The organism is Pseudomonas sp. P4_C1, assembly GCF_056402155.1.
In genome coordinates, this window is sequence record NZ_JBFUHY010000031.1 from 1 (window position 1) to 54,806 (window position 54,806).

The following is a 54,806-nucleotide window of genomic DNA, read 5'->3' on the forward strand; positions in this document are numbered from 1 at the left end:
TTACGGGCTTTGGGTGCGAGTAAAGAAGTCGCCCAGAAAGTGGCATGTAACACCCGTCGTTGGTGGGACAACAGTCGATGGGCCTTGAATTGGGTGCTTAATCTCGCGTGGTTTGATCGCTTGGGACTTCCACGTCTCTCCTGACCTCAATCCCTCGAACCGCCCGGTGCGGACCCGCATGCCGGGTGGTGTGGCAGGGGTACGGTCTATGAAGGCCGTCCCCTATGCCGATTGGGGTTTAGTTCAGCCCCGGATTCGCCACCAGTCGCTCGCCATTGCGGGCCAGTGACTTGAGGAATTCGGTCTGCAATTCAGGATCATTGCGCGTCAGTTCGATCAGGCTCTGTTCCAGCTCACTGGCTTCCTCTTCAAGACCCAGCTCCGACAGGCGTTTGACCCGGTGGACCCATTGGCTGACTTCATCGCCTTCGAGATCGTCATAAATCAACCCGTGGGCCTCATAAAGCTTGCTGCGCAAGTTGCTGCTGATGACCAGGGTGGAATCGTTGTGCACGTTGCCCTGGGCATCCTCAACACGGATCAGCAAGCGGCTCAGATGATTGATGTCATGTTCGGCGAACGGGTTGTCCAACAGATTCAGGCGTAACACGCCGTTTTTGTCGGTGGTCAGCTCGAAGGTTTCCTTGCCGGCCTTGACCTCGACCGGGCGCTCGCTCCAGGGCAGGCTTGAGTACTCCGTACGCTTGTCGCGCTGGACTTCATCAATGCCGGCCAGGTTCTGCTGCGCGCGACCGTGGGACTGCACGTTCATGAACGGGTTGAGCCCGGCGAAACCGTAGCTCAGCCAATCCTTGGTCACGCTGTCCGGCAGATTGCCGAGGGCGAACACATTGACCACGTTGGCACCGACACCCGCCACCACGGCCACCGCGCCCAGCGGGATTTCGTAAATCTCCCGCCAGGGTTGGTACGGCGTATAGCGGTCGTAGTGACGTGTGACTTCGTACTCGGTGACTTCGAAAGTCTTCTGCTCGTGAATTTTCACCCGCCGTTGCGGCAGCTCAAGCACCTTGGGCTCACCGACATCGATCTGCAGGCTGTGATCGAGCAGTTTGCGCTCGACACGTTCCTCTTGCTCGCTGCGTTGTGACATGTGGTTGGCACAGCCGCTGACCAGTAGGGTGCCGCACAAGGCGGCACCACTGAGGCCTAAGGTGTTTCGCTTGAACATGACGCCTCTATGTCTGGTATCAGCGGCGGATGCGGGCCTGAAGGAACGACAGTACGTCGTCGACCGGCAGCGCTTGCGCATCGGCCTCGGTGCGGCTCTTGTATTCCAGGTTGCCTTCGGCCAGGCCGCGGTCGCTGACCACGATCCGGTGTGGAATGCCGATCAGCTCCATGTCCGCGAACTTGATGCCCGGGCTGGTTTTCTTGTCGCGGTCGTCGAGCAGCACTTCGAAGCCGGCAGCGGTGAGTTGCGCGTACAGCTTGTCGGTGGCTTCACGAACCTGTTCGGTTTCGTAGCGCAGCGGCACCAGGGCGATCTGGAAAGGCGCGAGGGTGTCGCTCCAGATGATCCCGTTTTCGTCGTTGTTCTGCTCGATGGCAGCCGCTACCACGCGGGACACGCCGATGCCGTAGCAGCCCATTTCCAGGGTGACCGGCTTGCCGTTTTCGCCCAGCACTTCGCACTTCATCGCTTTGCTGTACTTGTTGCCCAGCTGGAAGATGTGCCCGACTTCGATGCCGCGCTTGATTTCCAGGGTGCCTTTGCCGTCCGGGCTCGGGTCGCCGGCCACGACGTTGCGCAGGTCGGCAACGGTCGGAACAGGCAAGTCGCGTTCCCAGTTCACGCCGAAGTAGTGTTTGTCGTCGATGTTGGCGCCGATGCCGAAGTCGCTCATCAGTTCGACCGAACGGTCGATGATGATCGGCAGCGGCAGGTTCAACGGACCCAGGGAACCGGCACCGGCGCCAATGGCGTCGCGCAGTTCGCTTTCCGAGGCCATGACCAGCGGGCTGGCAACGCCTGGCTGGTTGGCTGCCTTGATTTCATTCAGCTCATGGTCGCCACGGATGATCAGGGCAATCAGCTTGCCTTTCTCTTCAGCGTGCACCACGAGGGTCTTGATGGTTTTCTCGATCGGCAGGTTGAAGCCTTCGACCAGTTGCGCAATGGTCTTGGCATTCGGCGTGTCGACCAGGCGCAGTTCTTCGGTCGGAGCGGCGCGCGAGGTTTCCCGTGGCACGGCCTCGGCTTTCTCGATGTTCGCCGCGTAGTCGGAACCGTTACTGAAGACGATGTCGTCTTCGCCCGATTCGGCCAGAACGTGGAACTCGTGGGAGCCGGCGCCGCCGATGGAACCGTTGTCGGCTTCGACAGGGCGGAACCTCAGGCCCAGACGGGTGAACACGTTGCAGTAAGCCTGGTGCATGCGGTCGTAGGTGACTTGCAGCGAAGGCTGGTCGGCGTGGAACGAGTAGGCGTCCTTCATGATGAATTCGCGGCCACGCATCAAGCCGAAGCGTGGGCGGATTTCGTCACGGAATTTGGTCTGGATCTGGTACAGGTTGATCGGCAGCTGCTTGTAGCTGCTCAATTCGTTGCGCATCAGATCGGTGATGACTTCTTCGTGGGTGGGGCCTGCGCAGAAGTCGCGACCGTGGCGATCCTTGAAGCGCAGCAATTCAGGGCCGTACTCTTCCCAGCGCCCGGATTCCTGCCACAGCTCAGCCGGTTGCGTGCTCGGCATCAACACTTCGAGAGAGCCGGCGGCGTTCATTTCTTCGCGAACGACGGCTTCGACCTTGCGCATTACCCGCAAGCCCATCGGCAGCCAGGTGTACAGGCCCGAGGCGAGTTTGCGGATCATGCCGGCGCGCAGCATCAGCTGGTGGCTGATCACGACCGCGTCGGAAGGCGTTTCTTTTTGTGTGGCGAGCAAAAATTGACTGGTGCGCATGGTTGGCCGTTATCGATTGCTGATGACGAGAAATGACGGAGCATTGTACGGGCGAGAACCGCTGGCGTACAGGCGTGCGGTCGGTGGTGTGGCAGGAGGGCGCGATTCACACGGCCCTCCGCGATTCTTCCTGCGAAAAGATTTTACGATTCTTCGGCGACCGGGGTCTGCACCGGTTCCGGTGTCGGTGTCGGACCTGCGCGGCGGTTCTCCTGGAACCAGTGCAAGGCGATCAACAACAAGGTCGGGACGCCCAGCAGGGCGGTGATCAGGAAGAAGTTGTGGTAACCGAATTTTTCCACCATGACCCCGGAGTAGCCGCCGATCAGGCGCGGCAGCAACAGCATGATCGAGCTGAGCAGGGCGTATTGGGTGGCGGAGAACTTGAGGTTGGTCAGACTCGACAGGTAGGCGACGAACGCCGAAGTCGCCAGGCCTGAACTGAAGTTGTCCAGGGAGATGGTCAGCACCAGCATGTTCAGGTTGGGGCCCATGTCGGCGAGCAGCAGGAACAGAATGTTGGTCGCCGCGGATGCGACGCCGCCGATGAACAGGATCGGCAGGATGCCGAAACGCACGATCAGCAGGCCGCCCATGCCGGCACCCACCAGGGTCATGATCAGGCCGAAGATTTTGCTGACGCTGGCGATCTGGTCCTTGGTGAAGCCCTGGTCGATGTAGAACACGTTGGCCATCACGCCCATGACCGTATCGGACATCCGATAGGTGGCGATCAAGCCGAGCAGCAGCAGCGCTTGCCAGCGGTATCGCAGGATGAAGTCGTTGATCGGCGTGAGCACGGGTGCCAGGCCGCGACGGCCCATGGACGAGAGGCACAGGGCGGTGAGCGTGATATAGAGGATGGCCCGCAGGAATGCGCGGTCTTCGAGCAGCAGGTCGAGCACGCTCACGCCTTCGAACAGTACGCTGGCGAAGTCGGTGTAGTAGAGCTGGGTGAACATGGCCGGCACGGACACCAGCAATATGATCAGCACGAACACCGAGGCCAGTTGATGCACGAAGCTGTAGCGCCCGGCCTGCAGTTGCGTGCGCAGCGGCACGGGAGGTTCGCGCATGAATATGGAAGTCAGCAGTGCCGGGACCATCAGTACCCCGAACAGAATGTAAGTGCCGGCCCAGGCCGAATGCTTGTAGTTGAAGCCGGTGGAGCCAAAGCCCTCGGCGAAGTACAGCGCGCCTGCAGTCGCCAGCAGCGCAGCGACCCGGTAGCCGGACATGTAGCTGGCGGCCAGGGCGGCCTGACGATTGTCTTCGGCGATTTCCAGGCGATAGGCGTCTACCGCAATATCCTGCGTCGCTGATGCGAAAGCGACGACCACGGCAATGGCGATCAGCCAGGACAAATGCTTTTGCGGATCGCAGAAACCCATCCCGATCAGGCCAAGGATGACCAGTGCCTGGGACAGCACGAGCCAGGATCGTCGTCGACCGAGTTTGCCGAGCAACGGCAGTCGCCATTGGTCGAGCAACGGTGACCAGACCCATTTGAAGGCATATGCCAGGCCAATCAGGCTTGCATAACCGATGGTTTCACGCGCCACGCCGGCTTCACGCAGCCAGACTGAAAGCGTCGAAAACACCAGCATGTAGGGCAGGCCGGCGGCGAACCCAAGCAGCAACAGCACGAGTGTCGAAGGGCTGGCATAAGCGGCGAGCGCGGCGCGCCAGGTTTTACGGGGCATGGGCTGGAGTCTGCCTCAAGAAATACGGAAACAAAGCGCGCACTCTAACCGCTGTGCTCTACCGGACGCCAGCCATGGCGCTGAATATCAACACGATTATTCAGGACACTGATGCCCTCCATGCGTAATCGTGCGCGCTGCTCATCGCCCGAAGGGCTGCCGACCGGCAGGCTGATACGCCCGTTTGCACCCAGAACGCGATGCCAGGGCAATTTGCTGTCGCTCGGCAATTGGCTGAGGGTGCGGCCGACCCAGCGCGCGGCGCGACCCAGTCCTGCAAGCTCGGCCAGTTGACCGTAGCTGACGACTTTGCCCTCGGGAACTTGCGCCAGTGTCAGATACAGCGCCGTGCGTCGGATTTGCGCCGCACTCTCGGGTTCATCGGTTGGATCGGTCACGTCCGTCAGTCCTGAAGAAGTCTGCTTTACCATCTGTAGAGTAAATCCTGTACAGACGGTTGAGAAATGAACTCAACAAAAATAGTCGGGTCAGTCATTGTCAGATCCTTATTCCTACGGATAATGCCGACTTTTCTCGCAAACCTGAGCCTGTATTTTGCTTATGTTGTCCAGATCCCTGCTGTGTCTCGCCGTACTTGGTGCTTCCACTCCCTTGCTGGCCGATACCGTGTGGTTGAAGAACGGTGACAAGCTGAGCGGCAAGATCACGCTGTTCGATGGCGGCAGGCTGCTGATCCAGACCGAGTACGCCGGTGCGGTGACGATCGACTGGAAACAGGTCAAGACCCTGGAAAGCGATCAGGAATTGTTGGTCAAGCAGGATGCCTACACTGGCGAGAAAGCCAAGTCGCTGAAAGCAGCGGACGCCGGCAAGGTGACGCTGGCCAACGGCGAAGTGCCGAAGACGGTCGAACTGGCGAGCATCCAGCAGATTCTCAAGCCAAAGCCGGTGGTCGAGGATCTGGTGTGGAAAGGCAACGTCGATATCGCGCTGGACTATCAGCGGGCGGAAAACGACACCGATGACTACGACATCGACTTCAAGACCAGTGCGCGACACGGTCGCTGGCGGCACACCGCTGAAGGTGAATACAACCGTGAGTTCCAGGACGACGTGGTGACCACGGACAACTGGCGGGCCGAGTACTCCATCGACCGATTCCTGACCGATCAATGGTTCTGGCAGGGGCGCCTGGTCTACAAGCGCGACAAGGTCGAAGACCTTTCCCGTCAGCGCACTGTCGGTACGGGCCCCGGCTATCAGTTCTGGGATGACGAACTCGGGGCGTTTTCCCTTGGCTCGCTGGTCAACCGCACGGACTTTGAATTCTCCGATGGCAGCAAGGACAATTTCTACGCCCTGGCCATGACGTGGGATTACAACCGCTACCTGGTCGGTAAACGTGTCGAGTTCTTCACCAGTGGTGAGGTCGGCAAGCCGCTGTCGGGTGTGGCCGACTACGCACTCGATGCCGAGATGGGGTTGCGCTACAAGGTGACCGAATGGGCTTCGCTGAACCTGAAGGCGGAGCGGGACATCATCAGCGGCACCGACGATGCGGATCTGGACAAGACGCGCTACACCGCGGGATTTGGCGTGACCTGGTAAGAAATTTTTTTGTGCGGACAAAAACACCCGCCCACAAAAAAGCCCCGCTGTTGAGGGCGGGGCTTCTTACTAAAGCAAGTACAAGTTAGATAACTTGAACTTCTTCAGCTTGCATGCCTTTCTGACCGCGGGTAGCGATGAAAGAAACCTGTTGGCCTTCTTTCAGGCTTTTGAAGCCGTCGGACTGGATAGCTTTGAAGTGAACGAACAGGTCGTCACCGGATTGTGGGGTGATGAAGCCGAAGCCTTTTTCATCGTTGAACCACTTAACGGTACCGGTTTGGCGATTAGACATGGTGTAACTCCTTGAACAAAGATAACTGCGACTCAGGAAGAACCCTGGCCGAGACTGAGTGCAAAGAGCAGGAAAAATTCTTGTAGATGGTTGGATCGAAATTCAACATATCGTGTAGAGATTCTCAGTGACACAAGCAGCACAGTGACGCCACCTTAACCCTTTTTCCGGGACGTGCCAATGCTTCTTGCGAAGGTTTCTCTGATTTAAGGATCGGCGGTGCGACGGTTCGTCGCCAGCGCAGGTAATTCCTGCCTGTTCGGCGAGAATTGCACCGCGGACTTTGAACCCGGCGGCGCGCCCGGTAAGATGCCGGACAGAATTTTTCGACCTCGCTATTCAGGACACCCGCCATGAGCATCAAATCGGACAAGTGGATTCGCCGCATGGCGCAGGAACACGGCATGATCGAGCCTTTCGTCGAGCGCCAGATGCGCGGCAGCGACGATAGCCGTGTGATCTCCTACGGCGTGTCGAGCTACGGCTACGACGTGCGTTGCACTAATCACTTCAAGGTGTTCACCAACATCAATTCGGCCATCGTCGATCCGAAGAACTTCGATGCCGGCAGCTTCGTCGACATCCACAGCGACGTGTGCATCATTCCGCCTAATTCCTTCGCCCTGGCCAGCACCGTCGAATACTTCCGCATTCCGCGCAATGTCTTGACCATTTGCCTGGGTAAAAGCACCTACGCGCGCTGCGGCATCATCGTCAACGTCACGCCGCTCGAGCCTGAGTGGGAAGGTCACGTGACCCTTGAATTCTCCAACACCACCAATCTGCCGGCGAAAATCTACGCGAACGAAGGCGTGGCGCAGATGCTGTTCCTCGAGTCTGACGAAGAATGTGAAGTGTCCTACAAGGACCGTGGCGGCAAGTACCAAGGCCAGCGTGGCGTAACCCTGCCTCGCACCTGAGTCAACCGTCCGACAAATGCCGGGAATTCCTGGGCGGGCGTACACTCTATGGAGTGTACTGCTCCGATCCGCGCAAGGCGGGTCGGGCCATCGCTCAGGAGTGCCGAATGAAGATCGATCCGCGAATCAGTGCCGAACTGGCAAGGTTTGAACCCAATCAGGTTGGCGTTCTGGCCTGGTCCTTGTTGGCGCTTCCCTCGGTCATCCCGGCTGGCGGGATTCCAGGTCAACCCGACCCTGATACCCCGAACGAACAGCCTAACGAGCCAGGTGAGCCGACCCTGCCGGATGAGCCACCGCCTGCGCCTGTTGTCTGATAATCCGGACACTACCAATCAAATGTAGGAGCGAGCCTGCTCGCGATTGCGGTGTAACAGTCACAATGAAGCTGACTGAACCACCGCAATCGCGAGCAGGCTCGCTCCCACAGGTTTTGCAGTTGGCGTTACTTCAGGTTGCCACTCAGGAACTGCTTCAACCGCTCGCTTTTCGGATTGCCCAGCACGTCTTCTGGCGCGCCTTCTTCTTCAACCAGACCCTGGTGCAGAAACAGCACCTGGCTCGACACTTTGCGCGCAAAGCTCATTTCGTGGGTCACCATGATCATGGTCCGGCCTTCTTCGGCCAGGCCCTGGATCACCTTGAGCACTTCACCCACCAGTTCCGGGTCCAGCGCGGAGGTTGGTTCGTCGAACAGCATGACTTCCGGCTCCATGGCCAGTGCGCGGGCAATCGCAACCCGTTGTTGCTGACCGCCGGACAGGAATGCCGGGTATTGGTCCGCTACACGGGAGGCCAGTCCCACCTTGTCGAGGTAGCGCCGGGCGCGGTCCTCGGCTTCTTTCCTGTCGCACCCCAGCACCCGCCGCGGGGCCATGGTGATGTTTTCCAGCACCGTCATGTGGCTCCACAGGTTGAAGTGCTGGAACACCATGGCCAGGCGAGTGCGAATTCGCTGCAGTTCATTGGCGTCGGCCACGTGCATGCCGTGACGATCCTTGATCATGCGGATGTTCTGCCCGTCGAGGCTCATGGCGCCGTCGTTGGGTTGTTCCAGGAAGTTGATGCAACGCAGGAAGGTGCTTTTACCCGAGCCGCTGGCGCCGATCAGGCTGATGACGTCGCCGGTGTTGGCCTTGAGTGAAACACCTTTGAGGACTTCATGATCGCCATAGCTCTTATGCAGGCCTTCGATGGTCAATTTGTACATGGGGCGTGCATCCTCAAGGCGAAAGTAGATAGCCGCTGCGATAGGCTTCGGTGCCCGCGACGTGGGCGATCACCATGCCGGCAGTGGCCATGCGGCGCAGCGAACGGGCGTACATCAACCCGGCGGCGGAGCAATGAACGGGAGTGACGCGATCGCTGATCGGATCAATGATCTCGGCGATCAGTTGCCCGGCCTCCAGGTACTGGCCCGGCAGCGCGGTGAACACCAGCAACCCGCCGACGGGCGTGGCCACCGGTTCTACACCGGCCAGCGGTGTCGCCGGCCAGGGCAGGTCGGGCAGGGGCGCGGGTTCGCCGGCGATCGCGCCGAAATGGATCAGGTAGTCGATCAACGCCTGACAGTCGAGGCTTGCCAGCGGGTGATTGACGTCGCCCTGGCCGCGCAATTCGACGGTCACCGAAAAACTGCCTGGTGGAATGTCGAAGTGTTCGCCGAAGCGTTCCTTCAACTGCCACCAGAGCAGGGTGAAGCATTCGTCGAACGACTGGCCACCGGAATCGGTCGCCAACAGGCTGGCTTCGGCGCCGATGTAGCGGGCCAGTGGCTCGACCTGTGGCCAAGCCTGCGGCGTGGTGTACAGGTGTGCGACCGCTTCGAAATCACAATGCAGGTCGAGCACCATGTCGGCATCGCAGGCCAGCCGTTGCAGGGTCAGGCGCTGGGATTGCAATTGGGTGTTGGCGGTCTGCCGGGCCAGCGCATCGCGCAGGCTGCTGCGGATCAATTGCCGGTTGTGCTGCGGATCTTCACCGAGTTGGTCTTCGATCGCGTTGCCGACTTCTTCACTTAAGTCGACGAACCAGCGGTTGAAGTTCTGGCCGCTTTCCAGCTCGTAGCGGCCCAGCGGCACATCCATCAGCACCTGTTCCAGGCCCACCGGGTTGGCGATGGGCACCAGCACGATTTCGCTGCGCAGGCGACCGGCGGCTTCCAGCTCCGCCAGGCGTTGCTTGAGGTGCCAGGCCACCAGCATGCCGGGTATTTCATCGGCGTGCAGGGAGGCCTGGATGTAGATCTTGCCGTTGGCCGGTTGTGGGCCGAAGTGAAAACTGTGGATCTGTCGTGCGGTCCCCGGCAGCGGGGCCAGCAGGTCATGTATCTGGTGGCGCATCTGTTGTTTCCTGAAGCAGGTTGAGCCCTAGTGGGTCGGCCCGAGGAAGGCCAGCCATCGGCGTTCGGCAAGGCGGAACAGGCCGACCAGCGCAAAAGTGACGGTCAGGTAGATCAGCGCGGCGATGCCGAACGACTGGAAGGTCAGGAAGGTCGCCGAGTTGGCGTCCCGCGCGACTTTCAGGATGTCCGGGATGGTCGCGGTGAAGGCCACGGTGGTCGAGTGCAGCATCAGGATCACTTCGTTGCTGTAGTACGGCAACGAACGACGCAGGGCCGACGGCATGATCACATAGGCGTAGAGCTTCCATCCGGTCAGCCCGTAAGCCTTGGCCGCTTCCACTTCACCGTGGGCCATGCTGCGGATGGCCCCGGCGAAAATCTCTGTGGTGTAGGCGCAGGTGTTCAGGGCGAAGGCCAGGATGGTGCAGTTCATCGCATCGCGGAAGAAACTGTCGAGCAGCGGTTGTGCGCGCACCGCGGCCAGGCTGTAAATGCCGGTGTAGCAGATCAGCAACTGGATATACAACGGCGTGCCACGGAACAGGTAGGTGTAGAACTGCACCGGCCAGCGAATGTAGAGGCGCGGTGAAACCCGGGCGATAGACAGTGGAATCGAGACGATGAAACCGAAGAAGATCGATGCGCTGAGCAACCACATGGTCATGGCCAGACCGGTGATGTTATTGCCGTCGCTGTAAAGGAAGGGTTTCCAGTATTCCTGCAGGAGTTCGATCATCGTACGGCCTCCCGGGTACCGGCGGAGTAACGACGTTCAAGCCAGCGCAGAATGAAGTTGGACGCGCTGGTGATCACCAGATAGATCAGCGCGGCAAGTACCAGGAAGTAAAACAGCTGATAGCTGCTTTTGCCGGCGTCCTGGGCAGCCTTGACCAGATCGGCGAGGCCGATGATCGACACCAGCGCGGTGGCCTTGAGCATCACCATCCAGTTGTTACCGATGCCCGGCAGGGCATAACGCATCATCTGTGGGAACACCACGATCCAGAAACGCTGGCCGCGCTTGAGGCCATAGGCGGTGGCCGCTTCGACCTGACCCCGTGGGACGGCGAGAATCGCGCCACGGAAGGTTTCGGTGAAATACGCACCGTAGATGAAGCCCAGGGTAATGACCCCGGCGCTGAACGGGTTGATTTCGATGTATTCCCATTCCATGTAATCGGTAAACGAGGTCAGCCAGGTTTGCAGACTGTAGAAAATCAGCAGCATCAGGACCAGGTCCGGAACGCCGCGAATGAGCGTGGTGTAGAGCTGGGCAGGCAAGCGCATCAGTTTGACTTTTGACAACTTGGCACTGGCGCCGAGCAGACCGAGCAACACGGCTACCAACAGYGATAACGCCGACAATTTGATCGTCATCCAGGTGCCTTGCATCAGCAGCGGACCGAAGCCCTTGAGGCTGAAGGCAGAGAGCCCCAGATTTTCCAGTAGGTTTTCAAACATAAATCAGCAGCCTGATCGGATGAAAAAAGCGCCCATCCAGAGATGGGCGCCGGGCATTATTTGCCGCTGTACAGATTCAGATCGCCAAAGTGTTTCTTCTGAATGGTGGTGTAGGTGCCATCATCGTGTAACGCTTTGATACCTTTATCCAAAAGTGCTTTCAGCTCGGTGTTACCTTTCTTAATACCGACCGCTGTTTTGGCCGGCAGCAGCTCATTGTCGACCGGCTTGCTGACTTCGTAGTCGGCACCCTGTGGCGACTTCAGAAAGCCCAGTTCGGCTTGCAGCATGTCCTGGATCCCTGCGTCGAGACGACCGGAAGTCAAGTCGGCGTAGACCTGATCCTGGTTGGCGTAGGCCTGGGTTTTTACGCCGGCCTTGTCCAGAATGGCTTTGGCATAGGCTTCCTGAATGGTGCCTTGTTCGTAGCCGACGGTTTTGCCCTTGAGTGACGCGACGTCTGCGGTCACGCCGGAACCTTTCTTGGACACGTAAGCGGTTGGGCCGGAAAACAGCTCGCTGGAGAAGTCGATGACTTTTTCACGGGCCGGGGTCACGGTCATCGACGAGATCACACCGTCGAATTTATTGGCTTTGAGGCCGGGAATCATGCCGTCGAAGTCACTTTCGACCCATTTGCACTTGACCTTCAACTCGGCGCAGATCGCGTTCCCCAGATCGATGTCAAAGCCTACCAGGCTGCCATCGGCCGCTTTCGACTCGAACGGTGCGTAGGAAGGGTCAACGCCGAAGCGCAGTTCTTTGTACTCCTTCGCCATGGCGGAACCAGCAGCCATGCACAACGCCAGTGCAGAAAGGGTCAGCAATGCTTTTTTCATTATTCAATCCCTAAAAACCAATATGAGCGCTTGTAGCGCAGAATTATTGTTACTGGAAAGCGTAAGACCTGTTGAAAGTAGCAATTTCCGAACCAGTGTGCCGAACAAGCGTTTTAAAAGGTGTCTGGAAATAGCCGGAGACAGATTTATGCACGAAAACGGGCGCAGGGAAATGGCCGCACCCGTTCGGTTCAAAAAGAAAAAAATTCGCGGATGAGAAGAGGGCTTGGCTGAGCAGATTTTTCAGGGTCGTCAAGCTATCGGCTTCGTCGACCGACTTGTCCTTGCGCCAGCGCAACCGCGAAGGCGATTCAACATTCAACCTCTATTTTGAATGTTGAATCGCCTTCGCGAACAGGCTCGTTTCCACAGGAAAAGGGCGGGGTTACTTTCCTGGCGTCAGCGTCAACCGCGCCTTGCCATAGGCGTTGTCGAAGTTCTGCGGCTGCATCGGCAGGCTCATGTACTGGCCCTTGAGCCACGGTTCGATGCCGTTGAGGTAGTTCGGGCTGGCCGGGTTGCCGGATTGGCCGGTGCCGTTTTGTGCCATCAGCGGCTCGGACTGGCCGAAGTCGACGATAAAGCGCATGGCTGGCGCCAGCGTAGTGTTGAAGTCCTGGCCCCAGGCGAAGGCGGCGGTGTTGAGCGTGGTGTGATCGCCACCGGCCGGCAGCGGTCCGCGTACGGTCTGGCCGCTGCTGTTTTTCCATTCATAACGGTGCAGTTTGCCCCACTGCCAGGCCTTGTGATCACTGCCCAATTGGCTGTCGCCTGCGCTGATCGCTGCGGCGAGGCTGCGGGCGAGGATCGCCGGTTTGTCTTCTTTCTGTGCGGTGCGCACGTCATCCCAGAACGGGCTGTCCTCACGCCCGAGCAAGTGATCGGCCTGGGCCGTGTAGGACAATTTGCCGTCGGCGACAAAGGCCTTCCACGCCGCGCTGCTTTCAGGGCCCAGTTCATCGAGGAAGATCTGCCGGGTGCTTTCCTGCAGGAACAGTTCGTAGATGGCCGCATCGGTGGAGGTTGGGCCGAGCTTGCCGTCGAACGCCATCAGGCGGCTGTAGGCCTCGTGTGCCTTGGCACGATCTGCCGCCGGCAAGGCGTCCATGGCCTGTTTGAGAGGCTGGGCCATGCCCGGCGCTTCAAACATTTTCTTCAGCTTGGCAGCGAAGGTAGTGGTCTGGTCGTATTGCATGGCGATCAGGCTGCGGCTGTCGTGTTTGCCTGCACCGGCCAGTTCGGCCAGGCGCTCGCCGCGCTCCGGAGCGGCCCAGGAATTGGACAACTGCATGCCGTAGCCATGGGGAATGACCCGCTGGTTGGCGGTGCCGAGCCAGCCTTGTGCCGGGTCCTGGTCGTACGGGTGCAACATCGGGTCGGCGTAGCCGTCCCAATCGTAACGACCTTCCCAGCCCGGAGAGGGCAGCAGACCTTCGCCTTCGCGACGGTTCGGGTAACGACCGGTGACTTGCCAGCCGATGTGGCTCGCGTCGGCAAACACCAGGTTCAGCGCGATGGCGCGGATTTCGCGGCTGGCATCAGAGGCTTTCTCGACGCTCTGGGCGCGGGACAGGTCGAAGAACGCATCCAGGGTCTTGTCGTCGGTGAAGCTCGGCGTCTGCAAGGCCAGGCCGAAACCATTGGCCAGAGTGCTGCTCTGAGCGCTGTTGAGCAGCGGGCCATGGCGGGTTTCGTACACGGCTTCGCGAATCGGTCGCTGGCCTTTGACGAAGTAGGTTTCGTTGCGCACGATCGCCGGCTGCCACTTCCCGGCATTTTCGTAGGTGAGCCCGTTGCCCTGGCGTTTGATCTTCTCCAGGAACAGGTCCTGGTTGTCGCCCATCACGGACGTCATGCTCCATGCCACCTTGCCGTTGAAACCACCGAGCACCATTGGCAGGCCCGCGATGGTCACGCCGGACGCCTGATACTTCGGCGCGCGAATCTGCACGTAACTGAACAACGAAGGCACGCCCAGCGGGTCGTGACTGTCACTGGCCAACAGGCTCTTGCCGCTGCGGCTGCGTTGCGGGGCGATGGCCCAGTTATTCGACGAGGTGGCGCCGAGCAGGTTCAGGTCCGCCAGTTGCCCGGTGGCCTTGCTGAGTTCGGCCAGCCCCGGCACTTGCCCGTTGAGTTTGATGCCTTGCAGTTTTTCGCTTTCGGCGACCGGCAGTTTTTCGTCGGGAGCCGACGGCGTCAGCCACGCCAGTTTGTCGGTGGTGACGGTCTGGGCCAGTACCAGCGCGGAAATTTCTTCCGGCAGGTTGGTCGACTGGCTGAAGTTCAACAGGCAGAAAATCAGCGCCGAATCTTCCGGCTGCCAGTATTCAGGCTGGTACCCGGAGGCCGCGAGGTCCGCCGGCAGTTTGTCGCGGTAGCGGAACAGGTAGGCGTTGACGCCGCGCGCATAGACTTCGAAGAAACGCTTGAGACGCGGCGAAGAGGCCTTGTACAACTCGCCAGCACTTTTCTTCAGGTTGACCGCCCGCATGTAGCGGTCGGCATCCAGCAGGTCGGCACCGTGCATTTCGGCCAGACGGCCCTGGGCCAGCAGGCGCAGGGTGACCATCTGCGTGATGCGGTCGCTGGCATGCACGTAACCGAGTGTGAACAGCGCGTCGTGGAAGCTGTTGCTTTCGATCAGCGGCATGCCCATGGCATTGCGGCGCACCGAAACGTTCTGCGCCAGGCCCTTGAGCGGTTGTACGCCGGAGGTCGGCGGGAGGGTGTCCTGGGCGTTGAAATTCTGACAACCGGTCAGGCTCAAGGCACCGACCACTGCTGCGGCAACGCCGAACCGGGGTAGAAAATGAGTAAGGGCTGGCGAGGCCATGGCAAAGCTCCTGCGGGGGTAGAGGCGGCGGCGCGCAATAAAGGCGCTACGTTAGTGAGCGGGAGGTGGCCGCGCAAGCGGGGTACAAGGTTATTTCAGGATTTGTCTAAAAAACCAAAAAGATCGCAGTCTTGCCAGTCGCAATGGGTGATGTTGAAGTGCGACACGGTCAACAATCCTGGAGAAAAGTCAGCATGGAGCTCAAGGCAAACGCGGCACTGATCATCATCGATCAACAAAAAGGCATCCTGCATCCCGGACTCGGCCGCCGGAATAACCCTCAGGCTGAAGCGCGCATGCTGGAATTGCTCGGCCATTGGCGGCACACCGCTCGGCCGGTGATCCATGTGCAGCACCTGTCCCGCTCGGAGGAGTCAGTGTTCTGGCCGCAGCAGTCGGGGGTGGAGTTTCAGGAACGGTTTCAGCCAATGGCCGGTGAACGCTTGATCCAGAAGCAGGTGCCGGATGCGTTTTGTTCGACGGGGCTGGAGGCTGGGCTGCGCGAGGCGGGGATCGGACAGTTGATCATCGTGGGTGTCGCGACCCACAATTCGGTGGAATCCACGGCGCGCACCGCAGGCAACCTGGGGTTTGATACCTGGGTGGCCGAGGATGCGTGCTTTACCTTCGACAAGGCTGATTTCTTCGGCCATGCCCATAGCGCCGAAGAGGTGCACGCGATGTCGCTTGGGAATTTGCATGGGGAGTATGCGACGGTGGTCAGCAGTAGGCAGATTCTGTCAATCGACTAAGCACCTGTGGGAGCTCGCTCCCACAGGAGAGGGCGGTGATTCAACAGGCGAAGAATGCCTTCGCCCGAAGCATCAAGCGCCGTGGCACTTCTTGAATTTCTTGCCGTTGCCGCATGGGCACGGATCGTTGCGGCCGACGTCTTTCAGGGCATTGCGCACCGGCTCCTGGTGAGCGTGGCCGCAGTTCGGACCGTGGACATGGCCGTGGTCGTGATCATGGTGCTGATGGTCATGATCGTGGTTGCAGTCAGGGCCGTGGACGTGGGGTTGCTGGGTCATCGGTGTTGCTCCGGAATTAAATCGGCGGCGATTATCACGCCATTGCGCGCCAGGTGCACGTAGTGGGCGATGAATATACCGGTTTCCAGTTCACCTTCCAGACGATAGGGAATGGGTTGATCGGATTTTTTCAGCAGTTTGGCCAGATCACGGACCTTGGACCACAGGTTGGTGCGGATCGGCACCTTGAAGTAAGCGCTGTGCCTGGGGCCGATGGTGAACCAGTGTTCGTACTCGCCATCGGCCAGCAGTATGTCGCCCAGGTGAACGCGGTACTCCAGGCTGCGCACCGTCAGGTCGCTGTCGTTGGGGTTGTCGATGCGAAAGTGCAGGAGGAATTTCTGTTCCAGCAGTTTGGCGCTGACCACCTCGATCTTCACCAGATGGACCTCGGGGTCCGGCAAGTCGTCGTCGAACCACGATGCACAGCCGCCGAGTCCGAGCGCCAGGAACAACGTGAGCAGATAGAGTGCGCCACGGCGGATGATCATTGTGGTGTTTCTCCCTTGAGCCCCAGTCCAGACCCAAAAGATCGCGCCTTCGGCAGCTCCTGCTGGGTGGACAGACATTCCATGTCCTAACTGCTGAAATACCCTGCGCAACACTTCTTGAACTTCTGCCCACTCGCGCACGGGCAGGTGTCATTGCGTCCGGGCTTGAGCGGCACGGTGGGGTCGATGAAATACCAGCGCCCGGTGTTTTGCACAAATGACGAACGCTCGCGGTGACTGTGCTCGCCATTGCTGTCGTGCCAGCGTGCAGTGAAGGTCACGAAGGCGTGTTCAGGCTGGCCGCCCAGTACTTCGGAGCTTTCCACCTCAAGGCCCAGCCACGTACTTTGCGCGCTCCAGTCGCTGATCGATTGACGGTCCAGGCCGGCCTGCTGGGCGGGCAGGGTGGTGGCCACCAGATAGTCGACCAGCCCCAGCACGTAAGCGCTGTAGCGCGAGCGCATCAAGGCTTCGGCGCATGGCGCCGGGTGCCCGGCATGGTAGTGACCGCAGCAGGCGTCGATCAGGGTGCCGCTGCCGCAAGGGCAAATGGATGTACTCATTGCATTACCACCAGTATTTCCCGAAGTTTTCCGGATTGGCCCAGAAGCGCGAATTGAGCCAGTCAGGGACTTGTTTGTATTCAAGCAGATCGTAGGTGAACAGGGTCAAGACCTGTTCGTCCCGCTGAAAGCGTTCGCTGGCCTGCAGGGCCAGGGAGAAAAAGTCGGTTTCCTGCCAGCCACAGGCCGGCAGATCCGCCAGCACGGCGATGCGGCTGGCGTTGAGGTTGCGGATACCACCCAGCAGGTTCAGGCCGTCGCGCTTGGGCAAATGCTCCAGGCAATCGACCACCAGGGCCAGGTCGAAACGGCGGGCCGCCAACTCGTCGGGCAATGGGCCGGGGGCAGCGAAAGCGACGCTGCTGTCCGGGTGAGCGAGCTTGAAAGCCTCCAGCGCCGGGAACTCGCTGGCGCCGATCAACAACAGGCGCGCGGGGGCATATCGATCAAGTAAAGCGGCCAGTGCCTGTTGTGGCGTGCGTGAAGAAATACCTGCAATCATCGAAGATCCTCAATCAGATCTGCCAAGACTAGCCTGCCCGAACGTTCGGGCCTAGAGCAGCCCGGCGACAAAAACGCCAGCCTGTCGTGAATACGCGAATAAACAGCATGGCCTATTGCTGGCGGAGATTAAAACTCGGGTCTTTACTACCTGAATCGGTTTTAAGCCGATCCCTCAGGAGAAAACTAGATGAGCATAGTACGGACAGCATTACCCTTGGTTCTGCTAACCAGTGTCTTGACTGGTTGCGCAGGTTTGCAGAAAACCGACTGGCCTACCTGCGCGGCGGTCGGTGGTGTCGTGGGTGCGGGCCTCGGTGCGACCGAAAGCTCGGCATGGGCAGGGTATGGTGCTCTGCTCGTCGGCGGTACGGCGGCGGCTTATTGCTGGGTTCATGGTGATGGCGACGAAGACGGCGATGGTGTGCTGGATAGTCGCGACAAGTGCCCTGGCACGCCTAAAGGCGTTCGGGTCGATGCCAACGGTTGCCCACCACCTGCACCTGCACCTGTGGTCGAAGAAGTGGCTGTAGTCAAGGAAGAAACCATCGTCATCCGCGATGTTCACTTCCAGTTTAATAAGGCCACGCTTACCTCGTCCGACAAGCAGGTACTCGACAAGATTGCTACTCGCTTGAAAGCCGAGGCCCCTAATGCTCAACTGACCGTAACCGGCCATACCGACAGCGTCGGCAGCGACACTTACAACCAGAAACTGTCGGATAAACGCGCCCACTCGGTGGTTGAATACCTCGTCGAGCAAGGCGTACCTCGCAGCAACTTCGTGTCGGTTGTCGGTGCCGGTGAAAGCCAGCCAGTTGCGGACAACAAAACCGCTGACGGCCGTGCACAGAACCGTCGTACGGAAATCAAAATCCAGCGTTAAGCCCCCCCGCGTCCGCGCCTTGTGCAGTCGCGGATGCGGGTCTTTACTCCTGTGTAACCGGTATTGGCCGGTGACACAGGAGCTTTCAACATGATCGTTCTCACAAGGACCGTCTTGCCGGTTCTGCTACTCGGCAGCCTCTTGACCGGTTGCGCCACCCACAGCGATGGCACTGCCCCCCTCAATCAACGAACCTGGCCAATTTGCAGCCTGATCGGCGGCCTGGTCGGAGGTGGTCTGGGCGCAATCGAGAGCGGCGCTTGGGCCGCGGGTGGGGCGACGCTGGGTATCTTGTCCGGTGGCTTGATCTGCTATGCCCAGGATGGCGACGAAGACGGCGACGGCGTTTTCGACCGACGCGACCGTTGCGCTGATACTCCCGCCAATACCCCGGTCGACCATCGAGGCTGCCCGGCGCCGCAGTACCCGGACAGCGTCCAGGCCGAGCCTGCGCAATCCGAAGTCATTACTCTGAGCGATGTACTGTTTGTCTTCAATCAGTCCGACCTGACCCCGACGGCGAAGAGTCAACTGGATGCGTTGATGAGCAAGTTCGAGGATGCCGATGTGGTCAGCATCAAGGTGGTCGGCCATACCGACGGCGTCGGTTCGGGTGCCTATAACCAGGCCTTGTCGGAGCGGCGTGCCAGCAGCGTGGCGCAATACCTGTTGAGCCAGGGTGTCGCGCCGAACAAAGTCACCAGCGAAGGCAAGGGCGCGAGCCAACCGATTGCCGACAACGAAACAGAAGAAGGCCGTGCGAAAAACCGTCGCGTGGATCTGCATATAAATCGCTGAGCCAAGAGATAGAGCCGTCGGGCGACAGGTGTGATCGCTGCGACGGCCGTTCGGCGGCCTCCATGAAGATTTTACCGTTGCCCTCTGGATTATCCCGCGTGGAAGCCGTTACTGTGCGCGCAAACAATAATTCTCATCGGGGGCGCGTATGAAAGTCATATGGGGACTGGGGCGATTACTGACCTTGCTGTTCTGGGCGGTAGTGCTGGTCAATCTGCTCACACCGTTTGTCTTTCCGCTGCACCCGTTGGTCAACCTGGCCGGCGGCCTGTTGGGGTTCATCCATCTTCTGGAAGCGTTGCTGTGCTATCGCAGCCTTCGAGGTCGTGCCCATCCCTGGCTTGACCGCCTGAAGATCGTTATTTTTGGCGTATTCCACCTGCAAACCATTCCAGCCCCCACCGCTTCGAAGGCTTCCCATGCGTAAACTCTGTCTGCTCGCTGCACTCATCAGCCCATTGGCCAGTGCACAGGTGGTGAGTGTCGAAACCAACTCGCTGATGCGCTTGCCCAACACCGCCAGCACCCTGCAACTGGAGCGCCTGGAAGTGGCCGATTACGGCACCTTGCTGATTCCTTCGAACGTCACGGAAGTCACCGTGGGTGAATTGCATCTGGGGCGTGAAGCGCGCATTGCCATCGTACCGGGGGAACAGGCGCTGGCCCTGAAGGTCCGTCGCGCTGATTTGTCCGAAGGCAGCCAGATCACCGCCCGTGGCGCTCCGGGGACTTACCAGAAGGCCGCCCGATCCGGACGCAATCTTGATTTGCAGATCAAGGCACTGAACGCACCACAATTGATCGTTGATGCTCGTGGTGGTGCGGGTGCACCGGGGTTTATTGGTCTCGATGGGGCCAACGGCCAGGAACCGGGCTGCACCTGGGGGCAGGCCGGTCGCGGTGCCGATGGCAGTGATGGCAGTAACGGCCAGCCAGGGGCTCCGGGGGCTCTGGTTAAACTGGCAGTGCCGCACGACTATCCGGCAGACCGGATCAAGGTTCAGGTGGCCGGCGGTGCCGGTGGCTTGGCCGGCCCGGGCGGCAAACCGGGGGCGGGTGGCAAGGCCAAGGGCTGCCTGATTTACAAGGCTGATGGCGGCAAGAGCGGTAAACCCGGGGCTGATGGTCAGCCTGGGCCTGAAGGGGCGGCGGGTTCGGTGACAGTACAGCGGATGTAAGAAACACTGAGAGCCTTGTGGCGAGGGGGCTTGCCCCCGTTGGGCCGCGAAGCGGCCCCAATTCCGGCAATCGCAATACTGCTGAAGGTTAGCGGTGTCTTGTTTTACGACTGCTTCGCAGCCGAACGGGACGGTGCGGCGATCCGACAAGCCCCCTCGCCACAACAGCATCCCGGGCCACAGTTCTTCAAAACATCGGCCGAACCGCCGCTATCGCCACCACAGCCAGCCCCACCAGCAGATTGATCCCCACCAACCGGCGAATCCGCCCTAGCACCGCCGCCCCAGCCGGCCAGTCCTGCCCTGCCACGGCAGTGCGCAGTTCCGGCAGCATCAGCGCCTGAATGCGGATAAACAGCGCGGTCATCACCACATACAAGCCCATCATCACCTGCACATAGCGCGGCGCGTTTTCAAAACCGGTGAAGTGCAGATTCAGCATGCCCACGCCGCTGACTGGCAACAGCACCACCGCCACCCAGACCCAGCGGAAAAAACCTTGAAACACTTCTACCCACAACTTCAGCCGGGCAGGGCCCTCCAGTGCCGTGATCGCGGCGGGACGCAGGACCATCCAGGCGAAAAACATGCCGCCGACCCAGACCAGGGCCGCCAGTACATGCAGGCTATAAATGAGGCTAAAAGGTGTCATTGGGTTACTCCGTTCTGCGCGGGATTCATTAGCGGGGTATGATAGCGACCGATTCAGGGGGCGTTCTCAGTTAGTTTCCGCGCCGCGCCGGGTCTGCTGTTGTGCAGGGCAAGGCGCGAGAAGCGTAGTTTGGTCATTCCAAATAAGCTTCGAGCAACGCCGCCCTGCACAACAGCAGGCCCGGCCCTTCGGGTTGTGCCTTAAAGCGAGCCAGACTGCGTTGCAGGCCTTGGAAAGGGAACAACCATTCCCAGCGGCCTGCGCCTTGCCTGGCTCGCTTTAAGGCGACAACGCGGCGTGGAAACTAACTGAGAACGCCCCCTCAAACTACTGAAAATTTATCCAGCGTTTTTTGCGCCCGACAATCCATGATCAGCACTGAACTCAAAACCACGATCCAGGGCGCCTACTCGCGTTTTCTCGAAGCCAAGAGCCTCAAGCCGCGTTATGGCCAACGCCTGATGATCGCCGAAGTCGCCAAGGTCCTGGGTGACATCGACACCGACGACGAAGGCCGGCGCAGTGGCGACCCCGCGATAGTCGCGGTGGAAGCCGGCACCGGCACCGGCAAGACCGTGGCCTACAGTCTGGCGGCGATCCCCACGGCGAAGGCCGCCGGCAAACGCCTGGTGATCGCCACGGCCACCGTGGCCCTGCAAGAGCAGATCGTCTACAAGGACCTGCCCGACCTGATGCGCAACAGCGGGCTGAACTTCAGCTTCGCCCTGGCCAAGGGCCGCGGGCGCTACATGTGCCTGTCCAAGCTCGACATGTTGCTCCAGGAAGGTCACGCACAGACCGCCACGGCGCAGTTGTTCGAAGAAGAGGGTTTCAAGATCGAGGTCGATGAGGCCAGCCAGAAGCTGTTCACCAGCATGATCGAGAAGCTCGCCGGCAATAAGTGGGACGGCGACCGCGACAGTTGGTCCACCGCCCTCGAAGACGCCGACTGGGCGCGCTTGACCACCGACCACAGCCAGTGCACCAACCGTCATTGCCCGAACTTCGGCCAGTGCGCCTTCTACAAGGCCCGCGAAGGTATGGGCAAGGTCGACGTGATCGTCACCAACCACGACATGGTCCTGGCCGACCTAGCCCTGGGCGGCGGCGCTGTGCTGCCGGACCCACGCGACACGATCTACGTGTTCGACGAAGGCCATCACCTGCCAGACAAGGCCATCGGCCACTTCGCCCATTACACGCGCCTGCGCTCCACCGCCGACTGGCTGGAAACCACCGCCAAGAACCTCACCAAACTGCTGGCCCAGCACCCGTTGCCGGGCGACCTGGGCAAGTTGATCGAGCAGGTGCCGGAGCTGGCGCGGGAGATCAAGACCCAGCAGCAGTTCATGTTCACCGCCTGCGAGCAGATTGCCGATTTCAAACCCGGCGAAGACGTTGAAGGCCGCGAGCGCCCGCGTCACCGATTCGTCGGCGGGGTGATTCCCGAGCACATGCGTGAAATGGGCATCGAGCTGAAGAAAGGCTTCGCGCGCCTGACCGACCTGTTCACCCGCCTGACCGACCTGCTCAAGGAAGGCATGGACGGCGAGGTCAACATCGGCATCGCCAGCAACCAGGCCGAAGAGTGGTATCCACTGTTCGGCAGCTTGCTGTCGCGCTCTTCCGGCAACTGGGAGCTGTGGACCGCCTTCACCGTCGAAGACCCGGAAGACAACCCGCCCATGGCCCGCTGGCTGACCCTGGCCGAAAGCGGCTCACTATTCGACATCGAGGTCAACGCCAGTCCTATCCTCGCGGCGGAAATGCTTCGCCGCAACCTGTGGAACGTGGCGTATGGCTGTCTGGTGACTTCGGCGACCTTGACTGCCCTCGGCACCTTCGACCGCTTCCGCATGCGCGCCGGCCTGCCGAAAAAAGCCGTGACGGCGGTGGTGCCAAGCCCGTTCCATCATGCCGATGCCGGTGTGTTGCGGGTACCGAACCTGAACGCCGACCCCCGTGATGCAGCAGCGCATACCGCCGCGATCATTCGGGATCTGCCTGAGTTGGTCGAAGGCTCGCGGGGTACGCTGGTGCTGTTTTCCTCGCGTAAACAGATGCAGGACGTGTTCGACGGCCTCGACCGCGACTGGCGCAAGCAAGTGTTCATCCAAGGCAACCTGTCGAAGCAGGAAACCCTCAACAAGCACAAGGCGCGAGTCGATGGCGGCGACTCCAGCGTGTTGTTCGGCCTGGCGAGCTTCGCCGAAGGGGTCGACTTGCCCGGTGCCTATTGCGAGCACGTGGTCATCGCCAAGATTCCATTCTCGGTACCTGATGATCCGGTCGAAGCAGCCTTGTCCGAATGGATCGAAGCCCGGGGGGGCAATCCGTTCATGGAAATCTCCGTGCCGGACGCCTCGCTGAAGCTGGTCCAGGCCTGTGGTCGCTTGCTGCGCACCGAAGAAGACCGCGGCACCATCACCTTGCTCGACCGGCGCCTGGTGACCCAGCGCTATGGCAAAGCCATCCTCAACGCGTTGCCGCCGTTCCGTCGAGAAATTTCCTGAAACACCGGTGGGCGGTTTTGCCCACCGCGTTGTCTATCTCTCTGCCATCGCTTTTCCACTGGCCCATTGAAGGTCGTTAGGGAGATTTTCGTTCTCATGATTTGCCGTTCGTTGCCTGCTGTTTTTGCCCTGCTGTTCGCAACACCGCTGCTGGCCGCTCCCGCCAGTCCGCAGACGCTGTTCAACTTTGTGCGCCCCGCCGACGTGGTCCAGGTGGCGACTCAGGACGCCAGCCTGCCGCAATCCAACGCCGAGCAAACCCCCGAGGGCGAAGTGCTGCGCCGGGTGACGTTCAACCCGGTCGCCCGACCGACTTTGCGCCTGACTCCGCAAACCGGCGCCTGGGACTGGTCGCAGTCGGGCGTCATGAGCCTGCGGATCCAGAACGCCATGAACTGGGCCTTGACCCTGTACGTAACCATCCAGAGCAACGACGGCAAGACACTGGTCAGCCGCGTCGATCTGCCGGCGGGGCCTGCGCAAACACTGTTGGTGCCTTTGCAAGCGACATCACCGCTGAGCCAGGGCATGAAGTCTGGCCCGCCGATGCCGATGACTGTCGAGGGGCAGCGCGTGTTGCTGGCCAGCAGCGCCGGTGAACTGGATCGCAGCCAGGTGGTGTCGGTGAGCTTGTCGATGGACCAGCCGAAGGTCGCGCAAAGCATCTTGCTGGAGCGCTTTGGTGTGCAGGACGGCGAGTCGGTCACCCAAGCTGTGTATGGCGGGTTGGTGGATGCTTACGGTCAGTCGACCCGGGCCAAATGGCCGGAAAAAATCAGCAGCGACGATCAACTGAAAGGCGCCGCCAGCAAGGAGCAGCAGCAACTGAAAACCTGGCTGGCCGATCGCGAAAAGTCCTCCCTGGACAAGTTCGGTGGTTTGACCAAAGGCCCGTCCTTCAAGGCCAGCGGCTTTTTCCGCACCGAGAAACGCGACGGACGCTGGTATCTGGTGACGCCGGAAGGACACCCGTTTTATTCGCTAGGGGTTAACACCGTCGCTGCAGACGTCAACCAGACCTACGTTGCCGGTCGCGAGTGGATGTTCGAATCCCTGCCCAAGGTTGACGAGGCCCTGGCCAGCCATTACGGCGAAGGCGACAACCGTGGCGGCAACGGGGCCGATCAAGGACGCGGCTACAATGCCGGACGCTGGTACGACTTCTACGCTGCCAACCTGCAGCGTCTGTATGGCGATCCTTGCGCGTTGGGCAGCGAAACCAAGGCCGGCGTTGCCGAAGCGGCCAAGTCCGAAGCGACGGTAGCGAAAGCCGCAGAGCCAGAATCTGTCGAACCGTGCAAAGCGCAGTTCGACGAGCAACGCTGGGCCAGTCACACCCTTGATCGCTTGCAGGCCTGGGGCTTCAACACCATTGGCAACTGGAGCGCACCCGTACTGGGCAACGCTGATCGCGTGCCGTACACCTTGCCGCTGTCGATCGTCGGCGACTACGCCAGCATCAGCACCGGTACCGACTGGTGGGGCGGCATGCCCGACCCGTTCGACCCGCGTTTTGCCATGGCCGCCGAACGTGCCGTGGCGATTGCCGCTCGCGACCATCGTGACGATCCGTGGCTGATTGGTTACTACGCTGACAATGAACTGGCCTGGGCCGGTCCCGGCGATGACCCGAAAGCCCGTTATGCTCTGGCCTACGGTACCTTGAAGATGACCACCGACGTGCCGGCCAAGCGCGCGTTCCTCAAACAGCTGCGTGACAAGTACCGCAATCAGGCTGGCCTGTCGGAAGCCTGGGGCATTGATCTGCCGGCCTGGGAACTGATGGAAGATCCGGATTTTGTGCCGCCATTGCCAAGTACCGAGCACCCGGAAATCGAGGCTGACTTCAAATACTTCCAGAAAGTCTTTGCCGACACCTATTTCAAGACCATCTCCGATTCACTCAAGTGGCATGCGCCGAACCAGCTGCTGCTCGGCGGCCGTTTCGCCATCAGCACGCCGCAAGCCGTGGAGTCCTGCGCCCAGTACTGCGACGTGTTGAGCTTCAACATGTATACCCTGCAACCCCAGGATGGTTACGACTTCGCCAAACTGCGCAGTCTCGACAAACCCGTGCTGATTACCGAGTTCAATTTCGGCTCGACTGATCGTGGCCCGTTCTGGGGCGGCGTCACGCCGTTGGCGAAGGAGGAGGACCGCGGCGCGGCGTATGCCAACTTCCTCAAGCAGGCCTTGAGCGAGCCGTCGATTGTTGGCGTGCATTGGTTCCAGTACCTCGATCAACCGGTCACCGGGCGCCTGCTTGACGGTGAAAACGGTCACTTCGGGTTGGTGGGCATTACTGATCTGCCGTTCCAGGGCTTTGTCGATAGCGTGCGCAAGAGCAACCTGACGACGGTCGAGCAATTGGGCAAGGAGGCCGAGAAGGCTGCGGCCGCCGCCGACAAAGTCAGTCACGACGCCGAGGGCGGCCGCAAGGCCGAGGCCGGCAAGGGGCCGGGGAAGGGCGCTGGCGGGCATTCCGGCAAAGGTCATTAATCGCCACAACCGCCCGGCCCAACCCTGTTCCCAAAACCCTCAAGGGCTGGAACAATGCCCGCCACTTTGTAGAGCGTTAATCCGGGGAGTTGCGGGTGCAGATTCAGGGTCATTACGAGCTTAAGTTCGAAGCGGTGCGAGAGGCGTTCGCTGCGCTGTTCGACGATCCCCAGGAGCGTGGCGCAGCGTTGTGCGTTCAGATTGGTGGCGAAACCGTCCTCGATCTGTGGGCCGGCACCGCCGACAAGGACGGGGCCGAGGCCTGGCACAGCGACACCATCGCCAACCTGTTCTCCTGCACCAAGACCTTTACCGCCGTCACCGCGCTGCAATTGGTGGCCGAAGGCAAGCTGCAACTGGATGCCCCGGTCGCGCGCTACTGGCCTGAGTTCGCCGCCGCCGGCAAAGAGTCCGTCACCCTGCGACAATTGCTCTGCCATCAGGCCGGCCTTCCGGCATTGCGCGAGTTACTGGCCCCCGAAGCCCTTTACGACTGGCAAACCATGGTCGATGCCCTGGCCGCCGAAACGCCATGGTGGACGCCGGGCGAAGGCCACGGTTATGCGGCGATCACCTATGGCTGGCTGGTCGGCGAATTGCTGCGCCGTGCCGACGGTCGTGGACCGGGGGAATCCATCGTCGCGCGGGTCGCCAAACCCTTGGGCCTGGACTTCCATGTGGGCCTGGCCGACGAAGAGTTCTATCGCGTGGCCCACATTGCGCGGGGCAAGGGCAATGTCGGCGATGCCGCCGCCCAGCGCCTGCTGCAAGTGACCATGCGCGAGCCAACGGCCATGACGACCCGGGCGTTCACCAACCCGCCGTCGATCATGACCAGCACCAACAAACCCGAGTGGCGACGCATGCAGCAGCCGGCCGCCAATGGCCATGGCAATGCCCGCAGCCTGGCCGGCTTCTATGCAGGCCTGCTCGACGGCAGCCTGCTGGAAAGCGATATGCTCGATGAACTGACCCGCGAGCACAGCCTCGGCGAGGACAAGACTTTACTGACCCAGACCCGTTTCGGCCTGGGTTGCATGCTCGATCAACCGGACGTCGCCAATGCCACCTTCGGCCTTGGTCCGCGGGCATTTGGTCATCCCGGCGCCGGCGGCTCCATCGGTTTTGCCGACCCGGAGCACGATGTGGCCTTCGGATTTGTGACAAATACCCTGGGGCCGTACGTCTTGATGGATCCGCGCGCGCAAAAGCTGGTGCGGGTTCTGGCCACTTGTCTGTAAAAGCGGTTATCGGGTTCCAGTGCTGGAACCCGATTGCCTTTCCAGTTTCAAAGCGTCTGTTTATACGGGCCGATGTGGCCTGATTTTTTTGCCTTCATTTTTGTGGATATCCAATGTCATCCAATAAAACCCTCGCCTTGGCCCTGTGCTTCGCTATTACCGGTTGCGCACAGACTCCACAGAAAGACGCGACGGCCCCCGTTGCCAAGACTGAAAGCGGCAGCCACTGGTACTGGCCGTTCGGTTCCGACGACAGCGCCGGCAAGCCCGCGGTCAAGCCTGAGGTGAAACCTGAAGTCAAACCCGTTGCGGTGGCCAAGGCCGAAACCGCTAGCGGCAGCAAGTGGTACTGGCCGTTCGGCGGCAGCGAGCAGAGCGCCGCCAAGGCTGTGCCGATGGCAGACCCGAAAGTCACCCAGGCCTGGCTTGACGACTACGAACCGCGTCTGCGCGAGGCGGTCAAGGGCAGCAACATGCAACTCGAGCGCCGCGAAAACGTGCTGGTGGTGACTGCGCCTGTCGAAGGCTCGTTCAACCCTGATCGTCCGGCCATGCTGCTGCCGAACACACTCGGTCCGTTTACCCGGGTCGCGAAAATCCTTGAAGCCGATCCAAAGACCGCTGTCTTGATCCTCGGCCACAGCGATACGTCCGGCGCTGCACCGGCCAACGTCAAACTGAGCCAGGAGCGTGCCCAGGCCGTTGCGGCAATTTTCCGCCTCAGTGGTTTGCAGCGTGATCGCTTGATGCTGCGTGGCCTGGGCGGTGATGCACCGCGTGCCGCCAACGACAGCGTGCAAGGGCGTGCGTTGAACCGCCGCGTGGAACTGCTGGTGACCCCGCAAAACACCATGGTTGCGTTGCTGAGCAAGTACAACATGCCGGCGCCAGCCCCGGTGACCATGGTCGCTGCCGCTGACGTCAAACCGGTCGCCAAACCTGTTACACCGGCCCCTGCTGCTAAAAAAGCGGCCGTTCCGACCATGAAAAAGGCGCCAGCCAAAAAAGCACCGGCCAAGAAAACACCCGCGAAAACCGCAACGCCGGCGAAAAAGACTGCGCCAGCCAAAGCCGCTGCGGCTGACAAGAAAGTCGCCGCCACCGATACTGCAAAGCAGTGATTCGTTAACCAAAAGGAATGCGCCATGACCCAGGGCCTGGCTGATATGCGTCGTGACTACACTCGTGATGGCTTGACCGAGGCACAAGCCCCGGCTGAGCCGTTTGCGCTGTTCCACCAGTGGTTCGCCGACGCGGTGAAAACCGAACAGGCACCGGTGGAAGCCAATGCCATGACCCTGGCCACCGTTGACCAGGACGGTCGACCGCACTGTCGCATTCTGTTGCTCAAGGGCCTGGACGAGCAGGGCTTCACCTTTTTCACCAACTACGAAAGCGCCAAGGGCCAACACCTGGCCACGAATCCGTTCGCGGCCATGACGTTTTTCTGGCCGGCGCTGGAGCGCCAGGTGCGCATCGAAGGGCGGGTGGTGAAGGTCACGCCTGAGGAGTCCGATGCCTATTATCAGGTCCGTCCACTGGGCAGTCGCCTGGGGGCCTGGGCATCGCCGCAGAGCCGCGTGATCGCCGATCGTGGCGAGTTGGAAGCGCTGCTCAAGGACACCGAGCAACGTTTCAGCGACACCCAGCCGCATTGCCCGGAACACTGGGGTGGTTATCGCCTGCTGCCGGAGCGCATCGAATTCTGGCAAGGCCGCCCAAGCCGCCTGCACGACCGCCTCAATTACCGCCAGCAGGGTGCCGGCTGGATTCTTGAACGTCTGGCCCCCTGAGCAGTTTACCCACCGGGATAGTCTGCCGCAGCGGCCTCCAGCCACTTCGGCAGGTCTCGACGCTTGATCTTCTGCGCCTGAGCACTCGCCAACCGTTCGAGCATGAAGGCTTTTTTCTGCTCATCCTTGCCCGCCAGCGATAGTGCCAGGTCGCGGTCCATCCAGCGTTTTATCCGTACGTACAGCCACCAGTGGAAATACAGTCCAGCGACGGTAGTAACGAAAATGATAAAGTAGTCCATGAAAATCCTTGGCCAGTGGGGTAGTTTTCCGTTTTTGCCGCTACTGTGTGAGTTCGTGGAGGCGCCTTAACGGAGCCTGAATCAAGCCAATTTTATCCGGGCGATGCCGTGACAGGCGTCAAGCTGCGGAGTCTAATGAATATCCGGTTCTTTGGAGTTGATGCTATGCGTAAGTCTGTACTACTGGTTGCTTCCTTTTCCACGATGGCGATGTTGCTCACTGGTTGCCAATCGAGCCTGACCGGTGACTCCTACTCCCGTGACGAAGCGCGTCGCGTGCAGACCGTTCGCATGGGTACCATCGAAGCCTTGCGTCCGGTGAAAATCGAAGGCACCAAAACCCCGATCGGCGGCGCTGCAGGCGCAGTGGTCGGCGGCGTTGGTGGCAGCTCCATCGGTGGTGGCAAAGGCAGCGTCGTTGCTGCGGTCGTCGGTGCTGTAGCTGGCGGTCTGCTCGGTTCGGCCGCTGAAGAAGGCTTGACCCGCACCCAGGGCGTGGAAATCACCGTGCGTGAAGACGATGGCAGCATGCGCGCCTACGTTCAGGAAGTGCAGCCAAACGAAGTGTTCCGTGTTGGTGAGCGTGTGCGTATCGCCAGTGTGGGTGGCACCAGCCGCGTTTCGCACTAAGCGTAAACGCCGGATAAACAAAAAACCCGATCAGGTGACTGATCGGGTTTTTTGTTTTTGGCTGAGGTGAGTCTGGATTGGCGCCAGGCGTTATCGCGGTTTATCAGGATGCAAGGCTGGAACCCTTGCGACTCGCCATCGCCGTCACCCCATAACCGATCAGCGCGGCCAGAATCGAACCGGTCAGGATTCCCATGCGATCCATCCCGGCGAAATCACTCACGCCTGGCTCAAAGGCCAGCGAGCCGACAAACAGGCTCATCGTGAAACCAATGCCGCAAAGAATCGCCACGCCCAGAATCTGGCCCCAATTGGCGCCTTGGGGCAGGGCGGCGATACCGGTTTTCACGGCCAGCCAGGTCAGGCCGAAGACACCGACGGCCTTGCCCAGCAGCAGCCCGATGGCGATGCCCATGGGGACGTGGTGAGTAAAGCTTTCGACGGTGACACCGTTCAGGGACAGGCCGGCATTGGCAAACGCGAACAGCGGCAGAATGCCGTAGGCGACCCACGGGTGCAGGGCGTGTTCCAGGGTCAGCAATGGCGAGGGCTCGGCATTTTTTGTGCGCAGCGGAATGCAGAAAGCCAGGGTCACACCGGCCAGCGTGGCGTGGACACCGCTCTTGAGCACGCAGACCCAGAGAATCAAGCCAATGATCATGTAGGGCCCGAGCTTGACCACGCCGAGCCGGTTCATCCCGATCAGCGCTGCAATACAGGCCGCGGCCAGCGCCAGGGACAGGGTCGACAGGGCGCCGGAATAGAAGATCGCAATGATGATGATCGCGCCGAGGTCGTCGATGATCGCCAGGGTCATCAGGAACAGTTTCAGCGAGACCGGAACGCGTTTGCCCAGCAGCGCCAGCACGCCAAGGGCGAAGGCGATGTCGGTAGCGGTCGGGATTGCCCAGCCGTTGAGGGCCGGTGGCGTGTCGCGATTGAGGTACCAGTAGATCAGCGCCGGCACCACCATGCCACCAATCGCTGCCGCGCCAGGCAGGACGATTTGCGACGGTTTGGACAACTGGCCGTCGAGCACTTCGCGCTTCACTTCCAGGCCGATCAGCAGGAAAAACAACGCCATCAGGCCGTCGTTGATCCACAGCAGCAACGGCTTGGCGATTTTAAGCGCGCCGATCTGCGCCACCACGGGGGTGTCCAGCAGGCCGTTGTACAGCCACGCCAGCGGCGAGTTGTTGATGATCAGAGCCAGAACGGCAGCGGCGATCAGTAACAGACCGCTGGCAGCTTCCAACTGAAAGAAACGCGTGAAAGTGCTACGCAGAGGCAAGGTCGCTCTCCATCCGTGAATTCAAAAGGTGTTACACCCTAACAAGTACTGTTAGTTGTTAAAACAAAAGTTATATTCTTTTTTGTTATATGTCGTTACAGAGTGAGCCGCCAGTACCGAGCTGAGCCTAGCAGTTGCCGGGCGTATTGAACCTCAGCTGTACCTGTGCTGGATGTAGGTTTTTTCCTAAGCTTGTTGGATGAGCCTTGATAAAAGGTCGACTCCTGCCAGATTCAACGAGAAAACCAACATGAGCGACAACCGACAGTGGTCCCGCGAAGCGATCCGGATCATCGAAGCCGATTTCCAGCGCAGCGCCGACACCCACTTGATCCCCTTGCCGCTGCCGGGTTTTCCAGGCATCGAGTTGTACTTCAAGGATGAATCCAGTCACCCCACGGGCAGTCTCAAGCACCGACTGGCGCGTTCGCTGTTCCTGTACGCGCTGTGTAATGGCTGGCTCAAGCCAGGGGCGCCGGTCATTGAGGCTTCCAGCGGTTCCACGGCGATTTCCGAAGCGTACTTCGCGCGCATGCTGGGCTTGCCGTTCATTGCGGTGATGCCGGCGACTACCTCGAAAGAAAAGATCGCGCAAATCGCCTTCTATGGCGGCCAAAGCCACCTGGTGGACGATCCGACCCAGATCTATGCAGAGTCCGAGCGCCTGGCCCGTGAGCACGACGGGCACTTCATTGACCAGTTCACCTACGCCGAACGCGCCACCGACTGGCGGGCGAACAACAACATTGCCGAGTCAATCTTTCATCAGATGCGTTTCGAGCAGCATCCTGAGCCGAGCTGGCTGATTTCCAGCCCCGGTACCGGGGGCACCACGGCCACCCTGGGCCGATACGTGCGTTATCGCCAGTATTGCACCCGCGTGCTGTGTGCCGATGCCGAGCGTTCGGTGTTCTTCGATTACTACCAGACCGGCGATGCCAGCCTGCGACTGGACCACGGCTCGCGGATCGAAGGAATCGGCCGGCCGCGTGTGGAGGCGTCGTTTCTGCCCAAGGTGATCGACGCGATGGTCAAGGTGCCGGATGCCCTGTCACTGGCGGCCATGCACTATCTGGCGGAGCGTTTGGGACGCCACGTGGGCGGGTCGAGCGGGACCAACCTGATCGGCGCACTGATGGCCGCTCAACACATGAAGGCGCAGGGGGAGACGGGGTCGATGGTGGCGATTCTGTGTGACAGCGGCGAGCGCTACGCCACAACCTATTACGATCAGGACTGGCTCAAGGCTCAGGGGTATGAGTTGAGTGGTTTGATGGCTGCAGTGGCGGCGACGGTGGAGCGGGGTGAGCCGCTGCCGGCGAGCGTGCTGCGCGCCAATATCTGAAACTCATCAGACACAGAAACCAGTGTGGGAGCGAGCTTGCTCGCGATGGCGGCGCCACATTCAACACATATGTTGATTGATCTACCGCTATCGCGAGCAAGCTCGCTCCCACAGGGTTTTGCATTGTTTACGGGATTGGGTATCAGGCTTCCAAGCCAAGGATGTCCCGAGCCACAGCCTCCGCAATGCGAATCCCGTCAACACCCGCCGACAGAATCCCGCCTGCATAACCGGCACCCTCACCGGCCGGGAACAAGCCTTTCACGTTCAGGCTCTGCAACGACTCGTTGCGGGTAATGCGCAGCGGTGAGGAGGTACGGGTCTCGATGCCGGTCAACACCGCGTCGTGCAGCGAGTAACCACGAATCTGCTTCTCGAACGCTGGCAAGGCTTCGCGAATCGCTTCGATGGCGAACGCCGGCAACGCCAGCGCCAGATCACCCAGGGCAACGCCCGGCTTGTAGGACGGCTCGACGCTGCCCAGTTCGGTGGACGGTTTGCCCGCGATAAAATCGCCGACCAGTTGCGCTGGGGCTTCGTAGTTGCTGCCGCCCAGCACAAAGGCGTGGGATTCCAGGCGTTCCTGCAGCTCGATACCGGCCAGCGGGCCGCCCGGATAATCGACTTCCGGGGTAATGCCGACGACGATCCCGGAGTTGGCATTGCGCTCGTTACGCGAGTACTGGCTCATGCCATTGGTGACCACACGGTTCGGCTCGGAMGTCGCCGCCACCACCGTACCGCCCGGGCACATGCAGAAGCTGTAGACCGAACGACCGTTCTTGGCGTGGTGCACCAGCTTGTAGTCGGCGGCACCCAGTTTCGGGTGGCCGGCGTATTTGCCCAGGCGCGCACGGTCGATCAGCGACTGCGGGTGCTCGATGCGGAAACCCACCGAGAACGGCTTGGCTTCCATGAACACACCACGGCCGTGAAGCATGCGGAAGGTGTCGCGGGCGCTGTGGCCAAGGGCCAGAATCACGTGTTTCGAGTGGATCTGCTCGCCGCCGTTGAGTTCGACGCCGACCAGTTGCCCGTCCTCGATCAACACGTCGGTGACCCGCTGCTGGAAGCGCACTTCGCCACCCAGGGCGCGAATCTGCTCACGCATGTTTTCCACCACGCCAGTCAGACGGAACGTACCGATGTGCGGCTTGCTGACGTAGAGGATTTCTTCCGGGGCACCAGCCTTGACGAACTCGTGCAGGACCTTGCGACCGAGGAACTTCGGGTCCTTGATCTGGCTGTAGAGCTTGCCGTCGGAGAATGTCCCCGCGCCGCCTTCGCCGAACTGCACATTGGATTCCGGGTTGAGCACGCTTTTGCGCCACAGGCCCCAGGTGTCCTTGGTGCGCTGGCGTACTTCGGTGCCGCGCTCGAGGATGATCGGCTTGAAGCCCATTTGCGCCAGCAGCAGCCCGGCGAAAATCCCGCACGGACCGAAGCCGACGACGATCGGCCGCGCGCTCAGGTCGGCCGGTGCCTGGCCTACCGCTTTGTAGCTGACATCCGGCGCCACGCTGACGTTACGGTCATCGGCGAACTTGTGCAGCACCGTCGCCTCGTCGCGAACTTCAAGGTCGATGGTGTAGATGAAGCACAGCTCGGAGGACTTTTTACGCGCATCGTAGCTGCGCTTGAACAAGGTGAAATCGAGCAGGTCATCACTGGCAAGCCCTAAGCGCTGCACGATGGCAGGGCGCAGGTCTTCTTCGGGATGGTCGATCGGCAACTTGAGTTCGGTGATTCGTAACATGGCGGGATCCGGTTCGCGGGGCGCACAACTGCGCCAGGGCGTTTGAAGCCCGCGATTATAAGCCTCAAAGGCGAAGGCCCGTGAGGCTTAAACGATCAGTCGTCGCGCGATCCGCCGAAATACCCGCAGCCGCGCTGTACCTGGCCGTCGATGCGCAGCTCGGCGCTCATGTGCTGGATGCTGCCGGTGCTGCTGTCGACGCAACGTTGCGGTGCAACCCACAGTTCGATGTGCTGGTTGTTGGCTTCGGTGCTGAGGTTGAATCGGCCATCGCCCAGTTGCTCCTCGACGTAAGGCACGGCCAACGGCGGCTGACCGGCCCGGTCGATGACCATGCCTTTGCCGCTGACTTTCACGTTCCACTCCGGCGTATGGCCGGCGGCGCGCAGGATCAGCTGCTTGAAATTCGGATCCTCGCATGCGGTGCCCGAGCGCTCGACGCGGTACAGCTGCTCCAGATCGAGCTGGCCGTCACCACCGCTGCCGGCGACAACCCGCCCACGCACGTCGGCAAATAGCTTGCCCTGTTTGTCCGCCAGGTTTGCGGCCTGCTGCAGGACGCTGGTAGCCCCCGTGTCGTTGACCACATACCGGTTTGCCTGGTTGCACGGCTGGAACAGCAGCTTGCCGTCCGCCGCGGTCAGCTGGCCTTGCATGCGTGTCTGGCCGACATGGGAGGCGCTCTGCCGTTCACCCTCGAACAACTGGCAAGCGGCGAACAGCGGAAGCAGGGCAACGAGGACTAAGGAACGGGCAACACGCATCTTGGGGTCTCCTGACAAGTGCCGCCACGTTACTCAGGCTGACCGTTCATCACAACCCGTTATTGCCTCCACTTTGTACAGGCACTGGTACAACTCGGGTTGTTCGGTCTTCAGATATGAAAGGTCTGACCGGTTTGCAACCCTTCCACACTTTTGGCGTAGGCTAAGGCCACATCCGCCGCAGGAACTGGCTTGAATCCACGGAAGTACGGCGCGTATTTGCCCATGGCTTCGACGAGGACATTCGGGCTGATCGAATTCACCCGCAGGCCGCGCGGCAGTTCGATGGCGGCGGCGCGAACGAAGCTGTCCAGCGCACCGTTGACCAGCGAGGCCGAAACACCGCTACGGATCGGATCGTGGCTCAGTACGCCAGTGGTGAAGGTGAACGATGCGCTGTCATTGGCGAACTCACGGCCGATCAGCAGCAAATTGACCTGGCCCATGAGCTTGTCTTTCAAGCCCAGGGCAAAGCTTTCTTCGGTCATCTCGTTGAGCGGTGCGAAGGTCACGTTGCCGGCGGCACACACCAGTGCATCGAATTTTCCGGTCTGCTCGAACAGTTTGCGAATCGAGGCGCTGTCACTGATGTCCACCTGATAGTCGCCGCTGGTGCGGCCGATGCGGATGATTTCGTGGCGTTGCGACAGTTCTTTGTCGATAGCCGAACCGATGGTGCCGCCTGCGCCGATCAAAAGAATTTTCATGGGGGCTGATCCTCGTGTGGGTTGAACGAGGTTTCAGTTTAGGGTGGTTTTTTCTGCAGATAAGCGCACTAATAGGCAACCTTTGGTTTTCAAATGGAAACAATCCATGAGCGAGATGGATGACCTGGCGGCGTTCGCGGTGTTGATCGAAGCGGGGAGTTTTACTTTGGCGGCGCAACAGCTCGGTTGCAGCAAAGGCCAGTTGTCCAAGCGCATCAGCCAGTTGGAGGCGCAGTTTTCTGTGGTGTTGTTGCAGCGTACCACTCGCCGTTTGAGCCTGACGGCAGCCGGCGCTGCGTTGTTACCACAGGCGCAGGCGCTGGTGGTGCAAGTCGAGCGGGCGCGTCAGGCCCTGGCGCGGCTGAAGGACGACATGGCCGGCCCGGTGCGGATGACGGTGCCGGTATCACTCGGGGAAACCTTCTTCGATGGCTTATTGCTGGAGTTCTCCGCCAAGTATCCCCAAGTGCAGATCGAACTGGAGCTCAACAACAGCTACCGCGATCTGTCCCGCGACGGCTTCGATCTGGCGATTCGTTCTGACGTGGCGATTGACCAGCGACTGGTGGCGCGTCCGTTGCTGGCGTGGCAAGAACTGACCTGTGCCAGCCCGGCCTATCTGGAGCAATACGGTGAACCGCAAACGCCCCAGGCGCTGGCCGAACATCGCTGCCTGCTCAACAGCCATTACAGCGGCCGCGAAGAATGGCTGTATCACCAGCAGCACGAGTTATTGCGGGTGCGGGTGTCGGGTCCGTTCGCCAGCAACCACTACAACCTCTTGAAGAAAGCCGCGCTGGTCGGTGCCGGTATTGCACGCCTGCCGTCCTACTGTTTGCCAACGGAGCTGGCGGAGGGGCGTTTGCGATGGCTGCTGCGCGATTATCAGACCCGCAGCATGCCGATGTATCTGGTGCATCCGTATCAGGGCGGATTGCCCAAGCGCACGCAGGTGCTGGCGGATTATCTGATCGGGTGGTTCAAGCGCAGTGGGGAGGTGCTGGATCGGCTCTAAACCATCACACAGACCATTGTGGGAGCGAGCTTGCTCGCGATAGCGGTAGGTCAGACAACATCTTCTTTGAATGTGAAATGGTCATCGCGAGCAAGCTCGCTCCCACAGGGAATTTCATTGTTGGTGAGGTTGTGCCAGGCATAAAAAAACGGCCCGAAGGCCGTTTTCTGTTTACCGCAATGGCTTAGCCGCCGAGGTACGCTTCGCGCACTTTCGGGTCGGTCAGCAATGCTTCACCGGTGCCTTGCATCACTACCCGGCCGTTCTCCAGCACGTAGGCACGGTCAGCGATTTTCAGCGCCTGGTTGGCGTTCTGTTCGACCAGGAACACCGTCACACCGTCCTTGCGCAGTTGTTCGATGATGTCGAAGATCTGCTGGATGATGATCGGTGCCAGGCCCAGCGACGGCTCGTCGAGCAGCAACAGCTTGGGCTTGCTCATCAGCGCACGGCCGATGGCGAGCATCTGCTGTTCGCCACCGGACATGGTGCCGCCACGCTGGGCGAAGCGTTCCTTCAGGCGTGGGAAAAGTCCGAGAACCTTGTCCATCTGTTCCTGATAATCGCCCTTATCGGTGAAGAAACCACCCATGGAGAGGTTTTCTTCCACGGTCAGGCGGGAAAACACCCGACGGCCTTCCGGCACCACGGCAATGCTCTTGCGCATGATCTGCGAGGAGTCCTGGCCGACCAGTTCCTCACCCATGTAGCGGATGCTGCCGCTGTGGGCCTGCGGCGAACCGCAGAGCGTCATCAGCAGGGTCGACTTGCCGGCACCATTGGCGCCGATCAGGGTCACGATCTCGCCCTGACGGACTTCGACGTTGACGCTGTGCAGAGCCTGGATCTTGCCGTAGAAGGTGGAAACGTTTTCGAACTGCAGCATTTACGCTTCCCCCAGGTAGGCTTTGATCACTTCAGGATTGTCGCGGATCTGTTCCGGTGTGCCGTTGGCCAGGGGGGTGCCCTGGTTGATCACGACGATGTGGTCGGAAATGCTCATGACCAGTTTCATGTCGTGTTCGATCAGCAGCACGGTGACGTTGTGCTCTTCACGCAGCACACTGATCAGCGCCTTGAGGTCYTCGGTTTCCTTCGGGTTCAGGCCGGCGGCCGGTTCGTCGAGCATGAGGATCCGCGGGCGGGTCATCATGCAGCGGGCGATTTCCAGGCGACGTTGCTGACCGTAGGCCAGGGTGCCGGCCGGACGGTTGGCGAACCCCTTGAGGTGTACCTTGTCCAGCCAGTACTCGGCGTACTCCATGGCCTCGCGTTCGCTTCTGCGAAATGACGGGGTCTTGAACAGGCCGGCCAGGAAGTTGGTATTCAAGTGACGGTGCTGGGCGATCAAGAGGTTCTCGACCGCGGTCATGTCCTTGAACAGCCGCACGTTCTGGAAAGTACGCACCACGCCTTTGAGGGCGATCTTGTGGCCGGGCAGGCCCTCGATGGCCTCGCCGTCCAGCAGGATGCTGCCGCCGCTCGGCTTGTAGAAGCCGGTCAGGCAGTTGAACACGGTGGTCTTGCCGGCGCCGTTGGGGCCGATCAGTGCCACGACCTGCTTTTCCTTCACGCTCAAGGCCACGCCGTTGACCGCCAGCAAGCCGCCGAAGCGCATGCTCAGATTTTCTACTTTGAGGATCTCGCGGCTCATTTACGCAGCTCCATGTGAGGACGTTGCATGGGCAGCAGACCTTGAGGACGCCAGATCATCATCAGCACCATCAAGGCGCCGAACATCAACATGCGGTATTCGCTGAAGTCACGCATCAGCTCGGGCAACAGAATCATTACGACGGCCGCGAGGACCACGCCCAATTGCGAGCCCATGCCGCCCAGCACCACGATGGCGAGGATGGTGGCCGATTCGATGAAGGTGAATGACTCCGGCGTCACCAGACCCTGACGTGCGGCGAAGAAGCTACCGGCAAATCCGGCGAAGCAGGCGCCCAGGGTGAAGGCCGACAGCTTGATCACGGTCGGGTTCAGGCCCAAGGCACGGCAGGCGATTTCGTCCTCACGCAAGGCTTCCCAGGCACGGCCGATCGGCATGCGCAGCAGGCGGTTGATCACGAACAGCGCGAACAGCGCCAGCAACAGCGCCACCAGGTAGAGGAATACCACCTTGCTGACGGGGTTGTAGGTCAGGCCGAAGTACTCGTGGAAGGTCTGCATGCCTTCGGCGGCCGTTCTATCGAAGCTCAGGCCGAACAGCGACGGTTTGGGGATGTTGCTGATGCCGTTCGGTCCGCCCGTAAGGTCCGTCAGGTTACGCAGGAACAGACGGATGATCTCACCGAAGCCCAGGGTCACGATCGCCAGATAGTCACCGCGCAGACGCAGTACCGGGAAGCCCAGCAGGAAGCCGAACGTCGCAGACATCAGTCCGGCGATGGGCAGGCAGATCCAGAAGCTCAGGCCATAGTAGTGCGACAGCAGCGCATAGCTGTAGGCACCCACCGCGTAGAAACCGACGTAGCCCAGGTCGAGCAACCCCGCCAGACCGACCACGATGTTCAGGCCCAGACCGAGCAGCACATAGATCAGAATCAGCGTGGCGATATCCACCGCACCGCGCGAGCCGAAGAACGGCCACACCAGAGCGACCACGATCAACCCCATGATGACCCAGCGTTGGGTGCTGGGCAGGGTCATGAAGTGGCTGACCTTCGGCGAAACCAGCGAGCCTTTCGGCGCTGACTTCATCATGGTGCTCCACTGTTTGTCGAACAGCACCCGCAGGAACATCAGCACCGAACTGGCGGTGATGATGAACAGCGTGGAGGTACTGGCACCCAGTACTTCGAGGTTGATGCCGGCGATGGACAGTTTCAGACCGAGTACCGGATAGGCCACGGCCCAGACCAGCAGGGCGCTGAACAGCGCTTGTTTAAGATTCCTAGTCATACTTTCTCAATCTCCGGACGCCCCAACAGGCCGGTTGGCCGGAATAACAACACCAGAACCAGAAGGCCGAAAGCCACTACGTCCTTGTACTGGTCACCGAATATATCGGCGCCGAATGCTTCGGCCACCCCCAGCACCAGACCACCGAGCATGGCGCCCGGAATGCTGCCGATGCCACCCAGTACCGCCGCGGTAAAGGCCTTGAGGCCCACCAGGAATCCGGCGTTCGGGTTGATCACGCCATACTGCATGCTGAGCAGTACAGCCGCCACGGCCGCCAGGGCGGCACCAATGACGAAGGTCAGGGCGATGATGTTGTTGGTGTTGATGCCCAACAGGTTGGCCATCTTGATGTCTTCGGCACAGGCCCGGCAGGCACGTCCCAAGCGTGAACGCGAGATGAACTGGGTGAGGCAGAGCATTACCACCAAGGTCACCACGAACACCAGGATCTGCATGTAGGAAATCAGCACTTCCTGTGCTCCGCCCGGACCGAAACTGAAGCTGCCCGGAATCAGGTTGGGGATCGATTTGTCCTTGGAGTCCTGCGAGAGCAATACGGAGTTTTGCAGGAAGATCGACATGCCGATGGCCGAGATCAGCGGGATCAGGCGGTTACTACCCCGCAAAGGGCGGTAGGCGATCCGTTCGATGCTGTAACCGTAGGCACTGGTGACAACGATGGTCGCCAGGAATGCGGCGGTCATCAACAGCGGCAGAGAATGGATACCCAGCATGGCCAGTCCGGCAAGGACGATGAAGGCCACGTAGGAACCGATCATGTAGACCTCGCCATGGGCGAAGTTAATCATTCCAATGATGCCGTAAACCATCGTATAGCCGATGGCGATCAGGGCATACGTGCTGCCAATGGTCAGACCATTAACCAGCTGTTGGAAAAAGTGATAGATCTCAGGCATTACAGCGCTCCTAAAAACCTGATACGCATTTCACTGGTGGAGTCATTTTCCCGCTCAGGCCCCGTGGATCTGCATCCACTTCGAGCGTGAGGTTTGCCAGCGAACCGCTGATGACGGTTTTGAGATTTTCAGGTGGGAAGGCTTCCGGATCACGGAGGCACGGCCCATTACCTCGTAAAACAAAGCCCACGGCGCGCCGTGGGCTTTATTGGCAGTCAGTCAGGCAGCGCCTTACTGAGGCGAAACTTCGGTTTTAGGTTTGCCGAAGTGCCACTGGTAGACCACGAACTTGAAGTCCTTCAGGTCGCCCTTGTCGTCGAACGACAGGTCGCCGGTCGGAGTCTTGAAGGTGCCTTTGTGAATGGCTTCAGCCACTTTGGCGGTGTCTTCGCTCTTCGCTGCCTTGATGCCTTCGGCAATCACATCGACAGCCGAGTAGGCCGGAAACACGAACGGGCCGGTCGGGTCCTGTTTCTTGGCGGCGAACGCCTCAACCAGCGCCTTGTTGGACGGGTCCTGGTCGAAAGACTTCGGCAGGGTCACCAACAGGCCTTCGGAAGCGTCCTGGGCGATTTGCGAGATGGAGTCGTTGCCCACACCTTCAGGCCCCATGAACTTGGCGTTCAGGCCCTTTTCCTTGGATTGACGCAGGATCAGGCCCAGTTCCGGGTGGTAGCCGCCGTAGTAGACGAAGTCGACGTTGGCTTGCTTGAGCTTCTGGATGATCGAGGAGAAGTCCTTGTCGCCGGCGTTGAGGCCTTCGAATACGGCAACCTTGACGCCTTTGCCTTCGAGGGTTTTCTTCACGGAGGTGGCGATGCCTTCACCGTATTGCTGTTTGTCGTGCAGCACAGCAACGATTTTCGGTTTTACGTGGTTGGCGATGTAGTTACCGGCAGCAGGGCCCTGGGCGCTGTCCAGGCCGATGGTGCGGAACACCATTTTGTAACCACGTGCGGTGATGTCCGGGCTGGTGGCAGCCGGGGTAATCATGATCACGCCTTCGTCTTCGTAGATGTCCGAAGCCGGTTGAGTGGAGCTGGAGCAGAGGTGACCGACAACGAATTTCACACCATCGTTGACCACTTTGTTGGCGACGGCCACGGCTTGTTTAGGGTCGCACGCGTCGTCGTATTCCTTGGCTTCGAGCATCTTGCCGTCGACGCCGCCCTTGGCGTTGATCTGCTCGATGGCCATCTTGGCACCGATGAACTGCATGTCGCCGTATTGAGTGACCGGGCCGGTTTTAGGGCCGGCGATGCCGATCTTGATGGTGTCAGCTGCGAACGAATGGCTGGCAACCCCGGCCAGAACCATAGCGGCAAACAGTTTGGAAATCTGCTTAGTAGCCTTAGTCATAGTGCTCCACTCTTACTGTTGTAGTTTTTATAGTCCTGGCGCCGATGGCAGCAGAACCGGGTCAGATATCCACGACATCCCCCGGAAATGCCCCCCGACAACTGTACCGGTACAGTGTAGAGCGCCGATTGTCGGCCTGGGAAGGCGGCGCCGGGGGGCAAAACCTGCGAGTGTCGCTTTATTGAAAGAAAAAGACAGAATTGCGGCGGGGGTGTTGAAGGGCTTATAGCCGGATTCAGTGCATTCCCTGGCTTTACTGCGCTTTTCATTTCGGTGACTCAATTGCATCCGGGTTTTTCTGCCAGACCAGCGACGTTATCATTCGCGTCGATTTCTTTTCCGGACAGTCCCATGAATCAAGAACCTAGCACCCTCTATGCCAAGCTGCTTGGTGAAACCGCATCTATTACCTGGAAAGAGCTGGAGCCGTTCTTCGCCAAGGGTGCCCTATTGTGGGTCGATCCTGGCCTGGATTTGATCGCCGCCGCCGAGGCCGTGGCCCAGGATGAAGGGGAGAAAGTGGCTGCCTGGCTGGCCGCTGACAAACTCGCCAAGCTGTCTGAAACACGGGCGCTGGATCTTTTTGAGCGTGATCCGCAGCTGTGGGCCGTGGTTGTTTCGCCGTGGATTCTGATCCAGGAAAGGGCGCAGGCTTAAAAGGTTGCACATTATTGGTGCGTTCCTTTCAGGGATAAAAGTGTGTAGCCGGGTAGCGTGATGGCATGTTGCCGTGAAGAAAGGCTACAGCTTCACGGTGACGTAAACGTAACGGGAACAGTTGAGAGGACAACTGAACGGCCGCTCAATTGTTTCTGGATGTTGATATGCAGTGAATTCAAGGCCGCCATCGTCGGAACGCCGCCCGGACCAAGCTCGCTCCCACAGTTGACCGCGTTCTCTCTGAAAGAATGCGATCCCTGTGGGAGCGAGCTTGCTCGCGATGGCGGCGACGCGGTTTTGCGTCTTATTAAGCTGTCTTGCCCGTATGGTTATTCAACGAAATGACCTTGGTCTTGCCAATGCGGTGACGGTAGATCTCGCGCAGGTACTTGATCGCTTTCTTCACACAGTCGCGCGACAGGCGAATGTCGTTGATCGAGACGAATTTGTCCTTGTCGTTGATCAGCTCGCGGTACTTCTTCTCGTACATCGGCTTGATCGCGTACCAGTTGGTATCGAGGATCTTCGCCGGGTTCTCGAATTCGTTGAGTAACTCGTCGATCCGGTCTTCATCGAACTGTTCGTTGATGATGAAGTCCAGGATCGAGTTGTCCAGGGTCTCGTCGAAGCGGTACGGGTTTTTCGCGAAACAGCGCTTGATGAACGCCACGATCAGCGTCAGGAAGTCGTCCGACAGGCACGGGCTCTTGGCGATCAGGGTGGTCAGCGACAGGTTGGCCGAAGCACCGATCACCAACGCGTAGCGCTTGAGCGTGGTGTTGGGGAACAGGCTGTTGAGGTGAGTCTTCAACCGGTTCAAATCCATGTAGGACAGCTTGTAGTCCTTCGGCAGGGAAACGATCGACACCACCGACGAGCAATTCTTGAAGAAGTGCAGGTCATGCAGCGCCGCCGCGTCGTAACCCGAGTTCTTGTACTGCTCCAGCGACGCGCGATAACGCTTGGACTCGATCGGCAACAGGCTGATGCCTTCGATGGCCTGGGTGACCTTGTTGAAGTGCGGCAGGTCGATCGAACGGAAGAACAGGTCATCGATGTTCAGGCGCTGCGGCTCTTTCTCGAACACCTTGAATTTGTCGCTGCTCTGCGGCGGGGTTTCCGGCACCACGGACTCTGCGTAGGCAATCGCCACCGGGCCGGCCAGGCTCATGAACAGGTCGTTGGCGTCCAGGCGGATGGTTTCGCCGATGTCGATGCCGGCGCGACGGAAATAGTTCTGGTCGTAGTCGGTGGTCACCGCCTGGGCCGTCAGAATGTTGAAGATCTGCTGCGAGATGTATTGGTTGGCATGCTTCTCCATGGCATTGACATCAATATTCTGGATATTGCCGTCATCGTTCTCTTCGGCGTAACGCATGATGTCGTTGGAGATCAACATCATCGCGTTCCATGGGCGGATGCGGCCCATGACGCTGGCTTCGCTGCTGTCTTCGTTGGCGAAGTTGTAGGAGAAGTCCCACTCTTCCGACAGGTACTTGCACAGCAGGCGGCCGGCGTTGATGTGCAACGCCTCGGACATTTCACTGCGGTGATCGGAAATGTTCGGCAATACACAGATGCCACTGGTGAAGATCGGTTCGAAGACGAAGGAGTGGCCGCTCTTGCTGTCGTGCTCGTCCATCGGTTTGGTGTCGAACGTCTTGTTCATGTACGAGTGCTGTTGGGCCAGACCGAATTCCGAGGCCATGCCCGAACCGGTACCGCCACCGGCACTGAAGATCGAGAAATACAGGCGCGACTGGTTGGCCTTGATGCCGCAGCTGTCGATCAGGTACGAGTGGATCATCTTCCAGTCAGGGCTGGAGAAACGCTGGGTGTCCTTGTTCAGGATGATCTTGGCCAGGTACTGGCCGAGGATCGGCGCGTTACCGGCACCACCGGCGTGGACTTCCGACAAGTCCATGATTTTCATCTTGCTGTAGTCGCGCAGGAAACCGCTTTTTTCGCCCTTGCGCGAGAAACGGATGCGTCCGGCGATGTCCTTGTCCAGGTCGCCGAGCATCACCAGTGGCTCGACCAGAAACACCGGCTTGGTGTTTTTGTTCTGGCCCAGGCGCAAGTTGTTGCGGATCCACTGGGCCGGGCTGTAGCCCTTTTCGGCAAAACGCTTGTCTGGCGACAGGCGATCTTCGTTGTTGAATTCGTTGAGGTAGAACTTGCGGGCGTTGTACACCAGCTCCGCCACGTCCAGCGCAATGTTCGAGCCGCAGCGGCCCAGGCCGATCAGGCACACCGACGGGAATTCCTGATCGCTGTGCTGTTCGCTGTCGCCTTCCAGGTGCGGTGCGCGCGGGAACACCATGTCGCGCAGGCCGTCGAGGTTGTCGAGGATGCGGTCGGTGTTGGTTTCGGTGAAGTACAGGTATTGCTGGGTTGCCAACGGGCGCGATTGAATCAATGGCTTCGGTGATGACGGGCTGTTGGCCGCGGGGCTCAGCGTCAGATCGGTTACCGCAGTGGCCGGGTTGTTTTTAGAAGTCATTGTTCGCCATCTACCTGGGCTGATTGGTTGGCCGACTCGCAGTCGTCGAACCGTCACGGAATAGAATCGCGTCTTTTTTCAGCGCGTATTTGGACCATGCCTTGGTCCTTGGCCTGAGCATCACTCGGCGTGAATCCTTTCCTGAGTCATGATGGATCGGCCAATATTTGGCGATCTTTAATCAAAAGGAGGCAAAATGATGTCAACGTTACCTTCGCTGGGGTTTGCCGGGGTCGGCCTGATGGGGTTGCCAATGTGCCGGCGCCTGCTGGCGGCGGGTTATCCGCTGGCGGTATGGAATCGCAATCCGGACAAGTGCAAGCCACTGGTGGAGGCCGGCGCACGCCAGGTCGCCAGCCCGGCCGAACTGTGCCAGCACGCTGACGTAGTGATGTTGTGCCTGGCGGATACGTCGGTCGTACGCGAGGTAGTGTTTGGTCCGGCAGGCATTATCGAGGGGGCAAAGAAAGGCCAGTTACTGGTGGACTTTTCCAGCCTGGAGCCCAATGCCACGCGGGAAATGGCCGTAGAACTCGCCGGTAAAACCGGCATGGGCTGGCTCGACACGCCGGTGTCCGGTGGTGTGGTCGGGGCTGAAACCGGGAGCCTGGCCATCATGGTTGGCGGTGACGCGCAGGACCTGGAACGGGTCCGCCCTGTCCTGTTGAACCTGGGGCAGCGTGTGACGCACATGGGCGGTGTCGGGGCAGGGCAGGTGACCAAGGCGTGCAATCAGATGATCGTCGCCTGCAATGCCTTGGTGATTGCCGAAGTGGTCGCGTTGGCGGAACGTTCCGGGGTTGATGCCAGCCTGATCGCCGAAGCGCTGGCCGGCGGTTTTGCCGATTCGAAACCCTTGCAGATCCTCGCCCCACAGATGGCGGAAAACCGTTTCGAGCCGGTCAAGTGGCACGTGCGCACGTTGCTCAAGGATCTGGATACCGCGGTAAAGTTTTCGCGAGAGCAAGGCTCGGCGACACCGATCAGCGGCCTGGCCGCGCAGTTGATGCGCCTGCATGGGAGTCAGGGTTTCCTTGAAAAAGACCCGTCTACATTAGTACAGATGTACCGTGAGCCAGACTCAGCGTCGTGACGGTATAGGCGTGCTTGCGCTGGTTGATTTCGTTCAGCACCGGATGCAGCTCGGCCAATGGCACCGGCCGACTGAGCAAATAGCCCTGAACGAAGTCACAGCCATGGTTTTCCAGGAACTGATATTGCTCGAAGGTTTCGACCCCTTCGGTGACCACTTGCAGGTGCAGGGTATGGGCCATGACGATGATCGCCTGGACAATCTCCATGTCCTGGGTGGCCTTGGGGATGTCCTGGATGAAGGAACGGTCGATTTTCAGCGTGTTGAGGGGCAAGCGCTTGAGGTAGGCCAGGGATGAATAGCCGGTGCCGAAGTCATCGATCGACAGCGACACGCCGAGGGCACGAATCTGTCGCAGCAACATCAGTGTGTTGGCGATATTGCCCATCAAGGCGTTTTCCGTGACTTCCAGTTCCAGGCGGTGGGCCTCCACTCCGGCGGCTCGCAATGCGTACTCGATTTCATCGGCCAGTTCTACGCGCGCCAGGCTCAGGGGCGAGCAATTCACGGCGATCTTGAGGTCTACGCAACCCAGGCGCAACAACTCGCCCAGATCCTCGCAGGCCTTGCGCAGCACCCAGTTGTCCAGTTCGGCGATCAGGCCGTTGGCCTCGGCGATGGCGATAAAACGATCCGGCACGAGGAAACCATGGACCGGGTGTTGCCAGCGGATCAAGGCTTCAAGCTTGCTGATCTGACCGGTCTTGAGGTCATAGATCGGCTGGTAATAGAGCATCAGGCCAGTGTCTTCACGCAAGGCATTGCGCAGTTCTTCTTCCAGTTGCAGTTCCAGTGTGGCGCGGGTTTTCAGGTTGGCGCTGAAAAAGCTCAGGCCGTTGCGGCCACCGCCCTTGGACTGATACAGCGCAAGGTCGGCGTTCTTCAGCAGTTCTTCACACGTCTTGCCATCCTCCGGAAACAGGCTGATGCCGATGCTGGTGGTCATGACCATGCGCCTGCCGGCCAGTTCGATGGGCTCCTTCATTTTCAGCATGATGCGTTGGGCCATCTGCCGCGCCTCTTCACGATCATGCAGGTCGATGAGCAGGCAGAACTCGTCGCCGCCGAAACGCGCGACCACATCCTCGTGACCGCGAACCGAACTCTTGATGTGCCCGGCAAGCACTTTGAGCAGTTCGTCACCGGCATCGTGGCCAAGGCTGTCGTTGATCCGCTTGAAATGGTCGATGTCCAGGAACATGACCGCCAGCATCCCGCCTTTGCTGGTTTTCTCGATGAGTTTTTCGGCGAAGACCTGGTTGAATCCGCGGCGGTTGATCAGGTTGGTCAGCGCGTCGTGGTGCGCCACCTGTTGCAGCGACATGCGCGCCTGGTCCAGCTGGCCGAGCAGGGAGTTGACCCGTTGCAGGTCGTGGTCCTTGCGTTGCAGTTTCTTGTCCGCCAGCGCCGCGCTGATGCTGCTGCCGATGATCAGCAGGGTCATGACCGCCACGGTCAGTGCCAGTTGCAGTTGGCTGTGATCGCCGGTTTGCGCTGGCAGGCTGCCTTCGGGTAGTACCAGGTTGAAGGCGGCCATGGCAGTGAGGTGCATGCTGAGGATGCCAGCCCCGAGCAACAGGCTGGCGCAGTATTTGGTGAGCTGATGCAGCATGCCGGCGCCGTCGCGCAGATACCACGCCAGTAACAAGGCTGCCAGTGCGGCACCGATCGCGATCACGATGGAAAGGGCAAACAGGCCCGGATGGTAATAGACCGAGGCATTGGAGTGCATGGCCGTCATGCCCACGTAATGCATGGTCGCGATACCCAGGCCGATCCCGATCGATGACGTGAGGCACTGTCGCAAACTCAGCTCGGGAAGGCTGAGGGTATGCATGGCCAGCCACGCGGCGAGCAGCGCGATGGTTAGCGAGAACACCGTGACAGGCAGTTGGTAGTGAAGATCGATAGGCGCCTGGAATGCCAGCATCMCGACGAAGTGCATGGCCCAGATACTGCCGGCCAGGCATCCGCTGCCGACCCAGCGCCAGAGCGTTTGGGAAGCGGATTTTTCAGCGTGAGCAACCCGTTCGGCCATGTCCAGTGTCGCGAAGCTGCCGACACAGGCGACCAGATAAGCCAGCAGCACCAGAAAAGGGTCATGTGTGCAGTTAAGTATGAGCTGCCCACTCTCTGGTAGCTCGGTAAGGAAATGCAAACCAAGCCACTCCATAGCATGCCCCCATCGTTATCCATCAGGCCGGCGCAAGGAGCGTCGGCGAATGTCCTGGAGTATAGAGGGCATGGGTGGAGCACAAGTGATAGTGGCACATTGATGCCAATGATTTTGGCATTAGCCTAATAGCGATTAGTGCTAATGCTCAGGCGATTTGCTTCTGAGGCGTCTCGAATGCGGGTTGCAAGGCCGGCAAGCCGAATGCGGCACGAGCCGCGTCGCAATCGGGATTGGCCAGGCCATCGACCCACGATGCGTCGAATTCCCGGCAGGTACTGGAGCGTTTTTCGTAAATCGAGCACTGCACCGTACTGCCCACGTCCCCCACCAGGCTGGTGCAGCGCACGGGTTTGCAGCCGGTGCCGAGCATCGCGACCCGACTGGGGCTGATCTGCTCGACAAGCTCATCGGGTACCGTTCCCCCGGACGAGGCGCATTCCCCCCAGAAAAATGACACGCGAAAATGAGAACAGCAGGCACCGCAATTCAGACACGGACTGGCTTCGGACATGGGCGATTATCGTAAAGAGGGGTGGAGACACAGGGGGGAAACAAGGCCGCTATTCTAGGCTTCGCCAACGGCTTGGGAAGGGGGGGCGAAAGGTATTTTTCAACGACCGGACGGACTGCGAAATACCCGCCCTGCGAAAGCTCCTACAAGTTGCGACCCATGGGTTGGTATCAGCCTGGCGAATAATGAAAGACAGTTGTGGCCGGCCTGTCTAGATTGCAAATTCCGGGGGCAGTGACGCCCCAAAAACAATAAAAGAGACGGACCCATGCAGAACTCGACCCAAGCGGCCAATGCCTGGCGCATTCTGTTCCTGTTGTTCCTGGCCAACCTGTTCAATTTTTTCGACCGCACCATCCCGGCCATCATCATCGAGCCCATCCGCATGGAATGGCACCTCAGTGATTTCCAGTTGGGGATCATCGGGACGGCATTCACCATCGTCTACGCCATTGCCGGCTTGCCATTGGGGCGCATGGCCGATACCGGCTCGCGCAGCAAGCTGATGGGTTGGGGGCTGGCGGTGTGGAGCGGGCTGACGGCCATCAACGGCATGGTGGGCAGTTTCTGGAGCTTCCTGATCGTGCGCATGGGCATCGGTATCGGCGAGGCCAGTTACGCGCCAGCCGCCAATTCGCTGATTGGCGACTTGTTCCCGGCGCACCGCCGGGCTCGCGCCATGGGTATCTTCATGCTCGGGCTGCCGTTGGGGCTGTTGCTGGCGTTCTTCACCATCGGTGCGATGGTCAAGGCCTTCGATAGCTGGCGCGCGCCGTTCTTTATCGCAGCGGTGCCCGGACTGGTCCTCGCGGTCTTCATGTTTTTCATCAAGGAACCGAAACGCGGCGCCGCCGAGAGCGTTCAAGTGTCGCAGGAAAAGATCGACCGGCCGATCCGTCGGGTACTGGCTGTGCCGACCTTCCTGTGGCTGGTCATGGCCGGCCTGTGTTTCAACTTCGCCACCTATGCCTGTAACTCGTTTCTGGTGCCGATGCTGCAACGGTACTTTCTCATGCCGTTGCAGGATGCCGCGGTCGCCACCGGAGTTATTGTCGGCGTGACCGGGTTGGTCGGCCTGACCCTCGGTGGCTGGATCGCGGACAAGATTCACCAGCGGATTGCCAACGGGCGGCTGTTGTTTGCGGCCTTCAGCCTGATGATTTCGACGGTCTGCACCGCGTGGGCGCTGCATTCCGGGCGCATCGAGATCGGTGTGTTTGTCGCCGTCTTCAGTCTCGGTTGGCTGTTCGCCTACAACTTCTACACCTGCGTGTACACGGCGATACAGGATGTGGTCGAGCCGCGGTTGCGGGCGACGGCCATGGCGCTGTTCTTTGCCGGGCTGTATCTGTTGGGCGGCGGTTTGGGGCCGGTGGTGGTCGGGGCCTTGTCGGATCACTTTGCCCACACGGCGATGCTCGAGGCAGGTGCGGAACAGATGACTGAGGCGTTTAAAGCGGTCGGCCTGCATGACGCGATGTACCTGATTCCGGTGGCGCTGTTGTTCACGGTGGTGTTTCTGGTGCTGGCTTCGCGGTGTTTTGTGCGCGATGCCAAGCGGATGAAGGAAGGGTTGGTGGCAGTGATTGAGTCAGAAAATACTGTGGTGACTGCTTAACCGCCATCGCGAGCAAGCTCGCTCCCACAGGTTCTGTGTACGACACGGACACTGTGGGAGCGAGCTTGCTCGCGATGAGGCCGTCAGCAGCACTACTGAAATTGAAGTAAAAAAAAGGCCCGCATCACTGCAGGCCTTCTTTTTATGGCGGTGGAGGAGGGTTGTTAACCCGCCACCAACACCCGAATCGCTTCCAGTCGCAGCGCAGCCTTATCGAGCATGGCCAGGCCTTGCTCGCGTTGTTTGCGCAGGGCAACCAGTTCGCTGTCGCGTACGGTCGGGTTGACCGCTTGCAGCGCGGTCAGGCGTGCCAGTTCTTCTTCGGTATCGGCGGCCAGGCGACGCTGCGCCTCGGCGACACGTTCAGTGTGACGGGGCAGGATCTTCGCTTCACCGGCGTTGATCCGTGGCGTCAACTGGTCACGCTGGGCCTGGATGAACTTGTTGGCGCTGGCACGCGGCACGCTTTCAAGCTGATCGTTCAAGGTTTCGAACGAAACGCGGGCCGACAGGTCGTTGCCATTGGTATCGAGCAGGCAGCGCAGGGCGGCCGGCGGCAGGTAGCGGCCCAGTTGCAGTGAGCGCGGGGCAACCACTTCGCTGACATACAGCAGTTCCAGCAACACGGTGCCCGGCTTCAGCGCCTTGTTCTTGATCAGCGCCACGGCGGTGTTGCCCATCGAGCCGGACAGGACCAGGTCCATGCCACCCTGAACCATCGGGTGCTCCCAGGTGATGAACTGCATATCTTCGCGAGACAGTGCCTGGTTGCGGTCGTAGGTGATGGTCACGCCTTCGTCGTCGCCCAGCGGGAAGCTGGCATCGAGCATTTTTTCGCTCGGCTTGAGGATCAGCGCGTTTTCCGAATGGTCTTCACTGTCGATGCCGAAGGCGTCGAACAGGGTTTCCATGTAGATCGGCAGGGCGAACTGATCATCTTGCTCCAGGATATCTTCCACTAGCGCATCGCCTTCGCCCGCGCCACCGGAGTTCAGCTCCAGCAAGCGGTCGCGACCGGTGTGCAGCTCGTCTTCCAGACGCTCACGCTCGGCGCGGGCTTCGTCGATCAGCGCTTGCCACTCGCCATCGTCGGCCTCTTCCAGCAGCGGCAGCAGGCGCGGGCCGAACTGATGCTGCAAGGCGTTGCCGGTCGGGCAGGTGTTGAGGAATGCGTTCAGTGCTTCGTGGTACCACTGGAACAGACGCTCTTGCGGGCTGGTTTCCAGATACGGCACGTGCAGTTCGATGATGTGCTTCTGGCCGATCCGGTCCAGACGACCGATGCGTTGCTCCAGCAGGTCCGGGTGGGACGGCAGGTCGAACAGCACCAGGTGATGGGAGAACTGGAAGTTGCGACCTTCACTGCCGATTTCCGAGCAGATCAGCACTTGCGCGCCAAACTCTTCATCGGCGAAGTAGGCGGCGGCGCGGTCACGCTCGAGGATGTTCATACCTTCGTGGAACACCGTGGCCGGGATGCCCGAGCGCACGCGCAGGGCGTCTTCCAGATCCATGGCGGTTTCGGCGTGGGCGCAGATCACCAGCACTTTGGTGCGCTTGAGCATCTTCAGCTGATCGATCAACCATTCGACGCGGGGGTCGAATTTCCACCAGCGTTCTTCTTCGCTGGTATCCGGCTGGGCCTGGAAACTGACTTCCGGGTACAACTCGGCGTGATCGCCCAATGGCAGTTCGAGGTATTGGTCCGGGCACGGCAGCGGGTACGGGTGCAGCTTGCGCTCCGGGAAACCCTGCACGGCGGCGCGGGTGTTACGGAACAGCACGCGGCCGGTGCCGTGGCGGTCGAGCAGTTCGCGCACGAGGCGCGCGCTGGCTTCGGTATCGCCATCGTTGACGGCGGCCAGCAGGGCTTCGCCTTCGTTGCCGAGGAAACCGTGGATGGTCTTGTGGGCTTGTGGCGACAGGCGTCCCTTGTCCAGCAACTCCTGAACGGCTTCAGCCACCGGGCGATAGTTTTCGCTCTCGGCGCGGAAGGCTTGCAGGTCGTGGAAACGGTTCGGGTCGAGCAGGCGCAGACGAGCGAAGTGGCTGTCCTGGCCCAGTTGTTCCGGGGTGGCGGTCAACAGCAGCACGCCGGGAATGGTTTCGGCAAGTTGCTCGACCAGCGAGTATTCAGGGCTGACCTGATCTTCGTGCCACACCAGGTGATGAGCTTCGTCGACCACCAGCAAGTCCCAGCCGGCCGCGAACAACGCATCCTGGGCTTTCTCGTCGTCCACCAGCCACTCAAGCGCGACCAGCGCGAGTTGGGTGTCTTCGAACGGGTTGCTGGCATCGCTTTCGATGAAGCGCTCTTCGTCGAACAGCGCGACCTGCAGGTTGAAACGGCGGCGCATCTCGACCAGCCACTGGTGCTGCAGGTTTTCCGGGACCAGGATCAGCACACGGCTGGCGCGGCCCGAGAGCAATTGGCGATGGATAACCAGGCCGGCTTCGATGGTTTTGCCCAGGCCCACTTCATCGGCCAGCAGAACCCGTGGCGCGATGCGGTCGGCGACTTCGCGGGCAATGTGCAACTGGTGCGCGATCGGTTGCGCACGCACGCCGCCCAGGCCCCAAAGGGAGGACTGCAACTGGCGGCTGGTGTGTTCCAGAGTGTGATAACGCAGGGAAAACCAGGCCAGCGGGTCGATCTGGCCGGCGAACAGACGGTCGCTGGCCAGGCGGAACTGGATGAAGTTCGACAGTTGGGTTTCCGGCAGGGTGACCACTTCGTTCTGCCCGTTGAGGCCGTGGTAAACCAGCAGGCCATCAATGTCGTCGACTTCGCGGACGGTCAGTTTCCAGCCTTCGAAGTGAGTGATGGAGTCACCCGGCGAAAACCGCACGCGGGTCAGAGGCGCATTCCGTAGCGCGTACTGGCGGGTGTCGCCAGTGGCCGGGTAGAGCACGGTCAACAAGCGACCGTCCTGTGCCAGAACGGTGCCTAAACCCAGCTCGGCTTCGCTGTCACTGATCCAGCGTTGCCCCGGTTGATACTGCTGCGCCATGCTGCCTGACTCCCACCTGAAAAAGCCGGCTATCTTAACGGAATGAGGGCTTCAGGGCCAAAGGACTCTCAGAAAAACTCACAGTCTTACGTTAGTCCACCTGTGCATGGTGCGCCGCCAGGTGCACTAATGAGTGCCAATCGGGTCACAGTTTGCGACCGATGGCTCAAGTCGCCATCCCCGCAGCCGACAGCCTGCTGACAGGAGACCGAAACCATGCTGCCACCGATGCTCCCCCTGAGTGCCGTGCCGATCACTTCGCAAACCGACCCGATCCGCCAGCGTCCGGACATTCCACCGGTGGTGCCGGTGCAGGAAAGCTCCAGTGAAAGCACCATTGACCTGCAAAAGCGCAATCCTGAAGAGGACGGGTTAGTGCTGCGCGAGGAACAGCGCCGCAAGCAGGAGCAGCAAAGACGTCGCCGCGAGGCTGATCATGACCCCGAGGCGCACCTGGCGATTCCCGGTGATGAACTCAATGCCGACAACACCGTGCCGGTGGCGCCGCTGATGGAAGATCAGCCGCGGCAGGGACTGTGGGTCGATATCGAGATTTGAGCGCAGGCTGGTCAGCGCGCCCTTCAGGCCGCATTATTGGCGCAGGGTTGCCGAACGCTACGGTGGCTGAAATTCATTTCAAGCGATGCACATGACTGCCATGAGCCAAGACGACAAACTGATTGACCTCAACGCTGAACGCGCCAAACGTATCCATGACCTCAATGACAAGCGGCTCAATGAAGTTCGCCAGGCGTTCGAACAGGCCATGCCATTGGGCAAGGCCAAAAAAAAGCCGAAAAACAAACCGAAAAAGCGCTGAAATCCCCCCCGCATTCATTGATGCGGGTCAAACTTTCCCCTTCCTCTTGCCCAGTCTCGGGCGACATTGATCCCGGTCAATATTCTCTCCTGCCCGTTTGGTTAACTTAGCCCTATCGCAACAGGCCAGGTGCAGGAGACGCGTCATGTTTTTCGACAACGTGGTGATCGCCGGAGTGCTGACTGTCGGCCTCATGTTTGTGTTTTTTGCAGGATTCGGACTTTTTATCTGGAAGGATTCGCACAAGCGGAAAAAACCGTAGTTCTTTCTGGATGTAATGAGCACGCAAGGCATTTTGGGCAACTTCGGTTGCCCTTTTTTTGTGCGCCCAGCATGGGCGCAATCTTGCGGGTGAAAGTCCCGTCGTAAGCTGACCACAGCGAACGAAGTGAAGCGCAACTGCATGAGGGCGACCGAGTGTGGGGAGGAAGCGTGAAT

52 protein-coding genes are annotated in these 54,806 nt (G+C 60.1%); 22 read left to right on the forward strand and 30 right to left on the reverse strand.

All coding sequences use genetic code 11. The annotated features are described in order from the left end of the window. Nucleotides 1-238 precede the first annotated feature (238 nt). The 4 genes from AC1DU9_RS17695 to AC1DU9_RS17710 all read right to left on the reverse strand — a co-directional run bounded on the left by AC1DU9_RS17695 (nucleotide 239) and on the right by AC1DU9_RS17710 (nucleotide 5,028). On the reverse strand, nucleotides 239-1,192 hold the full coding sequence (locus tag AC1DU9_RS17695) for a hypothetical protein (RefSeq protein WP_223463170.1): 954 nt from the start codon (nucleotides 1,190-1,192) through the stop codon (nucleotides 239-241). 19 nt (nucleotides 1,193-1,211) lie between these two features. Further along, nucleotides 1,212-2,927 (reverse strand): proline--tRNA ligase, encoded by a 1,716-nt coding sequence (locus AC1DU9_RS17700; protein WP_223463171.1) that lies wholly within the window; start codon nucleotides 2,925-2,927, stop codon nucleotides 1,212-1,214. Between the two features lie 143 nt (nucleotides 2,928-3,070). Beyond that, nucleotides 3,071-4,630 (reverse strand): AmpG family muropeptide MFS transporter, encoded by a 1,560-nt coding sequence (locus AC1DU9_RS17705; RefSeq protein ID WP_223463172.1) that lies wholly within the window; start codon nucleotides 4,628-4,630, stop codon nucleotides 3,071-3,073. A 44-nt stretch (nucleotides 4,631-4,674) separates the two neighbouring features. Next, nucleotides 4,675-5,028, reverse strand: coding sequence for an MGMT family protein (locus AC1DU9_RS17710; protein WP_007971652.1), 354 nt, complete (start codon nucleotides 5,026-5,028; stop codon nucleotides 4,675-4,677). A 163-nt stretch (nucleotides 5,029-5,191) separates the two neighbouring features. Between AC1DU9_RS17710 and AC1DU9_RS17715 the strand changes: the two genes are divergently transcribed. After that, nucleotides 5,192-6,199: a DUF481 domain-containing protein gene (locus tag AC1DU9_RS17715; protein ID WP_223463173.1), complete on the forward strand. Its 1,008-nt coding sequence runs from the start codon at nucleotides 5,192-5,194 to the stop codon at nucleotides 6,197-6,199. A gap of 85 nt (nucleotides 6,200-6,284) precedes the next feature. On the opposite strand, the gene AC1DU9_RS17720 is transcribed toward AC1DU9_RS17715, so the two are convergent. Next, entirely contained in the window at nucleotides 6,285-6,494 is a 210-nt protein-coding gene (locus tag AC1DU9_RS17720; RefSeq protein ID WP_002554837.1) for a cold-shock protein, read from the reverse strand. Nucleotides 6,495-6,847: 353 nt separating this feature from the next. On the opposite strand from AC1DU9_RS17720, the gene dcd reads away from it, so the two are divergent. Both dcd and AC1DU9_RS17730 read left to right on the forward strand, forming a co-directional pair. Further along, complete coding sequence (dcd, locus tag AC1DU9_RS17725) at nucleotides 6,848-7,414, forward strand: dCTP deaminase (RefSeq protein WP_007940589.1); 567 nt, start codon at nucleotides 6,848-6,850, stop codon at nucleotides 7,412-7,414. A 107-nt stretch (nucleotides 7,415-7,521) separates the two neighbouring features. Next, nucleotides 7,522-7,731: a hypothetical protein gene (locus AC1DU9_RS17730; protein ID WP_223463174.1), complete on the forward strand. Its 210-nt coding sequence runs from the start codon at nucleotides 7,522-7,524 to the stop codon at nucleotides 7,729-7,731. 128 nt (nucleotides 7,732-7,859) lie between these two features. Here AC1DU9_RS17730 and AC1DU9_RS17735 read toward each other — a convergent pair whose 3' ends face one another. From AC1DU9_RS17735 to AC1DU9_RS17760, 6 genes are all read right to left on the reverse strand, one after another. Then, on the reverse strand, nucleotides 7,860-8,624 hold the full coding sequence (locus AC1DU9_RS17735; RefSeq protein WP_223463175.1) for an ABC transporter ATP-binding protein: 765 nt from the start codon (nucleotides 8,622-8,624) through the stop codon (nucleotides 7,860-7,862). A 13-nt stretch (nucleotides 8,625-8,637) separates the two neighbouring features. Next, the gene (locus tag AC1DU9_RS17740) at nucleotides 8,638-9,756 is read right to left on the reverse strand and encodes a succinylglutamate desuccinylase/aspartoacylase family protein (protein ID WP_223463176.1); all 1,119 of its coding nucleotides are present in this window, start codon (nucleotides 9,754-9,756) and stop codon (nucleotides 8,638-8,640) included. 27 nt (nucleotides 9,757-9,783) lie between these two features. Beyond that, nucleotides 9,784-10,494, reverse strand: a complete 711-nt coding sequence (locus AC1DU9_RS17745) for an ABC transporter permease (RefSeq protein WP_108216706.1) — start codon at nucleotides 10,492-10,494, stop codon at nucleotides 9,784-9,786. After that, nucleotides 10,491-11,219 (reverse strand): ABC transporter permease, encoded by a 729-nt coding sequence (locus tag AC1DU9_RS17750; RefSeq protein WP_223463177.1) that lies wholly within the window; start codon nucleotides 11,217-11,219, stop codon nucleotides 10,491-10,493. Before AC1DU9_RS17750 ends, AC1DU9_RS17745 begins: the two co-directional genes overlap by 4 nt. Before the next feature lie 56 nt (nucleotides 11,220-11,275). Further along, nucleotides 11,276-12,058: a transporter substrate-binding domain-containing protein gene (locus tag AC1DU9_RS17755; protein ID WP_223463178.1), complete on the reverse strand. Its 783-nt coding sequence runs from the start codon at nucleotides 12,056-12,058 to the stop codon at nucleotides 11,276-11,278. A gap of 385 nt (nucleotides 12,059-12,443) precedes the next feature. Next, on the reverse strand, nucleotides 12,444-14,894 hold the full coding sequence (locus AC1DU9_RS17760; RefSeq protein WP_223463179.1) for a penicillin acylase family protein: 2,451 nt from the start codon (nucleotides 14,892-14,894) through the stop codon (nucleotides 12,444-12,446). A gap of 194 nt (nucleotides 14,895-15,088) precedes the next feature. Between AC1DU9_RS17760 and AC1DU9_RS17765 the strand changes: the two genes are divergently transcribed. Then, nucleotides 15,089-15,646, forward strand: coding sequence for a cysteine hydrolase family protein (locus AC1DU9_RS17765; protein WP_223463180.1), 558 nt, complete (start codon nucleotides 15,089-15,091; stop codon nucleotides 15,644-15,646). Nucleotides 15,647-15,718: 72 nt separating this feature from the next. Here AC1DU9_RS17765 and AC1DU9_RS17770 read toward each other — a convergent pair whose 3' ends face one another. The 4 genes from AC1DU9_RS17770 to AC1DU9_RS17785 all read right to left on the reverse strand — a co-directional run bounded on the left by AC1DU9_RS17770 (nucleotide 15,719) and on the right by AC1DU9_RS17785 (nucleotide 17,481). Continuing rightward, nucleotides 15,719-15,925, reverse strand: coding sequence for an SEC-C metal-binding domain-containing protein (locus AC1DU9_RS17770; protein WP_150718625.1), 207 nt, complete (start codon nucleotides 15,923-15,925; stop codon nucleotides 15,719-15,721). Continuing rightward, nucleotides 15,922-16,416 (reverse strand): LEA/WHy family protein, encoded by a 495-nt coding sequence (locus tag AC1DU9_RS17775; RefSeq protein ID WP_223463181.1) that lies wholly within the window; start codon nucleotides 16,414-16,416, stop codon nucleotides 15,922-15,924. Before AC1DU9_RS17775 ends, AC1DU9_RS17770 begins: the two co-directional genes overlap by 4 nt. Before the next feature lie 86 nt (nucleotides 16,417-16,502). Further along, nucleotides 16,503-16,979: a YchJ family protein gene (locus AC1DU9_RS17780; protein WP_223463182.1), complete on the reverse strand. Its 477-nt coding sequence runs from the start codon at nucleotides 16,977-16,979 to the stop codon at nucleotides 16,503-16,505. A 4-nt stretch (nucleotides 16,980-16,983) separates the two neighbouring features. Beyond that, complete coding sequence (locus tag AC1DU9_RS17785) at nucleotides 16,984-17,481, reverse strand: DUF6231 family protein (RefSeq protein WP_223463183.1); 498 nt, start codon at nucleotides 17,479-17,481, stop codon at nucleotides 16,984-16,986. 189 nt (nucleotides 17,482-17,670) lie between these two features. Between AC1DU9_RS17785 and AC1DU9_RS17790 the strand changes: the two genes are divergently transcribed. The 4 genes from AC1DU9_RS17790 to AC1DU9_RS17805 all read left to right on the forward strand — a co-directional run bounded on the left by AC1DU9_RS17790 (nucleotide 17,671) and on the right by AC1DU9_RS17805 (nucleotide 20,342). After that, nucleotides 17,671-18,366 carry a PA1041 family peptidoglycan-binding anchor lipoprotein gene (locus AC1DU9_RS17790; protein ID WP_223463184.1) on the forward strand — a complete coding sequence of 232 codons (696 nt, stop codon included), beginning with the start codon at nucleotides 17,671-17,673 and terminating at the stop codon, nucleotides 18,364-18,366. A 90-nt stretch (nucleotides 18,367-18,456) separates the two neighbouring features. Further along, on the forward strand, nucleotides 18,457-19,164 hold the full coding sequence (locus AC1DU9_RS17795) for a PA1041 family peptidoglycan-binding anchor lipoprotein (protein ID WP_223463185.1): 708 nt from the start codon (nucleotides 18,457-18,459) through the stop codon (nucleotides 19,162-19,164). Between the two features lie 148 nt (nucleotides 19,165-19,312). Then, nucleotides 19,313-19,591, forward strand: coding sequence for a DUF1145 domain-containing protein (locus AC1DU9_RS17800; protein ID WP_150812938.1), 279 nt, complete (start codon nucleotides 19,313-19,315; stop codon nucleotides 19,589-19,591). After that, nucleotides 19,584-20,342, forward strand: coding sequence for a collagen-like protein (locus tag AC1DU9_RS17805; RefSeq protein ID WP_223463186.1), 759 nt, complete (start codon nucleotides 19,584-19,586; stop codon nucleotides 20,340-20,342). Before AC1DU9_RS17800 ends, AC1DU9_RS17805 begins: the two co-directional genes overlap by 8 nt. Nucleotides 20,343-20,529: 187 nt before the next feature. On the opposite strand, the gene AC1DU9_RS17810 is transcribed toward AC1DU9_RS17805, so the two are convergent. Next, nucleotides 20,530-20,994 carry a CopD family protein gene (locus AC1DU9_RS17810; protein WP_223463187.1) on the reverse strand — a complete coding sequence of 155 codons (465 nt, stop codon included), beginning with the start codon at nucleotides 20,992-20,994 and terminating at the stop codon, nucleotides 20,530-20,532. 368 nt (nucleotides 20,995-21,362) lie between these two features. Here AC1DU9_RS17810 and dinG point away from each other — a divergent pair, with 368 nt between their 5' ends. The 5 genes from dinG to pdxH all read left to right on the forward strand — a co-directional run bounded on the left by dinG (nucleotide 21,363) and on the right by pdxH (nucleotide 29,040). After that, entirely contained in the window at nucleotides 21,363-23,507 is a 2,145-nt protein-coding gene (gene dinG, locus AC1DU9_RS17815) for an ATP-dependent DNA helicase DinG (RefSeq protein WP_008016067.1), read from the forward strand. A 96-nt stretch (nucleotides 23,508-23,603) separates the two neighbouring features. Then, entirely contained in the window at nucleotides 23,604-26,006 is a 2,403-nt protein-coding gene (locus AC1DU9_RS17820; RefSeq protein WP_223463188.1) for a beta-galactosidase, read from the forward strand. Between the two features lie 95 nt (nucleotides 26,007-26,101). Continuing rightward, entirely contained in the window at nucleotides 26,102-27,247 is a 1,146-nt protein-coding gene (locus AC1DU9_RS17825; RefSeq protein WP_223463189.1) for a serine hydrolase domain-containing protein, read from the forward strand. Between the two features lie 113 nt (nucleotides 27,248-27,360). Continuing rightward, nucleotides 27,361-28,368, forward strand: coding sequence for an OmpA family protein (locus tag AC1DU9_RS17830; protein ID WP_223463190.1), 1,008 nt, complete (start codon nucleotides 27,361-27,363; stop codon nucleotides 28,366-28,368). Between the two features lie 24 nt (nucleotides 28,369-28,392). Continuing rightward, nucleotides 28,393-29,040 carry a pyridoxamine 5'-phosphate oxidase gene (gene pdxH, locus AC1DU9_RS17835; protein ID WP_223463191.1) on the forward strand — a complete coding sequence of 216 codons (648 nt, stop codon included), beginning with the start codon at nucleotides 28,393-28,395 and terminating at the stop codon, nucleotides 29,038-29,040. Between the two features lie 5 nt (nucleotides 29,041-29,045). Here the strand turns inward: pdxH and AC1DU9_RS17840 are convergent, their stop codons facing one another. Continuing rightward, the gene (locus tag AC1DU9_RS17840; protein ID WP_223463192.1) at nucleotides 29,046-29,282 is read right to left on the reverse strand and encodes a hypothetical protein; all 237 of its coding nucleotides are present in this window, start codon (nucleotides 29,280-29,282) and stop codon (nucleotides 29,046-29,048) included. A 165-nt stretch (nucleotides 29,283-29,447) separates the two neighbouring features. Here AC1DU9_RS17840 and AC1DU9_RS17845 point away from each other — a divergent pair, with 165 nt between their 5' ends. After that, nucleotides 29,448-29,912 carry an outer membrane lipoprotein gene (locus AC1DU9_RS17845; protein WP_223463193.1) on the forward strand — a complete coding sequence of 155 codons (465 nt, stop codon included), beginning with the start codon at nucleotides 29,448-29,450 and terminating at the stop codon, nucleotides 29,910-29,912. A gap of 103 nt (nucleotides 29,913-30,015) precedes the next feature. On the opposite strand, the gene nhaA is transcribed toward AC1DU9_RS17845, so the two are convergent. Further along, entirely contained in the window at nucleotides 30,016-31,203 is a 1,188-nt protein-coding gene (nhaA, locus tag AC1DU9_RS17850; protein WP_223463194.1) for a Na+/H+ antiporter NhaA, read from the reverse strand. Between the two features lie 250 nt (nucleotides 31,204-31,453). Between nhaA and AC1DU9_RS17855 the strand changes: the two genes are divergently transcribed. Further along, a complete protein-coding gene (locus AC1DU9_RS17855; protein WP_223463195.1) occupies nucleotides 31,454-32,548 on the forward strand; it encodes a PLP-dependent cysteine synthase family protein in 1,095 nt (364 codons plus the stop codon). Between the two features lie 142 nt (nucleotides 32,549-32,690). On the opposite strand, the gene AC1DU9_RS17860 is transcribed toward AC1DU9_RS17855, so the two are convergent. The 3 genes from AC1DU9_RS17860 to AC1DU9_RS17870 form a co-directional block, all read right to left on the reverse strand. Next, nucleotides 32,691-34,304: an NAD(P)/FAD-dependent oxidoreductase gene (locus tag AC1DU9_RS17860; protein WP_223463196.1), complete on the reverse strand. Its 1,614-nt coding sequence runs from the start codon at nucleotides 34,302-34,304 to the stop codon at nucleotides 32,691-32,693. A 95-nt stretch (nucleotides 34,305-34,399) separates the two neighbouring features. Then, the gene (locus AC1DU9_RS17865; RefSeq protein ID WP_223463197.1) at nucleotides 34,400-35,068 is read right to left on the reverse strand and encodes a COG3650 family protein; all 669 of its coding nucleotides are present in this window, start codon (nucleotides 35,066-35,068) and stop codon (nucleotides 34,400-34,402) included. A 110-nt stretch (nucleotides 35,069-35,178) separates the two neighbouring features. Continuing rightward, nucleotides 35,179-35,775: a short chain dehydrogenase gene (locus AC1DU9_RS17870; protein ID WP_223463198.1), complete on the reverse strand. Its 597-nt coding sequence runs from the start codon at nucleotides 35,773-35,775 to the stop codon at nucleotides 35,179-35,181. A 106-nt stretch (nucleotides 35,776-35,881) separates the two neighbouring features. Between AC1DU9_RS17870 and AC1DU9_RS17875 the strand changes: the two genes are divergently transcribed. Beyond that, nucleotides 35,882-36,790 (forward strand): LysR family transcriptional regulator, encoded by a 909-nt coding sequence (locus AC1DU9_RS17875; protein WP_223463199.1) that lies wholly within the window; start codon nucleotides 35,882-35,884, stop codon nucleotides 36,788-36,790. 184 nt (nucleotides 36,791-36,974) lie between these two features. Here the strand turns inward: AC1DU9_RS17875 and AC1DU9_RS17880 are convergent, their stop codons facing one another. The 5 genes from AC1DU9_RS17880 to AC1DU9_RS17900 all read right to left on the reverse strand — a co-directional run bounded on the left by AC1DU9_RS17880 (nucleotide 36,975) and on the right by AC1DU9_RS17900 (nucleotide 41,976). Beyond that, on the reverse strand, nucleotides 36,975-37,676 hold the full coding sequence (locus tag AC1DU9_RS17880) for an ABC transporter ATP-binding protein (protein WP_046043979.1): 702 nt from the start codon (nucleotides 37,674-37,676) through the stop codon (nucleotides 36,975-36,977). Then, complete coding sequence (gene livG / locus AC1DU9_RS17885; RefSeq protein WP_223463200.1) at nucleotides 37,677-38,444, reverse strand: high-affinity branched-chain amino acid ABC transporter ATP-binding protein LivG; 768 nt, start codon at nucleotides 38,442-38,444, stop codon at nucleotides 37,677-37,679. Next, complete coding sequence (locus AC1DU9_RS17890; protein WP_046043981.1) at nucleotides 38,441-39,697, reverse strand: high-affinity branched-chain amino acid ABC transporter permease LivM; 1,257 nt, start codon at nucleotides 39,695-39,697, stop codon at nucleotides 38,441-38,443. Before AC1DU9_RS17890 ends, livG begins: the two co-directional genes overlap by 4 nt. Next, complete coding sequence (livH, locus tag AC1DU9_RS17895; RefSeq protein WP_046043982.1) at nucleotides 39,694-40,617, reverse strand: high-affinity branched-chain amino acid ABC transporter permease LivH; 924 nt, start codon at nucleotides 40,615-40,617, stop codon at nucleotides 39,694-39,696. Before livH ends, AC1DU9_RS17890 begins: the two co-directional genes overlap by 4 nt. A 231-nt stretch (nucleotides 40,618-40,848) precedes the next feature. Next, on the reverse strand, nucleotides 40,849-41,976 hold the full coding sequence (locus AC1DU9_RS17900) for a branched-chain amino acid ABC transporter substrate-binding protein (protein ID WP_116262163.1): 1,128 nt from the start codon (nucleotides 41,974-41,976) through the stop codon (nucleotides 40,849-40,851). 351 nt (nucleotides 41,977-42,327) lie between these two features. Here AC1DU9_RS17900 and AC1DU9_RS17905 point away from each other — a divergent pair, with 351 nt between their 5' ends. Next, the gene (locus AC1DU9_RS17905) at nucleotides 42,328-42,633 is read left to right on the forward strand and encodes a DUF2288 domain-containing protein (RefSeq protein ID WP_108227850.1); all 306 of its coding nucleotides are present in this window, start codon (nucleotides 42,328-42,330) and stop codon (nucleotides 42,631-42,633) included. A gap of 310 nt (nucleotides 42,634-42,943) precedes the next feature. Here AC1DU9_RS17905 and AC1DU9_RS17910 read toward each other — a convergent pair whose 3' ends face one another. Next, nucleotides 42,944-45,139 (reverse strand): hypothetical protein, encoded by a 2,196-nt coding sequence (locus AC1DU9_RS17910; protein ID WP_477810565.1) that lies wholly within the window; start codon nucleotides 45,137-45,139, stop codon nucleotides 42,944-42,946. Nucleotides 45,140-45,335: 196 nt separating this feature from the next. Between AC1DU9_RS17910 and AC1DU9_RS17915 the strand changes: the two genes are divergently transcribed. Beyond that, nucleotides 45,336-46,232, forward strand: coding sequence for an NAD(P)-dependent oxidoreductase (locus AC1DU9_RS17915; RefSeq protein ID WP_223463202.1), 897 nt, complete (start codon nucleotides 45,336-45,338; stop codon nucleotides 46,230-46,232). On the opposite strand, the gene AC1DU9_RS17920 is transcribed toward AC1DU9_RS17915, so the two are convergent. Further along, nucleotides 46,189-48,405: a putative bifunctional diguanylate cyclase/phosphodiesterase gene (locus AC1DU9_RS17920; protein ID WP_477810566.1), complete on the reverse strand. Its 2,217-nt coding sequence runs from the start codon at nucleotides 48,403-48,405 to the stop codon at nucleotides 46,189-46,191. The genes AC1DU9_RS17915 and AC1DU9_RS17920 overlap by 44 nt on opposite strands. Nucleotides 48,406-48,553: 148 nt before the next feature. Continuing rightward, entirely contained in the window at nucleotides 48,554-48,919 is a 366-nt protein-coding gene (locus AC1DU9_RS17925) for a YkgJ family cysteine cluster protein (protein ID WP_046043993.1), read from the reverse strand. Nucleotides 48,920-49,187: 268 nt separating this feature from the next. Between AC1DU9_RS17925 and AC1DU9_RS17930 the strand changes: the two genes are divergently transcribed. Next, nucleotides 49,188-50,537: a spinster family MFS transporter gene (locus AC1DU9_RS17930; RefSeq protein ID WP_223463204.1), complete on the forward strand. Its 1,350-nt coding sequence runs from the start codon at nucleotides 49,188-49,190 to the stop codon at nucleotides 50,535-50,537. Between the two features lie 164 nt (nucleotides 50,538-50,701). Here AC1DU9_RS17930 and rapA read toward each other — a convergent pair whose 3' ends face one another. After that, the gene (gene rapA, locus AC1DU9_RS17935; protein WP_223463205.1) at nucleotides 50,702-53,548 is read right to left on the reverse strand and encodes an RNA polymerase-associated protein RapA; all 2,847 of its coding nucleotides are present in this window, start codon (nucleotides 53,546-53,548) and stop codon (nucleotides 50,702-50,704) included. 216 nt (nucleotides 53,549-53,764) lie between these two features. On the opposite strand from rapA, the gene AC1DU9_RS17940 reads away from it, so the two are divergent. The 3 genes from AC1DU9_RS17940 to ccoM all read left to right on the forward strand — a co-directional run bounded on the left by AC1DU9_RS17940 (nucleotide 53,765) and on the right by ccoM (nucleotide 54,630). After that, nucleotides 53,765-54,106, forward strand: a complete 342-nt coding sequence (locus AC1DU9_RS17940) for an aspartate-semialdehyde dehydrogenase (RefSeq protein ID WP_108216746.1) — start codon at nucleotides 53,765-53,767, stop codon at nucleotides 54,104-54,106. A gap of 91 nt (nucleotides 54,107-54,197) precedes the next feature. Beyond that, the gene (locus AC1DU9_RS17945; RefSeq protein WP_223463206.1) at nucleotides 54,198-54,368 is read left to right on the forward strand and encodes a hypothetical protein; all 171 of its coding nucleotides are present in this window, start codon (nucleotides 54,198-54,200) and stop codon (nucleotides 54,366-54,368) included. A 145-nt stretch (nucleotides 54,369-54,513) separates the two neighbouring features. After that, nucleotides 54,514-54,630 carry a cytochrome c oxidase subunit CcoM gene (ccoM, locus tag AC1DU9_RS17950; RefSeq protein ID WP_305729722.1) on the forward strand — a complete coding sequence of 39 codons (117 nt, stop codon included), beginning with the start codon at nucleotides 54,514-54,516 and terminating at the stop codon, nucleotides 54,628-54,630. Nucleotides 54,631-54,806: the final 176 nt, after the last annotated feature.

What these genes read in the sequence shown, in the direction of transcription:
- AC1DU9_RS17930 (WP_223463204.1), top strand. Translation starts at nt 49,188, where the DNA reads ATGCAGAACTCGACCCAAGCGGCCAATGCCTGGCGCATTCTGTTCCTG.
- AC1DU9_RS17695 (WP_223463170.1), bottom strand. Translation starts at nt 1,192, where the DNA reads ATGTTCAAGCGAAACACCTTAGGCCTCAGTGGTGCCGCCTTGTGCGGC.
- AC1DU9_RS17865 (WP_223463197.1), bottom strand. Translation starts at nt 35,068, where the DNA reads ATGCGTGTTGCCCGTTCCTTAGTCCTCGTTGCCCTGCTTCCGCTGTTC.
- AC1DU9_RS17705 (WP_223463172.1), bottom strand. Translation starts at nt 4,630, where the DNA reads ATGCCCCGTAAAACCTGGCGCGCCGCGCTCGCCGCTTATGCCAGCCCT.
- rapA (WP_223463205.1), bottom strand. Translation starts at nt 53,548, where the DNA reads ATGGCGCAGCAGTATCAACCGGGGCAACGCTGGATCAGTGACAGCGAA.
- AC1DU9_RS17880 (WP_046043979.1), bottom strand. Translation starts at nt 37,676, where the DNA reads ATGCTGCAGTTCGAAAACGTTTCCACCTTCTACGGCAAGATCCAGGCT.
- AC1DU9_RS17780 (WP_223463182.1), bottom strand. Translation starts at nt 16,979, where the DNA reads ATGAGTACATCCATTTGCCCTTGCGGCAGCGGCACCCTGATCGACGCC.
- AC1DU9_RS17840 (WP_223463192.1), bottom strand. Translation starts at nt 29,282, where the DNA reads ATGGACTACTTTATCATTTTCGTTACTACCGTCGCTGGACTGTATTTC.
- dcd (WP_007940589.1), top strand. Translation starts at nt 6,848, where the DNA reads ATGAGCATCAAATCGGACAAGTGGATTCGCCGCATGGCGCAGGAACAC.
- dinG (WP_008016067.1), top strand. Translation starts at nt 21,363, where the DNA reads ATGATCAGCACTGAACTCAAAACCACGATCCAGGGCGCCTACTCGCGT.
- AC1DU9_RS17760 (WP_223463179.1), bottom strand. Translation starts at nt 14,894, where the DNA reads ATGGCCTCGCCAGCCCTTACTCATTTTCTACCCCGGTTCGGCGTTGCC.
- AC1DU9_RS17785 (WP_223463183.1), bottom strand. Translation starts at nt 17,481, where the DNA reads ATGATTGCAGGTATTTCTTCACGCACGCCACAACAGGCACTGGCCGCT.
- AC1DU9_RS17715 (WP_223463173.1), top strand. Translation starts at nt 5,192, where the DNA reads ATGTTGTCCAGATCCCTGCTGTGTCTCGCCGTACTTGGTGCTTCCACT.
- AC1DU9_RS17830 (WP_223463190.1), top strand. Translation starts at nt 27,361, where the DNA reads ATGTCATCCAATAAAACCCTCGCCTTGGCCCTGTGCTTCGCTATTACC.
- livH (WP_046043982.1), bottom strand. Translation starts at nt 40,617, where the DNA reads ATGCCTGAGATCTATCACTTTTTCCAACAGCTGGTTAATGGTCTGACC.
- AC1DU9_RS17805 (WP_223463186.1), top strand. Translation starts at nt 19,584, where the DNA reads ATGCGTAAACTCTGTCTGCTCGCTGCACTCATCAGCCCATTGGCCAGT.
- AC1DU9_RS17905 (WP_108227850.1), top strand. Translation starts at nt 42,328, where the DNA reads ATGAATCAAGAACCTAGCACCCTCTATGCCAAGCTGCTTGGTGAAACC.
- AC1DU9_RS17910 (WP_477810565.1), bottom strand. Translation starts at nt 45,139, where the DNA reads ATGACTTCTAAAAACAACCCGGCCACTGCGGTAACCGATCTGACGCTG.
- AC1DU9_RS17945 (WP_223463206.1), top strand. Translation starts at nt 54,198, where the DNA reads ATGACTGCCATGAGCCAAGACGACAAACTGATTGACCTCAACGCTGAA.
- AC1DU9_RS17940 (WP_108216746.1), top strand. Translation starts at nt 53,765, where the DNA reads ATGCTGCCACCGATGCTCCCCCTGAGTGCCGTGCCGATCACTTCGCAA.
- AC1DU9_RS17890 (WP_046043981.1), bottom strand. Translation starts at nt 39,697, where the DNA reads ATGACTAGGAATCTTAAACAAGCGCTGTTCAGCGCCCTGCTGGTCTGG.
- AC1DU9_RS17730 (WP_223463174.1), top strand. Translation starts at nt 7,522, where the DNA reads ATGAAGATCGATCCGCGAATCAGTGCCGAACTGGCAAGGTTTGAACCC.
- AC1DU9_RS17720 (WP_002554837.1), bottom strand. Translation starts at nt 6,494, where the DNA reads ATGTCTAATCGCCAAACCGGTACCGTTAAGTGGTTCAACGATGAAAAA.
- AC1DU9_RS17740 (WP_223463176.1), bottom strand. Translation starts at nt 9,756, where the DNA reads ATGCGCCACCAGATACATGACCTGCTGGCCCCGCTGCCGGGGACCGCA.
- pdxH (WP_223463191.1), top strand. Translation starts at nt 28,393, where the DNA reads ATGACCCAGGGCCTGGCTGATATGCGTCGTGACTACACTCGTGATGGC.
- AC1DU9_RS17755 (WP_223463178.1), bottom strand. Translation starts at nt 12,058, where the DNA reads ATGAAAAAAGCATTGCTGACCCTTTCTGCACTGGCGTTGTGCATGGCT.
- AC1DU9_RS17795 (WP_223463185.1), top strand. Translation starts at nt 18,457, where the DNA reads ATGATCGTTCTCACAAGGACCGTCTTGCCGGTTCTGCTACTCGGCAGC.
- AC1DU9_RS17800 (WP_150812938.1), top strand. Translation starts at nt 19,313, where the DNA reads ATGAAAGTCATATGGGGACTGGGGCGATTACTGACCTTGCTGTTCTGG.
- AC1DU9_RS17735 (WP_223463175.1), bottom strand. Translation starts at nt 8,624, where the DNA reads ATGTACAAATTGACCATCGAAGGCCTGCATAAGAGCTATGGCGATCAT.
- AC1DU9_RS17845 (WP_223463193.1), top strand. Translation starts at nt 29,448, where the DNA reads ATGCGTAAGTCTGTACTACTGGTTGCTTCCTTTTCCACGATGGCGATG.
- AC1DU9_RS17700 (WP_223463171.1), bottom strand. Translation starts at nt 2,927, where the DNA reads ATGCGCACCAGTCAATTTTTGCTCGCCACACAAAAAGAAACGCCTTCC.
- AC1DU9_RS17870 (WP_223463198.1), bottom strand. Translation starts at nt 35,775, where the DNA reads ATGAAAATTCTTTTGATCGGCGCAGGCGGCACCATCGGTTCGGCTATC.
- AC1DU9_RS17770 (WP_150718625.1), bottom strand. Translation starts at nt 15,925, where the DNA reads ATGACCCAGCAACCCCACGTCCACGGCCCTGACTGCAACCACGATCAT.
- AC1DU9_RS17820 (WP_223463188.1), top strand. Translation starts at nt 23,604, where the DNA reads ATGATTTGCCGTTCGTTGCCTGCTGTTTTTGCCCTGCTGTTCGCAACA.
- AC1DU9_RS17765 (WP_223463180.1), top strand. Translation starts at nt 15,089, where the DNA reads ATGGAGCTCAAGGCAAACGCGGCACTGATCATCATCGATCAACAAAAA.
- AC1DU9_RS17855 (WP_223463195.1), top strand. Translation starts at nt 31,454, where the DNA reads ATGAGCGACAACCGACAGTGGTCCCGCGAAGCGATCCGGATCATCGAA.
- AC1DU9_RS17745 (WP_108216706.1), bottom strand. Translation starts at nt 10,494, where the DNA reads ATGATCGAACTCCTGCAGGAATACTGGAAACCCTTCCTTTACAGCGAC.
- AC1DU9_RS17810 (WP_223463187.1), bottom strand. Translation starts at nt 20,994, where the DNA reads ATGACACCTTTTAGCCTCATTTATAGCCTGCATGTACTGGCGGCCCTG.
- AC1DU9_RS17790 (WP_223463184.1), top strand. Translation starts at nt 17,671, where the DNA reads ATGAGCATAGTACGGACAGCATTACCCTTGGTTCTGCTAACCAGTGTC.
- AC1DU9_RS17915 (WP_223463202.1), top strand. Translation starts at nt 45,336, where the DNA reads ATGATGTCAACGTTACCTTCGCTGGGGTTTGCCGGGGTCGGCCTGATG.
- AC1DU9_RS17875 (WP_223463199.1), top strand. Translation starts at nt 35,882, where the DNA reads ATGAGCGAGATGGATGACCTGGCGGCGTTCGCGGTGTTGATCGAAGCG.
- AC1DU9_RS17775 (WP_223463181.1), bottom strand. Translation starts at nt 16,416, where the DNA reads ATGATCATCCGCCGTGGCGCACTCTATCTGCTCACGTTGTTCCTGGCG.
- ccoM (WP_305729722.1), top strand. Translation starts at nt 54,514, where the DNA reads ATGTTTTTCGACAACGTGGTGATCGCCGGAGTGCTGACTGTCGGCCTC.
- AC1DU9_RS17925 (WP_046043993.1), bottom strand. Translation starts at nt 48,919, where the DNA reads ATGTCCGAAGCCAGTCCGTGTCTGAATTGCGGTGCCTGCTGTTCTCAT.
- AC1DU9_RS17900 (WP_116262163.1), bottom strand. Translation starts at nt 41,976, where the DNA reads ATGACTAAGGCTACTAAGCAGATTTCCAAACTGTTTGCCGCTATGGTT.